Below are 57,671 nucleotides of genomic sequence, written 5' to 3' on the forward strand. Positions count from 1 at the left end.
GTAGCAATTGATGCTACTAGACCATTGTTTGTTGTTTCACCAGTAGCTGGTAGTTCTGATGCTTGTGTGGCATTATTTTGAACTGCTTGTTGTTGGTTATTATTTTGAGTAGTTACTGTGTTATCAGTTGCTTGTTGTTGACCTTGTTCATTATTGTTTGAATTATCAAATTGATATTTACCATTCTTATAAAATTTACCGTCATCAGCTGTTGCTAAAACACCTTCTCCTGTTTCTACAGTGCCATCTTTATATACTCTAACAGCACCGTCGCCTACACCTGACTTATTATTATAACCTAGTAAATAATAGTCCCCTTTATCTTCGGCTTTTTGGAAATTAACACGTTCAGGCTTATAACCATCTTCTTTCCAAACTTGAGTAGCTACTGATTGAGCGTTATTTGCATTTACTGATGATTCAGCAGCACTTGCATTATGTGAACTTACTCCTGTAAATAATAATGCACCTGCTAATGTTGTTGCCCCTAAAATTTTAGTTGTTTTCATAAAAAATCCCCCATCTATAAATATTTTGAAAATTACAACTAAATTCTAACACAGACCACTAAATAAAAAAATGATAATTTTAAATATTTTGTAAATGTCTAAGCTATATAAAAATATTGAGTTTAATTTGATTCTATATTTATTTGATTTTTTGGTTTTGATCATTATATTAAAACAAAATAAAAAAGTTTGTCGCCTTATCTATAGGAGACAAACCTTAAATTAAAATTTAAAGACAAAAGCTAAATTCAGCTTTTCTCTAATGTATTTTATTCGTCATTTTCTGTTGCTAAATCATCAGATGAGACGCCATTATGACCAATGCGTTGTGCTATATCACCAGGTAGTTGTCTATCTCCAACTAGCTCATTATATTTCTTAAAGTCAGATTCGGTCATATTATCTTTACTTCTTAAATAAGCTTCATAATTTTCTATATCTTGCAGTTGCTTATCTTGAGTTGGATTTGTATTTGTTTGTGCTTGTTGAGGATTTTGTTGTACTGGCTGATTGTTTTGTACTTGTTGGTTTTGAGATGTATTTGAATTGATATTTTCACTGTTGCTTGAGGTTTTTTTATTCTCAGTGTTTGCTTTTTTGGAAGCTGTTTTCTTTTTATTTTCTTCTGAAGTTTTATGTGTAGTATGAGATTTATCTTTATTATCTATACTACATGAAACTAGGAAGGTCATTGATAAAAGTATGATTATACCCCTTAATATGTGATACATAAGTAATCTCCTTTGATTTTAGTTGTGTTAAATATAATAATAAATAAATAGAGTGTTTTAGTAAATGGAAAAATTTATTATTTGAAAGATATAACTTTCTAACAATAAAGGCTCTTGGGATTTTTGATTTTATAAAGAAATCGCATCTAAGATATTTAAATATATCATTTATATAAAAACGAAATAATTGTATAATTTTAATGAAGACATTTCGGATTTAAATTTATCATTACATATATATTCAAATTATCTGTAGCTGTTTAAAATGGGGGACTTATATGCAAATAAAGAATGCTATTTATCAAGGGACTATAAGTGGTAAGCAAGTGGTTGTTGATCATGAACGTTTGAAATATAACAAATTTTTAATATTACCGGTGATAGTTGGTATCATTTTTATTTACCTAGCAATGGTAGTGATGGTGATAATTATTAATCTAGCATTTCTAGTGGATCTAGTTTTTATAAATATTTTAGGTTGTATTGTAGGATTTTTTATACCTGCCATACTTTTTAAGTATCTACATAATCAGATTTTTATGAGGGAGATTACCTTAATTCAATTAGGTTGGGATCAATATGAATTACATGTAGGTAATCAGAAATATATTGGCTATTATAAAGATGTAAAAAAAGCTATCTATGTAAGTTATCCAGGTCAAGCAACCATATTTATGCCAGATGCAGTAACGAAAATTAAAACATATGATGGGACTTATAGAATTGCTGCAGTGAAAATGGAACAACAACAAACTGTACAAAAAATTAAATTTCATTTTGAACAAATGGTTGATAAACATCAATCTTAAAATATAATTTTATATCCTTCACATTAAAATGAATGAAGCAACTTGGTAAAAAGCGAAAAGAGATGTGTATCATAAGTTTTAACTTCATAATAGATTACAGGGAGGTTTGATCCTATCCTTATTAAAAATAAAGTATATATGTCGATCATCATCGTATTAATTATTATAAATGTAATATTAATATCGACTGATCAGGTCATAGCAAGTAACATTGGAAATAGGTTGATTTATATAATCTTTTTTATTAATTACTTATTAATAATTATAGGAGTTACCGTTAAAACTAAAAAGTGATAGTTATTAAACTTATGTTTGACGTAAAACAATGATTTAATCGAAGTCACAATCGGTCGCATTTTTATAGCTAATTATATTGTACAAATATTTCGTCTCACAACACCCTCTTCAACTTACTCATAATCATCACTATATTGAAGGGAGCTTTTTTTATTCAACTACGGAAAAGATGATACACATGTTCAAGTTGTACTTATCCAAATCTATCTTCTGATAACTCCTCAATGACTCATTCTCACCCTAATGCTTCATCCATATACATACGCTTATATAACTTTGCAAATTCCATTCAATTATTTATATATTATCCAAAGGCATTCAGTTCAAATAAATAAATTTTAAGCGTATACTTGAATTGTAAGCAATATGAATTATGGGGGCATAAGAGATGAATTTTAAAAACGTAGTAGTCGCAGGTGGCGGTGTACTAGGAAGCCAAATCGCTTTCCAAAGTGCATTCCACGGATTTAACGTAACGTTATATGATATTAATGATGAGGCTTTAGAAAAAGTCAAAGAGCGTTTGAATATCTTAAAAGGACGTTATTTAGATGATTTAGATACGACTGAAGAGAAAGTAGAACAAGCGTATCAATCAATCCAATTTAGTACTAGTATTCCTGATGCAGCAAAAGATGCTGACATTGTTATTGAAGCCATTCCAGAAGTTGTTTCAATTAAAACAGATTTCTATAAACAATTAGGTGAAAGTGCACCTGAAAAAACAATTTTCGCAACAAATTCTTCAACATTTGCGCCAAGTCAATTTAAAGATGTTACAGGTAGACCAGAAAAATTCTTGGCATTACATTTTGCTAATGAAATTTGGCTACGTAATACAGGTGAAGTGATGCGTACGGAAGATACTTCAGATGAAATCTTTAATGAAGTCTTAGACTTTGCGAAAGCAATCGGTATGGTACCACTTCCAATCCACAAAGAACAACCAGGTTATATCTTAAATTCATTACTTGTACCTTTAGTAACACAAGCAGGTTACTTACTTGGTAACGAAGTTGCAGATTATAAAATGATCGATAAAACATGGATGAAAGCGACAAACGATGAACATGGACCATTTGGTATGAATGATATCGTTGGTATCGCGACACATTTAAATATCAGAAAATCAAAAATGGATGAAAATTCACCAGAATGGGCTAAAAACTACCTTAGATTCTTAGAAGGTATGGTAGAAGAAGGTCGTCTTGGTAAATCTGTAGGTAAAGGTTTCTACAATTATCCAAACCCTGAATTCAAGAGCAAAGACTTCTTCGATAATCCAAAAGAAATCAAAGATTTAACACACGGATTTAAAAATATTACTGTCGCAGGTGGCGGTGTCTTAGGTAGTCAAATCGCATTCCAAACTGCATCTGGTGACTTTAACGTGTCACTTTATGATATTAGTGATGATGCGATTGAAGCTGCTAAAGGTCGTATAAAACAAATTAAACAAGATTACAAATCAGATATGAATGTGGATGACGCTACTGTAGACAAATTCGAATCAAATATCAGTTATTACACTGATTTAGCTGAAGCAACTAAAGATGCAGATTTAGTTATTGAAGTTGTACCAGAAAATACTGATATTAAAAAAGACTTCTATAAACAATTAAGCGAAGTCTTAAATGAAGATGCGTATATCGTTACAAACTCTTCTACATTAAGACCAAGTGACTTTGAAGATTTAACTGGTCGTCCAGAAAAATTCGCGGCATTACACTTCTCAAATGGTGTATGGCTTAAAAACACTGGTGAAGTCATGGTTGCAAGCAAAACAACAGAAGACACATTTAATAAAATCTTAGCATTTGCACGTGATATTCACTTAGTAGTAATTCCAATTCACAAAGAACAACCAGGATATATCTTAAATACGTTATTAATTCCATTACTACATGCTGGACTTAAATTATTAGTTAAAGACATTGCAAATGTTGAAACAATTGATAAAACATGGATGATCGGATTCCATGCGGTTCATGGTCCATTAGCTATTGTAGATATCATTGGATTAAATACGATGTATCACATTTTAAATGCTATTTACCAAGAATCTAACGATGAAATCGATGGTAAAGTCGTTGATTTATTACAAAGTAAAATCGATAAAGGTGAATTAGGCCGTGGTGTAGGTAAAGGTTTCTATGACTACTCAAACGGTGCACCATATTTAGAACCAGATTTCTTAAAATAAGCATTCTGCAATAGTAGATGTAAAGATTCATTAGTGACAGTTCCCTTTAATAATTAAAATCATTCAATAGATGACATATAAATCATTTCCCCAAACCCCTTTACTATCCGCCGTAGTAAAGGGGTTTTTGCTATTGATTAAGCGTATCAAAAAAGCTCGACAGCGATCGCTACATTGATCTTTGTCGAGCTTTAGTCGGTTAATCACCATGTCACGTTAATAAAAGGAGGTCTTCATATGCTGATTAACCATGGGATGGGGTGAATATGAGTTTATGGGATAAAATGATTACGCTAAAATTTGTTTACTGATAATCCAGTTTTTATGGTGCTTAAGCAAAATATTTTGCTCTTTCAATTCTTGAATAATATGGCCAGTTGTTTCACGTGAAATACTTGCAAGATCACTAATCATTTGAATCGTTAAAAATGATTTGATTTCATAAAATTCATCGTTATCATAACCAATCATGTGACATAAATAAATTAATATTTTAATCACGCGTTCTTTTGCACTTTTAGAACTGAGTGCCATATGATATTCAATTTGTTGTTTCTGATTGTTACATAACAATTGGTAAATTCTAATAAACACTTTGTCATTGTTTCTACATAGATATTCAATAAGATCAATGGGAACGGCAATCATGATACAGTCTGTAATGGCTGTACACATTTCATTCGTTGTCTTCTCTTGGAAGAGATTATGCATGGGGAATAATTTATCATCCTTGTTTAAGATGCGGTATACATCACCATTCATACTAAATTGTTCTCTTAATATATAACCATCGATCAAATAGTAAATATGTGTTAATTCGTCAGAAGAATAGTAAATGACTTGTCCTTTGTTATATTGTCTAACGATACATTCATTTTTGTAAGGTTGTAAAGCAACAGAAGGGATGTGAATCAATTGGGCAAGTCGTTCAAGACACTGATCACTATGATTTGTGATTATTGAATTATCGATTGCAATGCCTCGTGATTGGTTGTTTGTCATAAAGTCACCACCTTAGTGATTAATGCTCGATTTGTGTGCCAACATGTCCTTTGAATGCTTCATATGCATTATCTAAATTAGTGATAATCGCGCGTCGGCCTTCACCACTTTCAACAAAATCAATGGCAGCTTCGATTTTAGGAAGCATAGAACCCTCGGCAAATTTACCATCTTTGGCATATTGTTTTAACGTTGCAACGTCAACGTTTGTTAATGCCTCTTGATTAGGCTCGTTATAGTTGATATATACATGCTCTACGTTCGTTAATATCATTAAAGTATTAGCGTCGATGAGTTGTGCTAAGCGTTCACTGGCAAAGTCTTTATCTATTACAGCTTCGACACCTTCATATGTGTCGTTGCGCTTAATAACTGGTATGCCGCCGCCACCACATGCAATGATGATATTTTGATTCTCTACTAATGTACTAATGAGTTGATGCTCTAAAATAGACACTGGCAAAGGTGAAGGTACCACTTTACGGTAACCACGTCCAGCATCTTCCTTATAAGTTGATTCTGGATTGGCTTGCTGTAATTGCTCAGCTTCTTCTTTAGTGTAAAATGGTCCAATCGGTTTAGTAGGGTTAGACATACGGGGGTCATGTTCGTCGACCTCAACACGAGTAATTACTGTACCTGCGCGTCTTGGGCTCTTAATTTCAGCAAGTACTCTGTTGACTTCCGTCTCTATCCAGAATCCTATCATACCTTGGGTCATGGAACCACAAACATCAAGCGGCATGGCAGGGGTTTGTGGACTATCTGCCTTAGCTTGTTGGATCAACATCGTACCAATTTGTGGACCGTTACCATGAGAGATAACGATGTCTGCATCAGTATCAAATAAAGGTTTGAGTGCTTGCATTGTCGAACGTATTGCTTTTCTTTGTGCGTCAGCTGAGCCATCATCAGTTTGTATGGCATTACCGCCTAACGCGATGACGATTTTGTTATCCATATCGTTCACTCCTTAATTAGAATACATTTACGGCACCAGTGATTAATCTGAAAATGCCAATGATTGCTAGAATTGTGATTAATACAAAGAAGATATAGTCAACCTTGCTTAAAGGTTTCCGGTTGTTTTTTTGGACGGTTTGGTAAACGAATAAGCCTGGGATATAGAGCAACATAGTTAATAGTAAGTAATCTATACCCGCTGCATAAACGAGCCAAATCGCGTAAACAGACGAGATAATACCAATAACCCATTGTTTCGTTGTTGCGCGTTCCTTCGTTAAGTAAGTGTATTTAACTTGATAGAAAGCACTGAACATATATGGGATAAGGATCGCACTGGATGCGAGTGAAAAGGCGAATTGATATGCACTCTCTGTGAATAACATACTGATTAAAAAGATTTGTACTAATATATTCGTAATTAATAATGAATTGACAGGTGCTTTATTTTTATTTTCTTTTGCAAACCATTTAGGGAATAGGCCATCTTTCGCAACAACGAAGGGTAATTCACCTGCGAGTAGTGTCCATCCTAACCAAGCACCTAATACTGAAATGATTAAACCAATGTTGACTAGTACTGAACCCCAATGTCCTACAATATGTTCTAAGACTGCAGCCATAGATGGGTTAGATAGTTCTGAAATATGATTCTGTTGAATGACACCTTGTGCGAGAACAGTCATTAAGAAATAGATGACTAATACAGAGATAAGACCGATCACAGTTGCAGTACCGACGTCTTTTTTACTTTTAGCACGGCTTGAAAAGACAACCGCACCTTCAATACCTGTAAATACCCAGACCGTTACAAGCATTGTACTTTTCACTTGGCCTAATGTATCACCCCAACTGAATATGCCAGTATCGCCACTTGTCATACCGTATAAACCAGCTTTAAAGGTCTCAAAGTTAAACGCAGCAATCATACATACGATGACAAGTAAGATAGGGATGAGTTTAGCAACAGTAACGATACTATTAATAAACGCAGCTGTTTCTACACCTTTTAAGATGAGGTAATGTACGCCCCATAAAAGGATAGAAGCAACGATAATACTTGGTAAGGTATTTCCACCTTTGAAGATTGGGAAGAAGTTACCGACTGCTGACATTAATAATGTGGCATAGGCCACGTTGCCTAGGAAGGCTGCAAACCAATAACCCCAAGCACTTGAAAATCCAATAAAATCACCGAACCCGGCTTGTGCATAGCTATAGATACCACCATCTAAGTCTTGTCTTTCATTCGTTAAGTTCTGAAAGACAAAGGCTAGGGAAATCATACCAATTGCTGTGATAATCCAACCGATAATGATGGCTAAACCACCAGCTTGATTACCCATATCAGAAATAATGTTAAATGCACCGCCACCAATCATTGAACCAATGACGAGGCCAATCAAGGAGGTTTTACTTAATTTATTTCCATCTGATTCACTCATATGTCATGTCTCCTTTGAATAAATAAGCAGGTTCAGTTGTGATTCATATATAGGAGCTCAGTGATATGAGGGTATCGTAACCAAACCTGCGTCTTCTTTTTAATTGCAAACTATCCTAGCGTAGCTGCCATCACAGCTTTAATCGTATGCATACGGTTTTCTGCTTGATCGAATACTTTAGAATGTTTGCTTCTAAATATCTCGTCAGTGACTTCCATTTCAGATAAACCATAGTCATCTTTGATTTGTTGACCATATGTTGTATTCGTATCATGGAAGGCTGGTAAACAATGTAAGAAAATCGTGCTATCTTTACCAGTTTTATCGAACATAGCTCTATTAACTTGATAGTCTTTTAATAATTTAATACGTGATTCAAATTCACTTTCTTCACCCATAGATACCCACACGTCAGTGTAGATAACATCGGCATCTTTAACACCTTCGTCAATATTATCTGTAATTGTGATTGAACCACCGTCTTGTTTGGCACGTCTTTCTGCAATATCAACATAGTCTTGAGATGGGAAGAGTGCTTTAGGAGAACAAATTGTTACGTCTACACCAAGCATTGGTCCAGCCACAAGTAGTGAGTTAGCCACATTGTTACGTCCGTCACCTACATAAGTAAGTTTGATGCCATCTAAATGACCAAAGTTTTCTTTAACTGTCATGTAGTCAGCTAACATTTGTGTTGGATGCCATGCGTCGGTTAAACCATTCCATACAGGTACACCTGAATATTTAGCTAAGTCTTCAACCATCTCTTGTGAGAAACCGCGGAATTCGATACCATCAAACATTCTTCCTAGTACTTTAGCTGTGTCTTCAACAGATTCTTTTTTACCTAATTGGATATCATTTTTTCCTAAGAATTCAGGATGTGCACCTAAATCAATAGAGGCAACAGTAAAGGCTGCACGTGTACGTGTAGAATTCTTTTCAAATAATAGGGCGATATTTTTATGATCTAAATAACGATGTGGAATCCCTTTTTGTTTATAATCTTTTAAAGTAATAGCGAAATCGATTAAATCGCTAAATTCTTTTTTCGTAAAGTCATCTTCTTTTAATAAATGTCTACCTTTTAAGTTAAGTGGTTGTTGAATTTCTGACATGATTCATTCCTCATTTCTTTAAAATGTATTAGTAAAGTACATGTGTGTACTGAATTAAATATCTTCTCTATATAATGGTTGGCTCATACATCTTGGGCCCCCACGACCACGGACTAATTCACTACCTGTAATTTCAATAACTTTAATGCCTTTATCACGTAATAATTGGTTAGATACATAGTTTCGGTCGTAAGTTACGACAACCCCTGGACGGATAGTCAATGTGTTAGAACCGTCATTCCATTGTTCACGGGCACCATCGATAACGTCACCATTACCTGTTGGGATAAATTCAATATTGTCGATGTTAAGCGCCTCTTCTAATGTTTCTTTTAATTTGTTTGAGTGCGTAATTTTAATGTCTTGACCTTGTTCATCTTTTTCAATGGTGAAGATGTTCATGTTATCTTCTTCTTTGAAAATCGCAGCATGCATTGTAAATTTGTCGTAGTCAATCATGGTAAATACTGTATCTAAATGCATAAATGTACGGCTGTTTGGAATTTCGATGGCAAGTACTTTAGTAAATGTAGATTGATCATCGAATAAAATTTGTCTTGCTAAGCGTTCGATAGCTTGTGCAGAGGTACGTTCAGAAATACCAACTGCAAGTACATCTTTAGATAGAATTAATTCATCGCCACCCTCAATATTGAATGGTGAATTTCGATCTAACCAAACTGGGACATCGTCGTTTTTGAATCTTGGGTGATATTTCAAAATATATGTCATGAAGATTGATTCACGACGACGGGCACGCCAATACATACGGTTGATAGTCATTCCTCTACCTACAGATGCTTGAGGATCTCTAGTGAAGTAAAGGTTTGGCATTGGATCGAGATAGAATGGATAGCGGTCATCCATATATTCTACGAGGTGATTCGTTTCTAATTGAATTTCTTCTTTACGTACACCAGCCATAATTTTTTCTACCAGTTCTTGGTCATTTAATGTCGCGAACAGTTCTTTAATTTCTTTTTCATGACCGAGGACAGTCTTTTGAGATTCTTTTAAAATGTCATCGATAAATTGTTCGCGAACAGAGGCATCTGCAATGGCTTCTGCAGCTAGGTGTTCTAAATAAACAACCTCGACACCTTCATCTCTAAGTACTTGAGCGAAATGGTCATGCTCTTCTTGAGCAACTTTCAAATAAGGAATATCGTCAAATAGCAATCCACTTAGATGATCAGGTACTAAATTTTCTAATTCTTTACCTGGTCGTTTAAGTAATACCGTTTTTAATTTGCCGATTTCACTGTTTACGTGGATAGGTCCTTTTTCCATTGTTATTTCCTCCTTTGATTTAATACATCTAGAGTATAAAGCGCTTTCAACATAGAGATTGAGAATCTTTTCACAATGATAATGTCGAATATCTCATATAAAATATTTATTCAATGCAATTTGATGATAGATTATGCAATATAAACGCATAAAACCTATAATTACATGTATATTAAGTTAATACGATAATAAATAATTAATATAATATGATTTTTTATTCGATTGAATGTATGGATAGTCATGCATGATTAATTAACTATAAATGTTAAATCTATCTATATTTTAAGAAGATTTTTATACATCAATATAAAACTTTTTATAAAAATTGTTATAAATGAGAAATACTTCACATATTGTATGAAGGAAATTTGATATGGTATTTGTGATGAAGTTTGTCTGTATTTTGTGAAATATGCAGATAAAGGAGTAAATAAATATGAGAAAAAGTAAACGATTGGATTTAATATCGACAATTGTGAAAGATAATGACATACGTTCAAAAGCCGAAATTGTGGACTATCTTGATAAACATTTTGGTATCAAATATAGTGTGGCAACGATTAGTAGAGATTTAAATGAACTTAAAATATATAAAATGCCTACCGCCAATAATGATCGATGTTACCGAAAGTTTAATGATAATGCTCAAAGCGAAGCGAAAACGAAACTCATAGCCTTTTACAATGATGAGATCGAAAAGGTCACAATTAAAGATCACTACCTTATTGTTAAAACATCGCCAGGATTTGCGCAAAGTGTGAACTTTTATATCGATCAGCTCAATTTAAATGAGGTATTAGGAACAGTTGGCGGTAATGACACGATATTGATATTAGTTAGTTCAGCTGATGTTACTGAATTTGTACATTATCAATTATTTGGACAGACGTATCAAGAAGAACTAAAGTCATGATTCATGTGACGTGATGTATATTAAAAGTCGATGACAAGTATCAAAATGAATTTTGCCATTGAAGCGAGCTTGATGTTATAATGCGTAAGGTTTCAATTCGACAAATAAAACGCGATTCAATTGATATATGTCATATAGTGAGTGGCACGTAGGATAGTCAATAAATAACAATTCTAATGAGATGATAAGATAGCCACCTTCATGGGCGAGTGATGAAACCAAGTTGAATGACACAATGGTTTCTTACTCGCTCTATTTTATTGCTAAAAAAGTGGTGATGGCATATGTATGCAAAGTGCAAGTATATACATATGTTACAGACGTCAGGGGCGTAATGTACGCTTTATCAATATTGAATTTAAATAGTATGAAAAGGAGCGGATGTCATGGTAGATAATTGGAAAGTTCAGTGGTTTAATCAACCAATGAAAAATATACTAGCAGGTATTGTAGTGGCACTTGCTTTAATTCCAGAAGCGATTGCCTTTTCAATCATAGCGGGGGTGGACCCGATGATTGGTTTATATGCGGCGTTTATCATAGCGACAGTGACAGCGATTGTTGGTGGACGACCGGCAATGATTTCAGGTGCTACAGGTGCAGTTGCACTTGTTGTGACACCACTCGTGAAGGAACATGGCGTGGAATATTTATTTGCAGCGACGATTTTAATGGGATTGATTCAACTTGTCTTAGGTATTTTAAAAGTAGGAAGACTGATGAAGTTCATTCCACAATCCGTAATGATTGGTTTCGTTAATGCATTAGGTATTATGATCTTTCTATCTCAAATTGAGCATATTTTTAATATATCCATTGCGACTTACATTTATGTCATTATTACTTTATTAATCGTATATATTGTACCTAGATTCTTTAAAGCAATTCCTGCACCATTAATTGCGATTATTTTATTAACAGCATTATATATGTTTACAGGTGCCAATGTGCATACTGTTGGTGATTTAGGTACGATTAAACAGGCATTGCCTCATTTCATTATTCCACAAGTACCTTACACACTGGAGACATTACAAATCATCTTACCATTTTCAGTTTCAATGGCGATTGTAGGGTTAGTAGAAAGCTTACTCACTGCTAAAATTGTAGACGAATTTACAAATACTTATAGTAGTAAAAATAAGGAATCTCGTGGACAAGGTATCGCAAATATCATTACAGGATTCTTCGGTGGTATGGGTGGTTGTGCGATGATCGGACAATCTGTCATTAATGTGAAATCAGGTGCGACAAGTCGATTATCGACATTAACTGCAGGTGTAGTACTCATATTTATGATTATTGTATTAGGGGATTTAGTAGTGCAAATTCCAATGCCTATTTTAGCGGGAATTATGGTCATGGTATCTATTGGAACAGTAGACTGGCATTCCTTTAAATATATTAAAAATGCTCCAAAAACGGATGCCTTTGTGATGATTCTAACAGTTATTATTGTATTGATGACACATAATCTAGCCATTGGTGTTATCGTAGGTGTCGTATTTAGTGCACTCTTCTTCGCGACTAAGATTTCTAACGTGAATGTGACAACAGAGACGTTTGATGAGACGTTACATGTATACTTTGAAGGTCAAATTTTCTTTGTATCTATTGATTCCATGATGAACCAAATTGACTTTAATGTGGACCATTCAGTCATTGAATTAGACTTCAACCATGCACATTTATGGGATGATTCAGCAGTGAATGCGATTGATACCATCGTACAGAAATTCGAAGCCAATCATAATACCGTCTATGTGAAAAAGTTAAATTCAGATAGTAGAAAGATTATTTCCGAGCTAAGTCAGATTAATCATAACCAGTTGATTTAATCGACACTAGCTGTAAAATATAGAGGAACTCATGACGGTAATTGTGTAAAATATCAGCGCACTAACTATGATGAGGGGTGAATAGGATGAAATTCATCATCAGACAAGAGCAAAAAGAAGATTACCTGCAAACTGAAGAAGTAGTGAAAAAGGCTTTTGAGAATGAATCATATAGTGATCAAAGTGAGCACACATTGGTTGCGAAATTACGAAAGTCAGAGGCATTTGTTCCAGATTTATCATTAGTCGCTGTAAATGAAGATAAAATCATAGGACATATATTATTATCTAAAATTTTGATTGATACTGAGGATAAGAAAGTAGAATCTTTATCATTAGCACCTATTTCTGTTTTACCCGAATATCAAAATAAAGGTGTAGGTCAAAAATTAATACAACAAGCTTTAACCATTGCAGAAATCATTGATTTTGAATCAGTCATCGTTATGGGGTACGAAGCATATTATCCGAAATTTGGTTTCAAAAAAGCATCTCATTGGGGCATACAAGCACCTTTTGAAGTACCAGATGAGTTATTGATGGCAATTGAATTAAAAGATAGTGCTTTAAATCATGCTTCAGGTATCATCCAATATCCAAACGCATTTTTTGAATGATGAGGTTGAGATTGATAATGGTATGTAAAAAACATAATGTAGATTGGTATATAAAAGAATAAATATATGATCATAGAAACTATAATTTGACTCCTGTTAACTTCATGTAACGGGAGTCTTTTTTTATCTAACTGATTTTTTGGCTAATACTGTGATTTCAATAGAAATTATAATTATATTAAAAAATTATAAGAGATTATTTAAAAATTCCAGGTTTTTAGTTACAATATAGGCGAACAATATTTTAAAGGAGTGTTTAAATGTTCGTTTCTCAAAGCCGCATTGGAAGAATAGAAAATCGTTACGAGTGGTTGAATCGAGAAATTAAACAATCTAAAAGAAGTTATAGAATCGAAAGGATTTCCATGTGTATTTGGCGTACAAGGACATAAAAAGGAAGTTCACTTTTATTCTGCATTAAATTATCCATATAGTCCTGAAGAATTATCTAAAGATATAGATCTTTATTTAAATGAATTAAAAAAGATGCCTAAAAAAGATAGGGGCATTTCTGGATTGTTAGTATATTTTGAACCAATTGGCAATATGAGTATACATGCAAAGCAGTTTATGGTTTGGCAACTTCTTTCATCAATGAAAAATAAGTATGGATATAAAAAGGATAATATTGATAATAATCCTTTAGACGATGGTTATGTGTATCGCTTTAAAAATGAATTATGGTTCATTAATTTTAGTTCTAATAGTTATAAACACAGAAAATCAAGAAATTTAGGTACTTTTATAACATTAGCAATGCAAACTCTTAGTAAATCAGATGAATATTTTAATTACAATATGGAAACTAAAGCTAAAGCACAAAAAAATGTTAGAAAATTAGCAGAGAAATATGATGGTTGTCCCGTACATTCTGGTTTAGGACCTGTTATTGGTTCAGGAAAATTTCCACCAGCTAAATTATCTTATTTTATAGGGGATACCAATTCGGAAAAATCTTATGAACCATGGAAATTTCAAGCATTTAGACCACAAAAAATAATATTAGATGAATCAATTATTAGTGAAAATGGACCTCAAGTTAAGCATTTTGAATGCCTTTATGGAAACGAAAAAATTAAACGATACTCAAACTGTAAAGAAGAACATGACATAAATGAAAACAATCTACTAGTTACTAATTCCTCAGATTTAGTAGAGTTATATAATAGTAATATTCAAATAGCAACCTTTAATAAGAATATAGCTTCAGAGTACAATGTTTTTGATATAGATTATATGAATGATTTATTGGCATTAAGATTCATCAAAGATAACGCTATTTATAACTAATATAAATTTGAAAGGAGTAAATGTTTTGTATAAAAATATAATATTTGACTTCGATGGAACAATTGCTGATTCAAAAAAAAGTAGTTCGATAGCAACCAAAAAAGCATTTTCAGAATTTGGTTTACATATACCTAGTGACACGCAAATTGAATATTATATGGGGATACCTATAGAAAAATCCTTTGATTTAATGAGTGAAAAAAGTTTAACTGAAAATGAATTGAATCAATTAATGGAGTTATTTAGAAGATATTATAAAGAAACAGAAACATTATATTTGAATATTTTTGACGGAATGACAGAACAACTCGCAGAGCTCCATGAAAAATATAAGTTGTTTGTAGTATCTAGTAAAAAAACAGATGTATTAAAACGAAATCTAAAAAAATTGAAATTTGAACATTTCTTTTTAGAAGTTATAGGTTCGGACAAGGTTGAAAACTATAAACCTTCCCCCGATGGACTATTATATATATTAAATAAATATAACTTGCATCGTAATCAAACGATATATATAGGTGATGCAGTTTTCGATATAAAAATGGCTAATAATGCTAATATAGATTCTTGTGCTGTAACTTGGGGAAGCCATGATGTTGAAGAATTAAAACGTGAAAATCCTACATTCATTATTACAAATGTTCACCAACTAGATTTTGAGGAATAGTATATGGCCATCAGTAAAAGAATAACAATTATTGGATTTTTAACAATGTTTATCGTAGGTGTATCAGATTTGATAGTCGTTGGTATGTTAGGTGAAATGAGTAAGGAATTTCATGTAAGTAAAGCTTTGATAGGTCAATTGGTCACTTTATATGCTATTGCTTTTTCGATATTAAGTCCTATCTTAACGAAACTCACAAAAAATATAAATGATAAAAACATCTTAGTGTATGGTTTGATTATTTTTATTCTGTTAACTTTAATGACTATGATAATTAGAAATTACATTTTGTTGTGTTTAGTTAGAATTGTATTAGCAGGTGTCGCTTCATTAATAACAGTAAAGTTAATGGCAACAGGTGCCAACATTGTTCCAGAAGAATACAAAGCTTCTGTAATTGCTAATATATATGTTGGATTTAGTGCTGCAAACATATTAGGTATACCATTAGGTACGCTAATAGCTTCTCAGTATAATTGGAAACTTCCATTTTATTTAATCGCAATTATAACTTTTTTATGTTTATTAGGTGTATTGTATTTTATACCTCATAAAACCGAAGATCAAAGTGTTAATAATACTGAATATAAAGTAATTAATTATAAAGGTATCATATTGATACTTGTTTTTTTACTATTAATGATGGTTTCTAATAGTATATTGTTTACATATATCGAGCCTTTAGTAAAAAGCAACGGTCATAGTATCTTTATTGTAAGTTTATGTTTATTCCTTTCAGGTATTGCAGGTGTACTAGGATCAAAATTAGGTAATAGTTTGTCGGAGAAAAAAGGATACAATATAGCTGGAAATATAATTATTGGGGTATACACAATCGCTATTATATTCATTTGGTTCGCCGGTGGAAATGTTTTAATTCTTACTTTATGTGTATTTATATGGAATTTATTTCATTGGGGAACAAATCCAACAGTTCAATATGCATTACTTAAATTTTTACGAGGAGACCCGAGTCAAATATTAAGTTATGATATCTCAGTATTAAATTTAGGAATAGGATTAGGTTCATTTATAGGGGGAATATTATATTATATAGATTATCATTTTAATTTATCTTTAATGATTTCAATCATATTAGCAGTTTGTTCATCATTAATTTTAAAAATGGTGGTTCGCTCAGAGTATATGAAATAAATATTAAAGATCATAAATGGAGCTTCACTGTTTTAATCTCATTCATCAAAATAATTTAAATACGTATTCATATAAAAAAGCAATTTCTATTCGAAGGGGATAGAAATTGCTTTTTGTTTTGAATGTATAAAACTAAATTTTAATGTAATGCTTGATTCTTTTGCTTTTTTGAAATTACAATATTAGCGATTAACCATGCTATTTGCACTATAAACGGAATTAAAAAAGCAAATCCTAACACACCTAGATTAACTAACTTTAGTTCGGTTGTTTGTGTTACGCTAGCTGCATCTACATTTCTATTCCACACCATAAACGCGAAAAAGATGAAAGTTATAATTTCTAGAATACTCATTATCCACCAAGAAATCCATGAAATTTTCATTTTATTCACCTCAACTTAGTTACTTTTAGATTAACATAACTAAGTTAATTTTCTGAAATGATATTTCATAAGCCCCCCTTACTATTTTATTAGTAGGGGGATTTTTGGATATTTGAATTTTAAGTCAATACAATAGATTTTACTTTTATCATTAAGTGAATGTCTCTTAATAAGCGGTTATTCATACAGTGCTTGTTGCATTACACTGACGAATGTATCAATTGTGAGTTGGTTAGCGTGTCTAGCTTGGTAAGTACGATGTAAGTTGAACTGTTGATGGTTAGTAGTGATATCGTGTAACACTTGGTTTAACTGGTTCAATTGTTCTAATGTAAATGTGTTTTCTGGTGCAGTAAATGGACGCTGATGTGCAACCTCATCCCACGCTAAGATAATGTGTTGATGATGAAATGCACGTGCTACTGCATTTTCAATTTCGTTGCCTTGATTAATGTCGAGGTAAATATCACAGCGTTGGTATAGTTCCGCAAATATATCTTTTGTTGCTGCTGGATATAAATGTACGTGTTGATGTTGATCGTACGCCATGAGTTTGGACGACATTTCAGTTAATGCAGCGATATGGAATTGCATATTAGGGTGCGCCACTATAATATGTTCAAGTTGCGGTATTTCATCTGAGTTTGTCAGGATGAGTGCATGGTTTGAATATTGATTTGATTTATCAAAGTCATACAGATAACCGGCTTGATAAACATGCGATGCTTGTTCAGAATTAAGTTGTGCCACCACAGTATGATATTCTCTGTAATCAGGTATCATCACAGAGAATTGACGTTGTAATGTGCCATCTAGTAATGAACACATATTTCCTGGGACATGACCATTACTACTTTCTTGCCAGAATAATAAGCCTTTACCTTCTGTATTCATATGATGTAAGACTAAGAACGGTGTTGATAAAGAATTAATAATGATCTCAGATAAATCCACTTGAATTTGTTGAAGATAGAAGGTTATAAACACCACTTTAGAAGGGAAGAAATAGGATTGTCCTTGCCAGTCTAATACATAATCCCCTGTGACATAGTTTTCATATATCACTTCTTTACCTTCTCGGGTTACATATTTCTTTAATATAGCTTTTCCAGCTAAGTCATAAATCGTTTCAGCAAATTTAAAGCCATGTTTTGAATAATGATCTTCAGAACGTAAACGACCTTTATCGTCGAACCAACGCACATGACTAACTATGCGCGTTTTATAATGCGGGCGGTAACGTATTTCGCCTTTAATATGTCCCATATCTTTAATTTGAGCTGATTGTCCATCGCCACTAATTTCCCAAAATGGTGGGACGTCAACAGCATTAAAGAATTTAGGTTGATCGTCATCATGTAATAGATTAGCCGCAAAGAATTGATAAGGGGACGTCACTTCATCTGGTAAGAAACCATCATCTTCAATACAAATGGTGAAGTTATGATAATCTGCTTGTTCAAGTGTTTGATGTAATAACTGAGTCGGTTGATTATAATATTCAAATAAATTAATCATAGAGCACCTCGTCGACTAAATTCTGCCATTTGTTAATCATTTCTGTTGTCTTAAATGGTGTAGCAATATCATATGAAACTTGTTGAGGAGATGTAGGTCCATTGTTAAAGTATCGAACTATTTTATCAGCCATACGATCTGTAATCTCCTCGATAGATTCTTCCTTAGTCGGTTTATCTAATAAGTAACCGTTTTGACCATCTGAGATGAAAGTGGGGTTCCCATAGTTCACATTGAAACCAATCATACCTAAGCCAGAACCTACTGCTTCCATAAGTGTTAAGCCAAAGCCTTCACTTTGTGATGCTGATACAAATAATTCATATTGTGTGTAAATTTCATCAAGATTGACGTGACCTTGTAAGTGAATGTAGTCTTCGGCATGATAGTCACTAATGATTTGTTGAATTTTATCTTTTTCTGGGCCGTGTCCGTAAATATCAAATGATAGCTGTGGTACGGCTTGTTTGGCTTTAATAACTGCAAGTGCGATCCAATCGACGTGTTTCTCAGACGCTAAGCGTGAAGCGGTTAGGATAGAATAAGGTTGTCTTTCTACACTTGGCATTGTTAATTGGTCGAGACTGCCCACGGGTATCGTTCTAATACGTGGTTGAAATTTTGTATATTGCGCAAATTGTTGTGACAGAATTTGATTTTGTAAATCGGTAGCCACAATATAGAAATCAATATATGGTGCGTGATTAAACTGATATTCATAATAATTGTTCCATAAAATGTGCGTACCATCTGTGATATTGTCACTATAATGTTCTGCATGTACCACAACACCGACATGACTTTGGCCTTTATTTTGCAGAACTGCTTGGCCGATATCAGTGGCACGATCTAATATGACAATGTCGTTATGTGTTAAATGTAATTGCTGAATAAAGTAAGCAACAAAGGCTTCTTTACTATTAAAACGTGCGTCGTTAAATACATAGGAATGCGCATCGCCATCTATGATTTCTTGATAGGCTATAGAGCCATTTTCATTGTAGAACTGACGCATATACAATTTGGCATAGTTGTCATAAGGTGCGTAATATTCAGAGAAGACACGAACATAGCTATAGAAATCTTTGCGAATTAACATACCATTAACGACAAATTCAGCACGGTCAACATAGGGTTGGTCGGCATTTTTCATATAACAGGTTACAAATGTTTGAGGTTGATGGTCTAAATAAAGACGTTGTACCTTGCCTTGTTGATCGACTTCAGTTCGTGTCACTGTATTTCCGACATCAAGTTTAAGTTGATCAATGGTATATGTAGTTGGTGCTATTGGGATATCTGTAAAGTATTGATATAACCAAATAATTTCATTATCATGAAACCCCAAGTTAGCTGTTAAGGTTTGTATATTTTCTGACGCAATAAAGTCTAAAAATATGAACTTTGCATCTTCTTTTAAATGTCGTAGCATTTGTGCGCGATAACTTTGTGCATATTCTACGCCACTACTTGCCCAACCAATGCCAAAGTTGATGTTATAAATTGTCATAAATAGCCCTCCTTTTAAGGGAAATGAATGGTTAAATCACCATTTTGTTGTTCATCAATGATACTTAAACATAAGTTTCGAATCATACGATGTTTAATATCATGTTCCATATCATTAAATGAGTCTAACGCCACTTTATGGTATTCAAATATAGAATTCCGTTGACCTTTTTGACGCTGATTGACGTTCGCTTTGAGTTGTTGTAAATAGTCTACTTGCTCAATCCATGATGTGTCGATGGCTTTGAGTACTGCTTTTCTTAAAAATTGTTGATATAACTCGTTGTCACTAATTTTCTGTTTATTAGTAGCCAGTTGGTCTTTAAATTGTGTTATTAAAAACTCAATATTTTCATCGTGATTTTGATGATTAAATTCAAAATTAGCATCCACAAAACTAAAGCTCAAGTTTTTATAGATATAGCGAACAATATGATCTCTCGTCATACTACCGTCAGTCTTAAAGTCATGATTAAAGACATCACGAGCTATACTTTCAAAGTCTAAGTCATCTAAGTTTTCACTATTAAGTATACGGTTACGTTCACTATAGATTAATTGACGTTGTGTACTAATACTCTTCTCGAATTCATTTGCCGTTTCACGTGCTTTCATGCCTTCTTCTTCAGAAACACGTTGTGCCTTTTTAACAATACGTTTGATTTTATTATTAAAGGTAGGGCTATCAGATAGGTATGCTGTATCTTGTTTCATCAATGATGGATTGTCTTTTAACTTGGAATCACTCCAACGTTGGACTAAGTAATCATCTAATGAAATAAAAATTTGAGACTGACCTGGGTCACCTTGACGACCAGCACGTCCTCTTAATTGTCTATCGATACGACTATTTTCCATGTGCTCGTTAATCAGTACTGTTAGACCACCGAGTTCGTGAACTTCTTTAGATAGTTTAATATCTGTACCTCTACCAGCCATACTTGTGGCTACAGTAACGGCATTCAATTGACCTGCCTCTGCAATCATTTGGGCTTCACGAGCAACATTTTGTGCAATCAGCAAGTTGTTCGGGATATGTCTATTAAATAATTCACTTGAAAAGTATTCCGCTGCTTCAGCTGTACGAGTAATTAATAATACAGGACGTTGCTTTTGATGATAGTCAATCACTGTATCTAAAATTGCGACATTTTTATCGTCATCATTCACAAATACTTTATCCGGTAAATCTCGTCTTATCACAGGATTAGACGTTGGAATTTGAATAACGATTTTTGAATAAAGGTCGAAAAATTCTTTCTCCGCAAGTTTACCTGTCGCCGTCATTCCAGAAAAGCGTTCAAATTGCATAAAGAGATTTTGGAAGGTAATGGTAGCCATGACACTCATATCATCTGAAATATCTAAATGCTCTTTAGCTTCTAAGGCTTGGTTAAGTCCGGCTTGCATTTTCGTGCCTGGTAACATACGTCCTGTGATACGGTCGATCAACATGATTTCGCCGTCCATAATAATGTAATCTAAATTAAGATCAAATAAATAAGTGGCACGTAATGCAAGATTAATATTCCTTACTAAATCAAAGTAGGGGGCATCATAAATATTAGGCACATCAAAATATGTATTGGCCTTTTCGATACCTTGTTCAGTTAACCAAATTTCACGCTTTGTCTTTTTCATTTTGAAATCTTGATCCTCTTTAAGTGTTGCTACAAAGGCTTTTACAATTTCAAACAAATTAGATTGTACTCTTGGTGCACCAGAAATGACGAGTGGTGTTTGTGCTGCATCTAAGATAATAGAATCCACTTCATCAATGAGGGCATAGTGTAATTCAGGTAAGAACTTGCTTTCTTTTGTATCAGCTAAGTTATCGATAAGATAGTCAAAACCTAAATTACCATTGGTTGTGTAAATAATATCGTGATGATATAGCGTCTGCTTTTCTTGATTGGATATAGGTCCTTGAGGATTCTCTACAAATCCCAGTGATGTTGTAAGACCTAACCATTCATATAAAGGTTTCATTTCTTCGTAGTCACGTTTAGCTAAATAATCATTTGTAGTGATTAAAAAGACAGACTTACCTGATAGCGCATTTAAGTATAAGGGTAATGTGGCAGTTAATGTTTTACCTTCACCTGTCTGCATCTCTGAAATATTTCCTTGATGCATCACTATTGCACCTAGTACCTGTACGTCTTTGTGATACATACCTAATACACGACGTGACGCTTCTCGGACAACAGCATAGGCTTCAGGTAAAATATCATTCAACGTTGCGTTACCATCTTGCAGCTGCTGTTTGAAGTCTATAGTTTTGTCTTGTAATTGTTCATCTGAATATTGACGCATATCTTCACTATAACGATTGATTTTATTTAATATTTTATAAAGTTTTTTTAACCTCATATGATTAATTGCGGTATTCACATTGAGATTCATAGTTATCCTCCTTTCTGATTGATTAATGGATTTTAATCATGATCACGTTTTGGACGTGTTGTTTTCATGATTTGATTGACTAGGTTAACATTCTCCTGTGGTGTACGTGGTCGACCGTCCTCTGATGAATGTGTCTCTGTTATATCATCAGAGCTCGTTGAAATGTCATTGGTTGATGATTCGATAGATTCGGCGATTTCTTCATCTTTATCCTTAACAAAATATCGTTCAGTTAAGGTGATTTTCTTAAATATAAGATGATGACATGCAGCGTTCATCAAGCAAATATCATAACTATAAGCCTCATTTGGATAAATAAAATAGCTATCAGTTTCTTTAATCATACAGTGGTCGAATGCTTTACCATTTTTTAAATAAAAGGTCACAATGACATAAACACTTTGTGCTGGCGTGGCAGTAATATCTAGATGAATATCGTAACGATAACCTCTCTTTAACATAGGGAGTTTAGGCGGATGCCCATCTTTATCAAATGTAGTGGCTGGTTCCCATAAGTTAATTTGCAAGCCTGATGGCATGAGTTGATTCTCATAATATGTGTAGTCATCGTGAAATTGTATTGTTGCGCCATGTTTATAAGTATGACGTGTCACTTTGCGCCATCTTACGTCTAATGTTTGATTACTTTGCATGATTGTCTCTCCCAAAATGATCTTTTAATAAAATATGATAAAAGTTCATAAACCAATTCACAACGGTTGATGTATCATCATTATGTCGACCTGGTACGGCTTTGTTCATCAGATGGACATGATGTCGGCTTAATACTGGTAGCAAATCTTCGAATGCAGATTGATCGTAATCGTCGTTTTTCATATAAGTAATAGCAATGGATGTATCGCTAATATGACTATTTGAAAAGACATTCCAGAATTTATCGTCTAAGTCTTTAATATGCTTCAAATCGGTGTTAGTTTGTGACGACTCGGTCATTGTATGTTCGGGTGAAAGGGCGATATCTAATGATGTTTCGAAATCATTAGGTCGTAATAACTTCATATTTTTAGCTATAGTACCGACATTGACTAAAGGCTTACCAACGTTAATGCCTTTAGGATTTAATTGGGCACCGTAGTATAAAGCACCAAATGACCCCATCGATAAACCTGATAGTATCAAGTCATCTTCTTTAAAACCGAGTTGGTTTAGTGTATCGGTAATGACTTGTTTAATACCATTTTCATACGTATCAGAGCCTAAGTAAAATGCGCCACCTTGAATTCTTGGATCACTAATCAGTAAGAAAGGCGCACCTAATTGATTCATTAGAAAATAAGCTTCAAATCCTTCAGCTTCACGATAACCACTGAAGTAAACATTAAGTGGTGGTTTGAAATCACCAGGATTAAAGTAATAAAAGAATTCTTCGCGATTTTCATCTACAAATCGATGACTACCGAGTAATAAATGACCGAATTCAATATGTGACAAACGTTTATGTACGGCGCCGATATGAACGGTACCACTACCTTTAACACTTACCGACGTTGAAATGTATGCCGTATAGGGTCTACGTTGTAAATAAAGTGGCTCGGCAAGTTCTTCCTCACTTAGAACAATCTTTTCAAGGACGCCTTCTTCTGGGTTTAAAGATACTAGTCGAAACGTATATTCTAAGGTGACATCGCCTTCCGTTCGGAATTCCGGCCAAACTTCAATCACTTTATCTTTATCGTATACGAGGTTTTGCTGCCAATTAAGTACCGGAATCAATTCATCACCGAAATGACCTTTCAATTGAATTTCTCTATTACCATAATGAATCACTTCGATATGTGACGGCGATTGGATATGTGTTCGAGCTGGACTCACCTTATCTCCGTATTGCCCAGGAAATGAAATAGATATCAATTTATCATGAAGATCATCCGTCGTATCATAATGAATAGGGCGAATGAGATATCTCTGCACTAAATCAAGTTCATCATAGCCACTTGGCCAATATTGTGCATCGACAAGTGTATTATATGGATGACTCACAATATGCAAGAGTTGTGTTAATGCATCTGTCAGGTTCGCTTGAATAAATACTAAATCAAACTGTCCAGATTCCTCGACAATCTCCTTAATACTATCGATATACCCACTATCAAATTCAAATAATTGTGTATCAAAATAGTCCCAAGTGACTTCCGGTTTATGCGTGAATAGATATTCTAAATCTGTTCCGCCAATTTGTAATACATTAAATTTACGTGGCATGGTTATCACCTTCTAAAAAGTGGTCAAGTTGTTCAATAATGTGACCTGAACTTAAATCTTCAATCATATTGGTATTAAATGTAAACGCACCATTCCAATGTTTTAAGGTACTTAAGAAATAATCTAACGCAGTCGTAATATCCGCATAACTATTAATCAAATAGCCATTTTCTAAATGAGTGACATAACTACTTTGATGCATATTTATTTGTGGAATTCTGACACTGATACTTGCGATTTGTAAGAATAAATCTGGCTCATCATTAAGGTCAATGACGATTCTTAGTCGAGACAATGCCTTTAATACGTCATATTCAAATGGCACCGATTGAATTTGTACTAATTCCTCAAAGTCTTCCGCTGATTTTGCTTGGATTAATTCTGATTTGGCTAAATCTTCCTCATCTTCTTCGTTGAATGTTTCATTAACATTTTGTATTAATTGAGACAACCATTGTTGTAATTGAGTAGCGCTATTTTTCGTTAAAATAACTAGGCGATACGATGGATGACGTTTAATATAAGTGATTAAATCATTGATTAATATTTGCAAATAATCATCATTAAGACCATCAATCCAAACACCTATGTAAGTTTCATCTAACTGGCTACTAAGATTTTCTAAGATTTGTGTATCGAATGGTGTAAATCTCAATATTTCAGGTTTAGTATCTAGTGTTTCAATGAGTTGATGTAAGATATGTTCATTTTCATGTGTATCAACAAGCCATTTGTTGCTATGTGCCATACTCTTAATTAATGGTTGGTCAATCGTACGATTACGTTTACTAAAAATAGAGTAATATACTTGCACGTCATCTCTAAGCGTATTAAAAATGCCGTTATGAGCAATATGTGATGAAACAATCAGTTTATCATTTGCTTGCATATGTTGATTACAAAATGTGTTTAAACGTTCTGTAATTAAATCAACCATTGATGGATAGGTCTTGGAATGAAATTGGTGCGCATGATCTGCCATAACTTGAACAACATTAGTCTCTAGGTTTTCACGTAAAACAACATCACCCGAAGCGGTTAAATAATCCTGATATTGTTCGTGACCGAGCTCGTCGTAATAACGGATAGCACTCAAATAACCACGTTCGTCAAAAATATATCGACGCTGATGGATATCATGTTCAAAATCATCCACTACAATTAAATAGCCATCTTGATTAAAATAAATTTTAGATACGTAATGTGCTTTCATAGCCTGTATTAAATAAGGTGAATAGAAAAATTCAGTGTTATCAGGCCATTCTAAGTCTTCAAATTGAAAGGATCTAGGTGGAATGTCTTCGAATCCCTGAATTTCGTCAAATAATGACCAAATATTTGTTTCATATAAGTCATACTTATGCAGAAATAAGCGTAAATTGGGATTAAAACTTAAATGAAGTAGTTTAAAATCTTCGTCATTTTTTTCATGCATCGACATGAGACTAATGGAATCATCAAACTCGATCATTGCGTTTTTTATATAAAATGGTTGATTCAAATTACGCCACCATTGATCATTGTTGTACCATGCTGGAACGAAATATTTCATACCTTACTCCTTACCAATATTTGTTTAAAAATGATTTATATTTATCAAAGTATAAATATGTTCTAATTGTTTCTGTAATATTTATCGTAATGTAAATCAAAATAATAAACTGCGTAAAAATTGAAATTTGATCGTAAATACCAGATATAAATATAGAACTAATGAGCGGCAGGCTAATGATAAAACCTATTATTAAGGCGCCGATTGCACTAATTTTTTTAGCTCTACGGTCTAAATAATGTCTTGTATCATCGCCAGGATAAATGCCATCGAAATAATTCCCACTCTTTTGAAAGTCTTTAGCAATACGTTTTGTATTCAACATAACTCGAGATAAATAATAGTTTAAGATAATCAACATGATGATGAATATCAATACCCCAATCGGATTATCTAATTCTAAAAATGGTGGTCGATATTGAGTATCTCCAGTGATCCATCTTCCAACTAAATGTATTAAGACACCTAATAAGAAGAACAGTGAAAAGTTAAACATGATTGAAATACTACCAGCAGGGTTTAATTTCCAAGATACATAAGTGTCTTTTTTAGATGTACTGATATTCATAATATCTCTATAAATCATGCGATATTCAATCATTTCTATGAATAATAAAAGAATCAACACGACTAATATCATAACTCCACCAATCACCATCGTTTGGGCATCCAACAATTGAAGATGTTTATTTTGAAACATAGATTTGATGATACTAACTAATACGATAGGCGTTGGACCTGCGATACCATAAACAGTATTTTGATCAGCTAACCACACGAGTAACATTGTGCCGGCTACTAAGATAAGTAACATTAAAGGGAAATTAGCGTGATGAATCATACCCTTATTAATGTACTCACTTAAGATAAAATACCCTCGAATTAATGCTAATAAAATAGTGAAAAAACGTTCTTTATAGCTACGTTCTAGACGTGTTTGTTTTTGACCTTTCTCCATATTTCGATAGGTCAGTAATGTCATAATAATCATCGTTGTAAGCCAAGGACTTAATCCCAATGAGAATAGGTTGAGTGTTGTAATATCTCCGCCGACATTTGAAATAGCTAAATCAAGAAATTGATTCGTATGTTGTGCTGATGATTTCATATCAGCAATTTTAATATTACTACCCAATATGTATATGAAAATGATCATTAGAGTGAAAAGAATACGTTTATATAAAATTTTATATTCGATATTTTTAATGTTTTTAATATTCATCAATTTCCCACACTAATCCTTTTCTTTAAATGATTATAAAGAGGCAAAAGCACCCATTATTTTTTGAGTAATCAATTGAGTACTTTAGAAATAACAATGCTTCTGCCTCTATTTTATTCTAATTAATTATTGTTATCTTCTTTGCGATCTTTTTTGTCTTTTCTAGATTTTCTAAATATAGCTAGACCGAAAATCAATGATAATAATCCTGATAGTAAACCTTTAGATTGATTGTCATCTTCACCAGTGTCAGGTAATGCTTCTGAATGAGGTTTGTTGTTGTCATGTTGTTGTGCCTCAGAAGTTGGATGCATAGGTGAAACATTAGTTGATTCACTAGATGATGCACTCATGCTATGTGACATAGACTGAGATGTGCTGTCGTTCGTAGAAGCGCTTGTGCTCTGACTATGAGATATACTTTCACTTGGTGTTTCGGACGTAGACATTGATGTACTATGACTGTTTGAATCACTGCTACTTGTTGAATCACTGCCACTTACTGATTGACTAAATGAGTGACTATGACTTGGCGTATCCGATGTACTTACACTAGCGCTATCTGACGTACTATTACTATTTGAGTCACTGTTACTTGTTGAATCACTAATAGAAATACTATTCGTATGGCTATGTGATTGACTATCAGAAGTAGACATGCTCGTTGAGTCACTTGTAGAAATACTGCTACTTTCTGAAGTAGAAGTACTAGTGCTAACAGAATCACTTAGTGAAGTACTACCGCTTGTAGATGAGCTATCAGAAAGTGACGTACTCGTTGAGTTACTTGTTGAAGTACTACTACTTTCTGAAGTAGAAGTACTAGTGCTAACAGAACCACTTAATGACGTACTGCCGCTCGTCGATGATCTATCAGAAAGTGAAGTACTTGTTGAATCACTAGTAGAAGTATTGTCACTTAAAGAAGTCGACGTACTAGTACTTTCAGAATCGCTCAATGAAGTACTACCGCTTGTAGATGAACTATCAGAAAGTGAAGTGCTCGTTGAGTTACTTGTTGAAGTACTGCTACTTTCTGAAGTCGACGTACTAGTACTTTGAGAATCACTTAATGACGTACTACCACTTGTAGATGAACTGTCAGAAAGCGAAGTACTCGTTGAACCGCTCGTTGAAATACTACTACTTTCTGAAGTAGAAGTACTAGTGCTTTCAGAACTACTCATTGATGTACTACCGCTCGTCGATGAACTATCAGAAAGTGACGTACTCGTTGAGTCACTCGTCGAAGTACTATCACTTAACGAAGTTGAATCACTTGTACTTTGAGAATCGCTCGTTGAAGTACTGTCACTTAATGAAGTGGATGTACTTGTGCTTTCGGAATCACTCAATGACGTACTACCGCTTGTAGACGAACTAGCAGAAAGTGAAATACTTGTCGATCCACTAGTTGAAGTACTGTCACTTAATGAAGACGAAGTACTTGTGCTTTCGGAATCACTCAATGACGTACTACCGCTTGTAGACGAACTATCACTTAATGATGATGACGTGCTTGTACTTTCGGAGTCACTCAATGATGTGCTACCGCTTGTTGACGAACTGTCAGAAAGTGACGTGCTAGTTGAGTCGCTTGTTGAAGTACTATCACTTAACGAAGTTGAAGCACTTGTACTTTGAGAATCACTCAATGACGTACTACCGCTCGTCGATGAACTATCAGAAAGAGACGTACTCGTTGAGTCACTTGTCGAAGTACTATCGCTTAACGAAGTTGAAGCACTTGTACTTTGAGAATCGTTCAATGACGTGCTACCGCTTGTAGATGAACTGTCAGAAAGTGAAGTACTCGTTGAGTCACTCGTCGAAGTACTATCACTTAATGACGATGATGCACTTGTACTTTCAGAACCACTTAGTGAAGTGGATGTACTAGTGCTTTCGGAATCACTCAATGACGTACTACCACTCGTTGATGAACTGTCAGAAAGCGACGTACTCGTTGAGTCGCTCGTTGAAGTACTTGCTGATCCACTAGTTGAAGTACTACCACTCGTAGATGAGCTGTCAGAAAGCGAAGTACTCGTTGAATCGCTCGTTGAAGTACTGTCACTTAATGAAGTGGATGTACTTGTGCTTTCAGAATCGCTTAATGACGTACTGCCACTTGTCGATGAGCTATCAGAAAGCGAAGTGCTCATTGAATCACTTGTCGAAGTACTGTCGCTTAACGAAGTAGACGTACTAGTGCTTTCAGAGTCACTCAATGACGTACTACCGCTTGTAGATGAACTATCAGAAAGAGACGTACTTGTTGAATCGCTCGTAGACAAGCTATCACTTAATGAAGTCGACGTACTAGTACTTTCAGAATCGCTCAATGAAGTACTACCACTTGTCGATGAACTATCAGAAAGAGACGTACTCGTTGAGTCACTTGTCGAAGTACTATCGCTTAACGAAGTTGAAGCACTTGTACTTTGAGAATCGTTCAATGACGTGCTACCGCTTGTAGATGAACTGTCAGAAAGAGACGTACTCGTTGAGTCACTCGTCGAAGTACTATCACTTAATGACGATGATGCACTTGTACTTTCAGAACCACTTAGTGAAGTGGATGTACTAGTGCTTTCGGAATCACTCAATGACGTACTACCACTCGTTGATGAACTGTCAGAAAGTGATGTGCTAGTTGAGTCGCTTGTTGAAGTACTGCTACTTTCTGAAGTCGACTTACTTGTACTTACAGAGTCACTTAGTGATGTACTTCCACTTGTAGATGAACTATCGGAAAGTGAAGTACTTGCTGATCCACTCGTAGATGAGCTGTCAGAAAGCGAAGTACTCGTTGAATCGCTCGTTGAAGTACTGTCACTTAATGAAGTCGACGTGCTTGTACTTACAGAGTCACTTAGTGATGTACTACCACTTGTCGATGAACTATCGGAAAGTGAAGTACTTGCTGATCCACTAGTTGAAGTACTGTCACTTAATGAAGTGGATGTACTTGTGCTTTCAGAGTCACTCAATGACGTACTACCACTTGTCGATGAACTATCAGAAAGCGAAGTACTTGTTGAGTCACTCGTAGACGAGCTATCACTTAATGATGATGACGTGCTTGTACTTTGAGAATCGCTCAATGACGTACTACCGCTCGTCGATGAACTGTTAGAAAGTGAAGTACTTGTTGAATCACTCGTTGAAGTACTGTCACTTAATGAAGTTGAAGCACTTGTACTTTGAGAATCGCTCAATGACGTGCTGCCACTTGTCGATGAGCTATCAGAAAGCGAAGTGCTCATTGAATCACTTGTCGAAGCACTGTCGCTTAACGAAGTAGACGTACTAGTGCTTTCAGAGTCACTCAATGACGTACTACCGCTTGTAGATGAACTATCAGAAAGCGAAGTACTTGTTGAATCACTCGTCGACGTACTGTCACTTTCTGAAGTAGAAGCACTTGTGCTTTCAGAATCACTCAATGACGTACTGCCGCTCGTCGATGAGCTATCGGAAAGTGAAGTACTTGTTGAATCACTCGTCGACGTACTGTCACTTAATGAAGTGGATGTACTTGTGCTTTCAGAATCACTCAATGAAGTGCTGCCACTTGTCGAAGTACTATCACTTAATGAAGACGAAGTGCTTGTACTTTCAGATCCACTTAATGAAGTAGATGCACTTGTGCTTTCAGAATAGCTCAATGACGTACTGCCACTTGTCGATGAGCTGTCGGAAAGTGAAGTACTTGTTGAATCACTAGTTGAAGTACTGTCACTCAATGAAGTCGAAGTACTTGTGCTTTCAGAATCACTCAATGACGTACTGCCACTCATAGATGAACTATCACTTAATGATGACGACGTACTTATGCTTTCAGAGTCGCTTAATGAAGTACTACCGCTCGTAGATGAGCTATCAGAAAGAGAAGTACTTGTTGAATCACTAGTAGAAGTACTGTCACTTAATGAAGTAGAAGCACTTGTGCTTTCAGAATCGCTTAATGACGTACTGCCGCTCGTCGATGAGCTATCAGAAAGAGAAGTACTTGTTGAATCACTTGTTGAAGCACTACTACTTTCTGAAGTAGACGTACTTGTACTTTCGGAGTCACTTAGTGAAGTAGAAGTACTAGTGCTTTCAGAGTCACTCAATGACGTACTACCACTAGTTGACAAACTGTCAGAAAGAGACGTACTTGTTGAGTCACTCGTAGACGAGCTATCACTTAATGATGATGACGTGCTTGTACTTTGAGAATCGCTCAATGACGTACTACCGCTTGTCGATGAACTATCAGAAAGCGACGTACTCGTTGAGTCGCTAGTTGAAGTACTATCACTTAATGAAGTTGAAGCGCTTGTACTTTGAGAATCGCTCAATGACGTACTACCGCTCGTAGATGAACTGTCAGAAAGTGACGTACTTGTTGAGTCACTCGTCGAAGTACTGTCACTTAATGATGATGATGCACTTGTACTTTCAGAGTCACTTAATGAAGTACTACCACTTGTAGACGAGCTATCAGAAAGTGACGTGCTCGTTGAAGTACTGTCACTCATTGAAGTTGAAGCACTTGTACTTTCAGAGTCGCTTAATGAAGTACTACCGCTCGTAGATGAACTGTCAGAAAGCGAAGAACTCGTTGAATCGCTCGTTGAAGTACTATCACTTAATGAAGTGGATGTACTTGTGCTTTCGGATCCGCTCAGTGATGATGAAGTACTTGTACTTTCAGAGTCACTCAATGACGTACTACCACTTGTTGACGAACTATCAGAAAGTGAAGTACTTGTTGAGTCACTAGTAGAAGTACTGTCACTTAATGAAGTAGACGTACTTCTACTTTCGGAGTCACTCAATGATGTACTACCGCTTGTTGATGAACTGTCAGAAAGCGACGTACTAGTTGAGTCGCTTGTTGAAGTACTATCACTTAACGAAGTTGAAGCACTTGTACTTTGAGAATCACTCAATGACGTACTACCGCTCGTCGATGAGCTATCGGAAAGTGATGTGCTCGTTGAATCACTTGTTGAAGTACTAGCACTTTGAGAATCGCTTAATGACGTACTGCCGCTTGTAGACGTACTATCACTTAACGAAGTCGACGTGCTTGCGCTTTGAGAACCGCTTAATGACGCACTTGTACTGCTAGAAGTCGATGCACTATCACTCGCAGACGTACTAGAAGAAGTAGAATCACTCGCACTTGTCGAAGCACTTGCGCTATCACTTAATTTACTACTAGTACTTGTCGACGTGCTTGCGCTTTGAGAACCGCTTAATGACGCACTTGTACTGCTAGAAGTCGACGCACTATCACTTGCGGATGTACTAGAAGAAGTAGAATCACTGGCACTTGTTGAAGCACTTGCGCTATCACTTAATTTACTACTAGTACTTGCAGACGTGCTTGCACTTTGAGAACCACTTAATGACGCACTTGTACTATCAGAAGTCGAAGCGCTCGTCGAAGTCGATGCACTTAAACTGTTGCTTTTCGAATCGCTCAATGACGTACTTGTACTGTTCGAAGCCGAAATACTATTACTATTTGATGTACTATTAGAGGTACTTGTACTAGTTATAGTAGACGTGCTTTCGGAGTTGGATAGTGAATCACTAGCTGCATTACGTTCTATATTCCATGTAAATGTTTTAGTTGTTGTATTGTTACTTGCATCTTTTGAAGTAACTGTCACAGTATAACTACCTAATTGTGATGGTGTACCGCTTACTGTTTTAGTAGATGGATCATATGTTAATCCTGGAGGTAACCCAGTTACTGTGTCAGTCGTTGAACCACTATTATCACTTGTATTGATAGTGACATTGTTAATAGGTGTGAACACTTGATTAGACTGATTACCGATATAAATCACAGGATTAGTAGTATCTACGACATTGATAGTGAAAGTAGATGATGATGAATTACCTGCTTGGTCTACTGAAGTAACCGTCACCGTATTATTGCCTAATTGAGTTGGCGTACCTGTGATTGTATTTGATGTTGAATCATAAGATAATCCAGCAGGTAGTCCAGTGACAGTATTAGTTACTGTTCCAGTACCGTTATCTGTACTATTCACTGTGATTGGTGAAATAGGACTATTAATTTCTTTAGTTTGATTCGTCATATTAATTGTTGGCGCTTTAACATCTTTATAGAAGATGGTGATAGCTTGACCAGCATTAGTTAACTTAACTGTTTTATTTGTAGCATTGTATGTCGGTGCATATGTACTATCTACATTGACTAACTGATAACCCTTAGATGTTAAGTTACTTTGTTGATCATCAATGTTTACAGTATTATCAACATCTCCAGCCAATGTTTTAGGTGGAATGATTTCTTTACCAGTATTAGCATCAACATAGTGCACTTGTGCTGTAGCAGATTCTGTATAGGTGAATGAGTCAATTTGAACTTGTTGTAAATTTCGTGCACCACCTGTAGAAGCAGTCATAGATAAAGAAAAATTGGTATTGTTACTTGCTTTAATCCAATCTGAAATGTTTCTTGTCCATGTTTGACCAGCATATGTGACTGTCATCACTTTTGTATCACCATTATAATCAATGACGAAATCTTGGAAGGTACCGTTAGGTTGTGTTGTTAATTTCGCTGCGTTTGCTGTCTTAGTGCTATCCGTATATGTCGATGCGACACCGCTTGAGTTGGTTGTTACAAATGCACCGAATGCGCCTCCTCCTGATACATTCGCAGGGTCTTTATTGGCACTAGCTGATGCGTTTGGTTGAGAGGTATTATGATAACTATCTAGTTTAAATCCGAACGCATTATTTAAGCCCCCGATACCTAAAGCTGCACCTTCTTTACCGATTTGGCCTAAAGTACCAGGTGAGAAAGCAAATCCAATTCCATCTCCGCCAGTAACGCCATCAGGACTAAAACCTTCATAACGCGTTCCTAAGTTAACTTTACCAGTGAAGTGGAAACTCTTATTGGAGTTGATTTTAGTACCAAGTGAAATGGCACCTTTTTGACTACTTGCATCAGGTGTCAGTGTAGCGATACCAGTGTTTTTATCAAAAGTTGCAGAACCAACTGTTGTGAAATGGTCGGTAAAGTTATTTTTATCAACAACAACTTGTGATGTTGTTGGTGCAATAGGTGTTGGTGTTGCAGTTGCTGCTAAACGATTGACCGCTAATCGACTAAAAGCACGTACTTTAGTAGTATTAGTTGGTTTAGTAGACTCACTTGCAACGGGTGTTGTGACTACACTTTCAGAAGCAGTATGTGTCATTCTTTCATTCACATAGGACGTTTGATTTGTAATCGATTCACTTTTAACAATGTTATTTTGATTAGATGATGATTCACTAGTTGTAGCATTGTTTGGTGTTTGACTATCTTTACTTTGTGTTGATGATTGAGACTGACCTTCATTCGTATCTACTTTAGGTTTACTAGACGTACTTTGTTGTTGGTCTTGTGAAGTAGATGTAGATTTCTGTGATTGTGTATCAGTTGATTTGTCGTTAGTAGAAGATGTTGTACTTTTAGCATCTTTACTATCGCCTTCACTTTCACTAGATGTCGTACTATTATGTTCTGATTGATCTTGCTTGGATGATTGTTCTGAGTGGCTGTCGTTATGTGATTGATCGGATTCACTTTGTTGTTCAGTTTGATCTTTCACACTCTCACTTGATTGTGTGTTTGATTGATCACTTTGACTATCTGTAGATTGAGTACTATCAGCATTGTCATTTTTTTCTGAACTTTGTGTTTTTTCTGAGGAAACCGATTCGCTATTTGAAGGATTTTCGTTGGTGCTTGCATGTTTAAGTTCTGTTGAATTTTGATTTGCAACAGCTTCACTTTGCGTGGAAAGTTCTGAAGTTATAGGCAATTCAGAAGCCGCCATAGCTTGATGATTATGTAACATATTCACTGTAAAAGCACCACCAGCTATGGTTGTAGCTTTTATAGCATTTCTTTTTACGAAATTACCTTTGTCTTGTGTTTCATCAGGACCTTCACTTGTGTGATTAGAAAAGATAGGTAATCCCATGATTTGCATGAGTTTAATTTCTTTGATACCTGATTTAATCCAGTGTTTGCCTGATTTATATAATTTAACCCGTGATTTTTCTTCTTCTAAACTGTGTTTTAAATTTCTTTGTCTTTTTGACATTGAACCATACTCCTTTTAAATGTTGCTTTGTAAGAATGGGTTAGTATCAATGTAATAATACACTAATAAATAACTTCAATATTACAATACAAATATACCACATATAAAGAATAATAAATAATAATATTATTTGGAAAATAAATTTGTTACTTTTTGGTAACGAATAGAGCTAAATTAAATAATATTGTGTTAGCAATGTTTCTGTCGACAATTATAATTAAGCTAAATGTTTTTGAGAAAACTTATTTTTATAAATTTGCAAGTAAATAGGAAAATGTTTGATAAGGGCACACTCCGGTTTGTATGAGGTCAATCTGACATCGGTCTTAATGATTGTAATATAAAGATAAATGAACTTAATAAGTCTTCAAAGTCTAATTGATATGCTGTTATGTTATCAATTAGGCTTTTTTAATTAATTTAATTGTGGCTATAAATTTATATTGTATTATTTACTTTTTTATAGTAATCTTTAAAACGAAATAATTACGATTTGAAAGGTTAAGGATAATAATATGGGAAATACATACGATATTTGGTGGAAAAAGGGAGAAGAAACGGATGATGACATGGCAAGGGATCATCAAGAGTCTTGGCAAAGAATCATTCACATGCTTGATCCAGTACAGATTAAGGGACAAACAATTTTAGATTTTGGTTGTAATCAGGGCGGCTTTTTACGCCAACTGTATCAAACATATGAATTTGATAAAGGAGTGGGTATTGATTTAGCTTACAACTCATTAGAAAAGGCGAACACATTAAAAGAACAACTCCCCCTCGAATACTTTTTAACGGATAAGCCTCAAACGACAGGATATAAGTTTGACACAGCTATAAGTACGTCAGTGTTATATCTTATTGAAGATGTCCCTCAACATGCAAGAGATTTAAAAGCAGTTTTAAAAGAAAAGGGTGTTTATTACGCCACATTTGCAGATCATACGAATAATCCAAGTAGATATTTTATGAAAGAAACCATCGATAAATATGGTGCGACGCCATCTCAAGATCATTCATTAAAACATATCGTTGATAGCTTTGTCGCAGAAGGTTTTGAAGTAGCAGTGATAAAAGAAAGCGTACCTGACGTTATCAATCTTACAAACTATAGTGATTTTTATTTATCTCCGAGTGACTATTTACGTACATTATTTGAAGAATCATTTTTAATTAAAGCTACATTGAAAGAAGGAACAAAATAATGAAAAAGGGAATATTATTATCGGTGGTAACTACAACGACGTTACTACTAGCGGGTTGTTCAAGTCATACTAAGGATGATCACAATATTAATGTGTCATTACCAACAGAGGCGAAAGCAGATAAATTAGATGCACAAGGTTATGATGCTGCGATGCCGGTTTATAGTGCAGTATACGATTCACTTGTTCAGTACGATAAGAAGAAAGGCATCAAAGCAGGTTTAGCAGATCGATGGAAAGTTGATAACTCAGGAAAAGATTATGAATTTCATTTGAAAGAAAATGTGAAATTCTCTGATGGGTCCAAACTAGACGCTAAAGCAGTTAAATTTTCAATTGACCGTGCTAAAAAGATGAATAAAGAAACGACTGTTGAAACATTAAAGCAATTAGATCAAGTGGTGGTAAAAGATTCACAAACAGTACAGATAAAATTGAAACAACCATCTAATCAGGTACTGAATGAACTAACACAAGTGAGACCGTTGCGTATTATGAGTCCGCATGCGGTTGAAGGTGGCAAGGTCGATGGCAAGTTTAAGAAGGCAATTGGTACTGGTGCATTCGTTGTAGATAAAGCAGGTAAGGAAAAAACGACAATGAAACCGAATAAGTATTACAATCACGAGCATCCAGTTAAATATGACTTATCTTTCCAAACGATAGAAGATGGTGATTCTAGAAATTCAGCTATACAGAGTGGTTCTGTAGATATTTCTGGTGGTTCATTAGGAATGTTATCAGACCAACAATTAAAACAAGATAAGAAAAATAAAGACTTAACAATAGAAGACCGACCAAGTACAGTTAGTCATTTTATGGCCTTTAATCCAGATCATAAGACATTAAAAGATACCAAAATAAGAGAAGCAATAAGTAAAGCCATCAATACAAATCAATTATCAGATCAACATATGCGCGGCATTTTCCAAAAGGATGTTCAATATGTAAATGATAAGAACCAACAACAGCATGACTATAATATTAAAGATACTGAAAAAATTCTTAAAGAAGAAGGCTATAAGAAAAATCATAACGGCATTTATGAAAAGGATGGTAAACCATTATCATTCAATCTTGTTATTCAAACTGCAGAATTTCCAAATTGGAAAGATAAAGCAGAACAAGTTCAAGATCAATTGAAAAAAGCAGGTATCGAATTAAAGATTAAAACATTAGATTCGCAATCGTATTATGACACGTTATGGACGAAAAAAGACTTTGATCTCATTTTCTATAGAACTTACTCAGATGCCTTAATGCCTTATAACTTTATGAATTCAGTATTAAAAAATATTGATGGTAAATCAGGGGTGCTTGCAAACGATAAAGTGTTATCAGAGAAGTTAGATGCTTACCCTAAAAAGATTAACCGTGATGAGCAACAACAGGCAATGGATGATATATTTAAACATTTTAATAGTAGTTATTATGGTGTGCCGATTGCTTATCCAAATGAAACATTTGTGACGAGTCATAAGATTGAATCATTTAAATTCTCAGGTCTTACTGATGCGCCTATCGACTATAAACATCTGAAAGTTAAGCAATAAAATGTTTAAACGTACTTTGAAATTATTGCTGTACTTATTTATGAGTTCATTCATTATATTTCTGTTAGTGGAAAAGACATCAGGAAATCCTGCCATCTTGTATTTACAAAGACATGGGTACACACATATTTCCCAGGAAAATATAGAAGCAGCACAACATCAACTAGGTCTAGGTCATCATATGATATTAAGGTATCTAGATTGGGTTGTACATGCTTTTACAGGGGATCTTGGTTATAGCTTTAGTACAAGTGAGCCAGTGACTTCTATGATTATTCAATCATTAACGCCTACATTGACATTAATGATAGTAGCAACGGCCATTTTATTACCGTTAGGATTCGCTATTGGTTATGTGGTTGGCGTCAATCCAGGTCATAAATGGGGGTTAATGCTTAGAAGTATCGCTCAAATCTTAACCTCAATGCCGGAATATTGGTTGGCGATATTATTCGTGTATTACTTTGGCATTCGCTTGCAGTTGTTACCCTTTGTAGGAAGCAGTACGTGGTTACACTTTGTGCTACCTGTTACAGTGCTAGTCATAGTAGAAGGTTGTCATATTATTCTAATGACAGCACATTTAATAGAAGGAACGCTTAAAAGTGATGCTTACCAATTAACCTTATTACGTGGTTTTAAACTAAAACATCGAATCTATGTGCAGATTAAAGATATTATCGCACCATTAATAACGATCATGATTAATAGTATGATTCATTTGTTTGGTAAGGTTGTTATCTTAGAAGTGATTTTTAGTATGTCAGGTATAGGCAAATTATTGATTACTGCAATCAATCAACGTGATTACCCAGTAATTCAAGGTATTATCATGCTAGTAATTGTCGCAATTATGATTACGAATTACTTGGGAGATATACTAATGATTAAGAATGAACCTCGAATTCAGCACAAGCAATTAACTCAACCTAATATAGTAAGGGTGGGTAATCATGAATAAACATAAATCTGTATATATAATAGTAGGTTTTATATTCATGATGATTGTAGCTATAGTTGTTAGTTTGATACCACAACAGTTGAATGAAGCATTAGGATTACGTCCACCTAGTTTCAATCATTTATTAGGAACAGATCAGTTAGGTAGAGATTTTCTATTGCGTCTTATCCAGGGAAGTATCGTGACGATTGGATTAACGATGACAGTAATCGTGTTAAGTATCGGTATCGGTTTAATACTGGGATTAATTGCAGGTATAGAAGGACGTTGGTTTGATAAAAGTTGTATGTTTTTAGCGGATTTATTATTAGCTATCCCATCGTTTATTATTGCTTTAGTTGTTTTAAGTTTAGTGAGTGATTCAATGCTAGGATTACTATTTGCACTCACAATAGGATGGTTAGGACGCTACTTACGTTACTTTAGAAATTTAACTAGAGATTTACAAAAGCAACCTTTTATTACTTACGCAGTATTAAGTGGTAATTCTAAGATGAAAACAACATTGGTGCATACTATTCCTCATCTAATGAGTAATATACTAGCCCTAATTACTGCAGATATAGGTAAAATTATGTTAAGCATTTCAGGGTTAGCCTTTTTAGGTCTAGGGATTAAACCACCCACACCTGAATTAGGGACAATATTATTTGATGGTAAGAGTTACTTTAGTGCGGCACCGTGGTTATTCTTCTTCCCGGGACTACTATTAGGAGGTTATGCTTTATTATTTCAAATGCTCAACAACAAAATAATGAAATAACTGACTTTGTGAGTGTCGATCGGTTAAGTGTTTTTAACAATGCGCGCACATTATTAAATTCAATTTCTGTAGATATTCAAAAGGGTGCGTTTCATTGTGTTATAGGTGAAAGTGGTAGTGGGAAGTCCTTGTTAATTCGTACAATATTAAATATGACTTCTTCAGAATTATCGTATCAAGGGCAAATTGATATCAATTTGGCCAATGTTGATGCAGTGTTTCAAGATACAACGAGTAACATGTTTCAAAATATTCCCCTTGATAAACACTTTGATATGTTATATCAAGCGCAATCATCGAAGTTGACCAAGTCAGAGCGATGTGTGCAGTTGATTGAAATGATGACAGCTTTTGGTTTAGAAGAACCACAACGCTTATTAAAATCTTATCCTTTCGAATTGAGTGGTGGTATGGCTCAAAGAGTTGCGCTAATGATGGCATTGATTAGCAAGCCTCATTGTTTAGTTTTAGACGAACCTACAAGTGCACTCGATCAGAAAAATAGTCAAAAGGTAATGCGTTATCTTTCGAAGATAATGAAGGAAAAACAGATGACGATGATATTTATCACACATGATCTTAATTTAGTAGAAGATTATGCGACACATATTAGCATTATGAAAGAAGGTCATCTCCTAGAAAATGGTACTGCTAAGGAGATACTTCAACATCCCAAAGACGATTATACGAAGAAATTAATCGACATTGCGCATAGGAGAAAACAATATGCTTACAATCAAACAACTGTCTAAAAGTATTCAACATCAACCGATTTTAAAAGATATAACATTAGATTTAACAGAAGGTCATTTACTGATATGTGGAAAAAGTGGTAGCGGGAAGTCTACTTTAGCGAAAATGATAGCTGGATTAGATTTAGATTATACTGGCCAAATCAAGTACAATGGCATTTCAAGAAAAGACACTCAAACGAAAAGATGGATGAAACAGATTCAATATGTACCACAATATCAAAGTAATACATTAGATCATCGAAAAAGAGTACGTGATATCTTATTAACGCCGTTGAAAAATCATCATTTTGATCCGTCAACTTATCATGAGAGAATCACGACAGTGCTTAAACAATGTATTTTACCTCAGTCGATTTTAGATCAACGTGTAAGTACATTGAGTGGTGGCCAATTTCAGCGACTTTGGATTGCTAAAGCTCTTATTATGGAACCACAAATATTAATACTTGATGAAGCAACTACGAATTTAGACATTATTAATGAAGAAACGATTCTCAACATGCTAAAGGAGTTAACACAGATTCAAATGATTATTATCTCACACGATCCATACGTGTTAGATTACTTTAAGGGTCAGAGACTCGACTTGGATTTATAAAATTGATTGAGCCATATTGTAGTGAACATGATTCACTATGATATGGCTTTTTGTATAAAAAAAAGGATTGCCCTTGAGCACGCTCCATGGTTTACAATGTTTGTAACAGAAGTGGAGGTCGTAGTCATGAATACAAAAGAAGTTGTCGAATTGATGGATATTTCTCAAGATACTTTAAGATACTATGAAAAGGTAGGCGTGATTCCACCAGTTGAACGTGATAAAAATGGGTATCGCATCTATCAAATGAAAGATTTAAATTGGATATACTTAGTTAAGCATTTAAGACAAGCTGGTGTAACGATTGAGTTACTCGTTGAATTTTGTAGGTTAGGTCAATTACCTAAAGATGAGGCGGTTCAAAACCAACAGAAAGAAGTACTCAACAAACAACTTGAAGAATTAGATGAACATTTGAAGGCCATTCACAATGCAAGAGAATTATTAAAATATAAAATTGAAACGTATGATGACCATATTGCCAAAATCAATGATGAAGCGGCTCAAGAATATAATTTGAAAAAGATTTGGGAAAATAAAAGACAATAAATTTGCTATTGAGTGCACTCCATAGTGTAGGGTGTAGTTATAAAGAGTAGGAGGTTTTCATATGAAAACAATTAAAATAAACGAAACAATTGAAATTCCGGCATTAGGATTTGGTGTGTTTCAAATTCCACAAGAACAAACAAAAGACGCCGTAGTTAATGCGATTCAAGCAGGATACCGTCATATAGATACAGCTCAAAGTTATATGAATGAAACAGAAGTAGGCGAAGGTATTAAAGCATCTGGTATTGATAGAAGCGAATTATTTGTTACTACAAAAGTATGGATTGAAAATGTTAACTATGAAGATACACTAAAATCTATCGAACGTTCTTTAGAAAGATTACAACTAGATTATATTGATTTAGTATTAATTCACCAACCATATAATGATGTTTACGGATCTTGGAAAGCGTTAGAAGAGCTACAAGAAAATGGAAAAATCAAAGCGATTGGGGTATCTAATTTCGGTGTTGATCGCGTTGTTGATCTAGGTATTCATAACAAAGTGCAACCTCAAGTGAATCAAATTGAAATTAATCCGTTCCATCAACAAGAAGATGAAGTACAATCACTTCAAAAAGAAGGTGTACTTGTTGAAGCTTGGGCACCATTTGCTGAAGGGAAAAACAATTTATTTAGTAACGAAACGTTACAAAATATTGGTGACAAATACGGTAAATCAATCGCACAAGTTGTACTACGTTGGTTAGTAGAAAGAGACATTGTTGTCTTAGCAAAATCAGTTAATCCAGAAAGAATGAAACAAAACTTAGATATTTTTGATTTTGAACTAACAGATGAAGATAAAGCACAAATCGCAACATTAGATAGTAACGATAGTCAATTCTTCTCACATGCAGATCCAGAAATGATCAAAGCATTAACAAGTAGAAGACTCGACGTATAATATATAAAAAAAGGGACATCCTGAGAATGAGGATGCCCCATTTTTATATGCATTTATTTTACTATTTATATATTAATTATGCGCCTGATCCGTCAAAACCTATTGTTACTGAAGTGACTTGTCCATTTTTTTGTATAATGGTTACCGGAGTATGGTAAAAACCTGTTTTTGGACTTTTAAGTTGATAAGAGTCAGTGTTTGGATGTTTATTACCTTGTACATCTGTCATTTCTTGAAGATCATTTCCATAAACAGATTTTAATTGTTTAATCGTAATATTATTGACTTTGAATTGTACAGATGTTGCTTGTTTTTTCCCAGGTTTAATAGAAGAAAATGATTGGTCATATTTAGTGAAATAATTTATTTTAGATGCGGTGCCACTTAAACGAACAATTTTTGTACCATTGAAAGTAACATTTCCATATTTTATGGCATTCTTAAAGCTTTTATTTAGTAAGAATGATCCGTCATTATTAACATAACCTTTATAATTATAATAAGGTGTTGTAGCGGCATGTGCATCTTGATTAGGATTTACATCTAATGAGGCTCCGACTCCGAATACTGTTCCGATGGCTAAAGTTGATGAGACAATTGCTTTGGCAGTTTTATTCATACGAATCTCCCTCTCATTTTTAGTTGAATCGTTAAAAAAGTAAAATGTTACGATTCAATGACAATATTACAAAACAATTACATCGATTTCAAATGTATAAATAAATTTGATTTTATACACATATATACATAGTTAACATAAGTGTTAATGGCATAATTTAAGGTATTAGTAAAATGTATAAGGGTAATAAAAAGAGAGTTTAAATCAAATAGTGAATATTAATTCATTATTTTTTGTTTATTAACGATATTTTTACAATATATTAACAAAACTTTAAAAGAGGTTTCTTTATATTGGAAGCGGGAATGAAAAATTATCTAATATAAAGGAGAGATTAGTAATGAAACATACTAAAACAATAGCTTTATTATCATCAGCAGCCATTTTATTAGGTGCGTGCGGTAACGGTGGCAGTGATTCTGCTTCAAATAAGAAAGATGAAGGTACGAAAGACGCCACTGTATCGGTTAAAGATATTAAGACAAAGCCTGAAGATGCAATTAAAAAGGCACAACAAACATATAAAAACCAAGATTTAAAAGATATTTCTTATGAGAAATCAAATGGTGACTGGGTCTATAAAGTTGAACAACAAGATACGAAAAATAATAAAGAGTCTGAAGTTATCATCAATGATAAAGATAAAAAAGTGATTCACAAAGAAACTGAAAAAGGTGAATCTAATCAGTCTAATGACGCATTTAAATACAGTGATGTGAAGAATTATAAAGATGCTATTAAATCAGCGCAAAAAGACTTTGATGGAGATGTGAAAGAGTGGTCATTATCAAAAGATGATGGCAAGTTAGTTTATAACTTTGATCTACAAAAAGGTAAAGAAAAGCATGAAGTGACTGTCGATGCTAAAACTGGAAAAGTATTAGACAATCAAAAAGACGATTAAAATAAATCCTCTATATGAAGATCAAGCCTGGGACATAAGTAAAATGTCTCAGGCTTCAATTTTTTTAATATATTTCCAATAATTTCTTCCAGTTATAAGAAACCATAACCGCAATGCTCATAACTAGTAACAAGATGACGAGTTCAGAAGCCATGTAACCTTGTGATAAGTGTACTGTAAATAGGGCGCCTAACATAATGACGATAAATCCAGCAGCAACGTAATTTGAAAATAATCCGATAATCATTAAAATACCACCGATAAATTCAAATAATCCTAATATAATTCCTAAAAATGCAGGGAATCCTAACCCAGACATCATTTCCATAGGCTCTTTAAATCCGCTAAATACCTTTTGTGATCCATGTATTGTAAATGTAATACCTAACATCAGTCTAATTAATAGTAATCCTAAGCGCATAAATACTTACCTTCCCTTTAAATATATTTTATATACTCGATATGGTTAGTATACTACAATAAGATTATTTTCAATGCAACCACGTATTTGATTTTTTTGAAATAAATTCAAAGGCATTGCATATAGAAGTAGTAATAAAGCTTTTAAGAGGACACATGATGTCCGGTTCAAATGATTAAATTAATAAAAACGAATAAATTTGATTTTGATTTTAAATTGGATATAAGTTTGCGTTATAATACTTATGCGTATGCAATATACATATAATTAATTTAATTTGAGGATTTAAAAGTGTTTTGTGCGAAAAACGTTAATGACTTCAGTAATGTATATTAATGCAACTTACATCTAGTTTTAAGAATGATTGCGTAAAGCAAACTAAAGGGGGAGCATCGTTGAAAAAAGTTTTTACTAGTTTAATGATGATTATGATGTGTTTAGTCTTAATATCGCCAACTGTTTTTGCTGAACAGTCTCCAGTCGATGTTGCTAAACAAGAACATCAAGATATTGATAAGCAATACAATCCAAAAGGGATGATAGTAACAACTAAAGATGGTCAAATACTTTATGATTATCATGGAAATACTCAAGTAGATCCAGCATCTAATACTAAATTGATGACGATGAATTTGGTTTATGATGATATTAAATCAGGCAAAATTAAAATGAATGATAAAGTGAAAATAACATCACGATATGAAAAAATGTCAGAATTACCTAATTTAACTACATTTCCACTTAAAGAAGGAACAACCGTTACAATCAATCAATTATTGAAGCAAGCTGCATTAGAATCAAGTAACGCTGCGACATTAGTATTGGCAGAACATATTGATGGTAGTTCTTCGAAATTCACAGATAGAATGAATCAAAAAGCTAAAGACTTAGGCATGAAGGATACAACGTTCACGAATCCAAGTGGTGCTAATAATAAAATATTAAAACCATATGAGCCAAAAAGTTATAAAGATGATACAATTTCACATACAACTGCACGTGATATGTCATTATTAAGTAATCATATATTGAATGCACATCCAGATGTTTTAAAAATTACAAAACTATCTAAAGATAAGCAGTCAAATCAAGAATTACATAATACCAATACATCATTACCAAATGAAGCAGATGGTATGAAAGATGTTGATGGTTTAAAAACAGGCACAAGTGACAATGGATACAATTTAGAATTAACTGCCAAACGAAATCATTTAAGAATCGTAACAGGCATATTTAATGTTAAGCCGTACCCTGATGAACAAGCGAAGCATGCCCGTCAAAAACTGGCGAATGCTTTAACTGAACATGCATTTAAGCAATACGACTACCGTAAAGTCATTTCAAAAGGTGAACATGAAATAGACGGTAAAAAATATGAAGTAAAAAAAGATTTATATGATTTAGTACCTAAAGATAAAAGTAAATATCAATTAAAAGTGTCTGAGGATAATCAATTATATGTTGATTATGATCGTCAATTTACGAAAGGACATCAAGCACCTACCGTAGAAGTCGAACCTACGACACATTGGGGCATGATTTTTCTATACGTATGTATGGCAATTGCCGGACTGGTATTACTAGGTATGTTGACCATCATAGGTATCAAAATTTATTACAAAAAGTTTTAATCAAATGATGACGTATAAAGCTAGCGCTAAGTGTAAAGTGCTAGCTTTTTTTAATTAAAAATTAAGCATATTGATAAAAGATAAAAGTGTAACTGCAACTGTTACGTTTGCAAACATAGCGAACATATTTCAAAATGTAAATAATCTTAAAAGAGATAAATGGAGGAGTTTAACAATGAAAATAGGAATTATTGGCGCTTCAGGTAAAGTAGGACAACTTGTGTTAAAAGAAGCTTTAGATAGAGGGCATCAAGTAACTGCCATCGTGAGAAATGCATCAAAAATAACAAATACGGAAGTAGAAGTTATCGAGAAAGACATTCATGATTTAACAACTAAAGACATAGCATCATTTGAAGTTGTTGTTAATGCGTTTGGTGCACCATTAGGAGATTCAGAAGGACATATCAATGCAGGCCGTCATTTAATTGATATTTTAAAAGGAACAGATACAAGAGCAATTATTGTTGGTGGTGCCGGAAGTCTATATGTTGATGATGCACATACAGTTCAATTAATCGACACACCAGAATTTCCTGATATTGTTAAACCATCAGCAAGTGGTCAAGGACAGAACCTTAAAGAATTACGCAACTCAGAAGGTATAACATGGACATTCCTAAGCCCTGCTGCAGAATTTGATCCAGAGGGTGTTAGAACAGGTCATTACCAATCTGGTAAAGATCAATTAATTGTTAATTCTGAAGGAAATAGCTATATCAGTTATGCGGATTATGCCGTTGCATTAGTAGACGAAATTGAAAATCCTCAACACATTAATGAACGCTTTACTGTTGTTGGAGAAGCAAAATAATAGAATTAAAAAGGCTGAGATACTCATTCCTCATGAATATCTCAGCCGTATTTTTATTATTTTTTAGGATATAAACCTAAATAAGATTCTAAACTTTGGCCTGAATCTTTGACTTCTTTGGCTTTCTCTTTACCTAAATAGCGTAAATGCCATGGCTCATATTGATAGCCAGTTTCATTTTCTTTGCCTTTACCGTATCTAATAATAAAACCATATTCATCTGCATGGCGTTTAATCCATTGACCTTCTTTGGTTTTACCAAAACTGCGGTATAGGTTTTTATCAGACCCTTGTGCACCCACATCGAATGATAAACCAGTTTGATGTTCTGAATGACCTGGTTTAGAGCTATATTTATTAGCTGCTTTTTCACCGTCTCTAGCTTTATAATTATTGAATAATTGAATTTGAGTTTGATAGCTTCTGAAGCCACTAATTTTGTATAGATTGATATGATCTTTTTTCGCATCAGCAATCATTTTATTTAGTGCTTTCACTGCTTTAGGATTTTCCCCAGGATTATAGTCTTTTGGTAATTTAATTTGCTTATTCACAATTAAAATACCGTCAATATAAGTTTTACCATCTTTTTTAACTTTCTTGTGAGATTGATTCTGCTTATTACCATCTTGTTTGCTCGCTTCATTTTTACCTTCAGAATGATGATATGAACATGCTGATAGTACTAGTAATCCCATCAATAGCACAGTCCACAACTTTTTCATATCACACAAAACTCCTTTTATATTGTTAACGTGATTTGCCAAATACACAACTAATTGTACACGAAATAAGTTTAACATATTTTATTAGTATAATAATGGTATATAAGAAATGAATTCATTTGATTTTTATGTAAGTATTTTAATTTTGAATTTATGATATTTATAAATCTGTTATGTAACAGTGAATAAAAATGTAATTCTGTATTAATTTAAGATACAGGTTCGCTAATCAGCCATATTTTAGTTGAAAATTAGTCATAAATAATGTGAAAATAATCACAATAAACATGCTACACTACATGTGAAAACGTTAACAAAACGAAATGGAGGCGAACAGTATGTTAGAAACAAATCATCATACTAGTGCTTGGCAAGGTTTTAAAAATGGTCGTTGGAATAGACATGTAGACGTGAGAGAATTTATTCAACTAAATTATTCATTATATGAAGGTGACGATGCCTTTTTAGAAGGTCCAACTGAAGCAACATCAAAATTATGGGACCAAGTGATGCAATTATCTAAAGAAGAACGTGAACGCGGTGGCATGTGGGATATGGATACGAAAGTAGCATCCACAATCACATCACATGACGCTGGATATTTAGACAAAGATTTAGAAACAGTTGTCGGTGTGCAAACAGAGAAACCATTTAAACGTTCAATGCAACCGTTCGGTGGTATTCGTATGGCTAAAGCAGCATGTGAAGCATACGGTTATGAATTAGATCCAGAAACAGAAAAAATCTTTACAGACTATCGTAAAACGCATAACCAAGGAGTATTCGATGCATATTCCAGAGAAATGTTAAATTGTCGAAAAGCTGGAATAATTACAGGATTACCAGATGCATATGGCCGTGGACGTATCATCGGTGACTATCGTCGTGTGGCATTATATGGTGTTGACTTCTTAATGGAAGAAAAACTTAAAGACTTTAATACAATGTCTACTGAAATGTCAGAAGATGTGATTAGATTAAGAGAAGAATTATCCGAACAATATCGTGCCTTAAATGAATTAAAAGAACTAGGACAAATGTACGGATTTGATTTAAGTCGACCAGCGACTAACTTTAAAGAAGCGGTGCAATGGTTATACCTAGCATATCTTGCAGCAATCAAAGAACAAAATGGTGCTGCTATGAGTTTAGGACGTACATCAACATTCTTAGATATTTATGCTGAACGTGATTTGAAAAACGGTGACATTACAGAAAGTGAAGTACAAGAAATTATCGACCACTTCATTATGAAATTACGTATCGTTAAATTTGCACGTACACCAGACTATAACGAATTATTCTCTGGGGATCCAACTTGGGTAACTGAATCTATCGGTGGTGTAGGTATTGATGGTAGACCATTAGTTACGAAAAACTCATTTCGTTTCTTACATTCATTAGATAACCTAGGTCCAGCACCTGAACCAAACTTAACTGTGCTTTGGTCAGTAAGATTGCCTGAAAACTTCAAAATTTATTGTGCAAAAATGAGTATTAAAACAAGCTCAATTCAATATGAAAATGACGATTTAATGCGTGAAAGCTATGGTGATGACTATGGTATCGCATGTTGTGTATCAGCAATGAAAATCGGTAAGCAAATGCAATTCTTCGGTGCTCGTGCTAACTTAGCTAAAACATTATTATATGCCATCAATGGTGGTAAAGATGAAAAATCTGGCAAACAAGTAGGTCCAAGTTATGAAGGTATCCATTCAGACGTATTAGATTATGATGAAGTATTTGAGAAATTTGAAAAAATGATGGACTGGCTTGCAGGTGTATACATTAATTCATTAAATATCATTCATTATATGCACGATAAATATAGTTATGAACGTATTGAAATGGCGTTACATGATACAAATATTATTCGTACGATGGCAACAGGTATTGCTGGATTATCAGTAGCAGCTGACTCTTTATCAGCAATCAAATATGCACAAGTAAAACCTATCCATAATGAAGAAGGTCTAGTTACAGACTTCGAAATCGAAGGCGACTTCCCTAAATATGGTAATAACGATAGCCGTGTGGATGATATCGCAGTCGATTTAGTTGAACGCTTCATGACAAAATTACGTAGTCATAAAACATACCGTGACTCAGAACATACAATGAGTGTATTAACAATTACATCAAACGTTGTTTACGGTAAGAAAACAGGTAACACACCAGACGGTCGTAAAGCAGGCGAACCATTTGCACCAGGTGCAAACCCAATGCACGGTAGAGACCAAAAAGGTGCATTATCTTCATTAAGTTCTGTTGCTAAAATTCCTTATGACTGCTGTAAAGACGGTATTTCAAATACATTTAGTATCGTACCAAAATCATTAGGTAAAGAAGAAGACGCTCAGAATAAAAACTTAACAAGTATGTTAGACGGCTATGCAATGCAACATGGTCATCACTTAAATATCAATGTATTTAACAGAGAAACATTATTAGATGCAATGGAACATCCAGAAGAGTATCCACAATTAACAATCCGTGTATCTGGTTATGCAGTTAACTTTATTAAATTAACACGCGAACAACAATTGGATGTCATTTCACGTACATTCCACGAACAAATGTAGAAAAATAAGGTGGGAGCAAAATGCTTAAAGGACACTTACACTCCGTCGAAAGTATGGGCACAGTCGATGGACCAGGTATTAGATATATATTATTTATACAAGGTTGCTTATTAAGATGTTTATATTGTCATAATCCAGACACTTGGAAAATCAATGAACCATCTAGAGAAGTTACTGTAGATGAAATGGTTAATGAAATATTACCGTATCAACCTTACTTTGATGCATCTGGTGGCGGCGTGACCATAAGCGGTGGCGAGCCATTACTACAAATGCCATTTCTAGAAGCGTTATTCAAAGAACTACAAGCAAATGGTGTGCATACATGTCTTGATACCTCTGCAGGATGCGTCAATGATACACCTGCGTTTAATCGACACTTTGATGAACTACAGAAACATACAGATCTTATATTATTAGACATAAAGCATATTAATAATGAGAAACATATTAAATTAACAGGCAAACCCAATACACATATACTCAAATTTGCCCGTAAATTGTCAGATATGAAACAACCTGTATGGATTCGTCACGTCCTAGTGCCAGGTATCTCAGATGATAAAGAAGACCTCATCCAACTTGGAGAATTTATTAATTCTCTAGATAATGTTGAAAAATTTGAAATCTTACCCTATCATCAACTCGGCGTGCATAAGTGGAAAAATTTAGGCATCCCATATCAATTAGAAAATGTTGAACCACCCGACGATGAAGCGGTCAAAAAAGCCTACCGTTACGTCAATTTTAAAGGGAAGATCCCAGTTACATTATAAAAAGAAATAAACCCATAACACTAAACACCCTTCACAAACACATCAGTTCCTTATTGGAATTGATGTGTTTTTAATTATTCAAATATCTTTTAAAAAAGAATGATATGTGAAGTTATTAAATAAAATATTCTGAATTGTATTGAAATTAATAAGAATTTTATTTACATTTATATTAATAAATATATTTTTGAAAGGAGTCATTTTGATGAAAAGAATTTTCGTATTAAGTTTATCAGCATTCCTAGTTTTGGCAGGTTGTAATTCAGCTGAAAAATCGAACGCAACAGATAAGAAAGAAGAAAACAAGCAAGCGTCTAAAACAAATAATAGTAACAAAGAAAAACAAGATAATAAAAATGAAAACAAAAGTACGTCAGTGACTCAATTATCAGAAAAGAAAAAATTAGCATTAGCATTTTATGCTAACGAAGCAGATCAATATATGTTAACTAAAAATGAAATCCTAACAGGCATTTATGAGTATAAAAAGGGATCTGAAGTTGAGAAAAAGCAAATGGAAGATCTAATGCTAGAGAAAGTGGATTCTATAAAAAATGCACCCGAAGGCATGAAGTTTTATCAAGTATATCCAACGAAAGGTCAGTTTGCTTCTGTTATTGGTGTAAATAAAAATAAAATATTTATAGGTAGTACACAAGGTGCATTAAATGATTATGCTTCTTTATCTAATGATGGTAAGGAACTAGATATTAATCAGTTATATAAAGCGAATAAAGATAATAGATCTTTACCAGAAATGGAAAAGAAAATACAAATCGTTGATAGTGGTGCAGCACAAAATGCAGATGATCCAGATAAAAACGCTGCTAATACGATGGCACATATGAGAAGCCAAATTTATAATGAAATCAGTGAATTTGATGGCGAATTAGATAATAAAACCTACCTTTGGGATAACATCCGTCTCGACAACGATGGTAATTGGACAGTGAATTATCGTAATCATGATGGGGAAATCATGGGTACATATAAGAGTGAGAAAGATAAAATAATTAAACTCGATCAAAATGGTAATAAAGTTAAAGAAAAGCAAATGAGTAATCAATCAGAAGAATAATGAATCGATGAAGCGTTTAGTGACATATCAAGGTTACTAAACGCTTTTTAAATTTCTAAACAAATAATTGTTAATTTTCTGAAAATAGGGTATCGGTATAAAAATATTAACTTCAATGATTTAAAAAGGGGATTAATTATATGAAAAAAGAAAAATCGAAGAAGTTCAAATTTAAAACACCTCATACGTATGCTTTATTATTAATGGTTATTATATTTGCTTGGATAATGACTTATGTGATACCAGCGGGGGAATATGCTCGAGAAAAGAAAAGTGGTCAAACAGTAGTTGTTTCAGGTTCTTACCATGAAGTTGCGAATCAGCATTTGTCATTTTTAGATATTTTTAGAGCAGTGCCAGAAGGTTTAGTAAGCGGCGGTGAAATTGTATTTTACGTATTTTTAGTAGGCGGCGCATTTGGGATAGTTCACCAAACAGGTGCATTTGAAAATGGTGTGAACAAAGCAATGCGTACATTAGGCAAAGCCAATTTTTTAATGATTCCACTGACGATGACGGCCTTTTCCATTTTAGGGTTTTCTATCGGATTATCAGAGGAGACGATTATTTTTGTACCTATAGGAGTGTTGATTGCTCGTACACTTGGTTATGATGCATTAACGGGGGCAGCGGTAGTCATATTAGGAGCCGGAAGCGGATTTATGGGTGGTATGCTAAATCCATTTACTGTCGGTGTTGCACAAAAAGTAGCTGAGTTACCACTGTTCTCTGGTTGGGGATTACGTACGATTATATACGTCTTTATACTCACTGCAGCTATTACTACAGTCATGCTTTACGGTCATAAAGTTAAAAAGAACAAGTCGAAGAGTATTGTTTATGAGTTGGAAAAGGAAGAAGGACAACTTAATACAGAAATTGAATATCAACATTTTAGTAAGAGGCAAGCTTTCAGTCTAGCATTGATTCTTGGTGCGATTTTATTTAATGTATTTGGTATTTTTAAATATGGTTGGACCTTTACACAAATGAGTGCCAACTTTCTATTGGCTGGTATCGTAGCTGGATTAGTCGCTGGACTTGAATTTAACGGAACATTTGATGCACTAGTTAAAGGGATGCAAGATATTCTCTATGGTGCGTTAGTCGTGGGTATTGCTAAAGGGATAGTCGTGTTATTAGAAAATGGTAAAATCATCGACACGATTGTACATGGTATGACAACACTATTATCTGACGTACCTTCTTCATTAGTCATCATGGTGATGTTTGTTTTACAATTTATATTGAATTTCTTTATTCCGTCAGGCTCAGGACAAGCTTTAACAACAATGCCACTCATGATACCTATTTCAGATTTACTACACATCAATCGACAAATTACAGTGCTAGCCTTCCAATATGGAGACGCCATTAGTAATATATTATTCCCGACATCAGCGACACTGATGGGTGCTTTAGCAGTTGCGCGCATTTCATATACACAATGGTTAAAATTTGCATGGAAACTCATTGTTGTATGGATCATTATCTGTGCTACAGCGATGTCTATCGCCTTGATGATAGGTTACTAGTAAGTTTATATAATTTATAAATGAAAAATATTTAAAACTGATTTTACATCTAAGGTGTAGAATCAGTTTTTTTTATAGAATAAGTCAATTTAAATTTCTACACAACACAGACTAGTACAATATTTATAAAAATTAATACTAAAAATAAGTGAAATGTTGTGATAATATAATATGGTGTAAATACTTAACTTTTTAATAAATTGAATAAATCTATGTAAGTAATACATATACTATATATATTGATTATTAATCTAATAAATGATTTATTCGAGGGATTGAACAGTTATTCGAGGGGAGCTATTTGAGTGAAAGTTAAAAAAGCAATTATTCCAGCAGCTGGTTTGGGTACAAGATTTTTACCAGCAACGAAAGCAATGCCAAAAGAAATGTTACCGATCTTAGATAAACCAACAATTCAATATATTGTTGAAGAAGCATCAAGAGCGGGTATCGAAGATATCATTATCGTTACAGGTAAACATAAACGTGCGATTGAAGATCATTTCGATAACCAAAAAGAATTAGAAATGGTATTACAAGAAAAAGGGAAAAATGACCTATTAGAAAAGGTTCAATACTCAACAGATTTAGCTAACATCTTCTATGTTCGTCAAAAAGAACAAAAAGGTTTAGGCCATGCCATTCATACAGCACGTCAATTCATTGGAAATGAACCATTTGCTGTATTATTAGGTGATGACATTGTGGAATCTGACACACCAGCAATTAAACAATTGATGGATGTTTACGATGAAACAGGTAAATCCGTAATTGGTGTTCAAGAAGTAGCTGAAGAAGACACACACCGTTACGGTATTATCGATCCATTAGAAAAATCGGGTTTACGTTATGAAGTTAAGAAATTCGTAGAAAAGCCAAAACAAGGTACAGCACCGTCTAATTTAGCGATTATGGGACGTTATGTACTAACACCTGAAATCTTTGATTATCTTGAAACACAAGAAGAAGGTGCAGGTAATGAAATTCAATTAACAGATGCAATTGAACGTATGAATGCCGAAAGCCAAGTATACGCATACGATTTCGAAGGTGATCGTTACGATGTTGGCGAAAAACTAGGCTTCGTTAAAACAACGATTGAATATGCATTAAAAGACGAAGGTATGAAAGATGATGTGAAAAAATATATTAGAGAATTGAATTTTTAATATTAGGAGAAAAAAATTGAAAAAAGTAGATATTAAAAAAAGATAGATAATTACAAAAAGAATAAAGGTAAATTTTGTTATATAGAGAATCGAAGAAAGAAAAAGATACAAAAAAACTATTTTGTATTAGAGTCCACTCATGGTGATTCGGTAGGGGGACATATTTTTTATCTTATTGATGAAATCCAAAAGCAAGTTGAAAAAAGTAAAATTTTTATCGTATCTAAACAACCAGATAAGCATAAAAAATTGCTTGAAGAAAAAGGAATTTCTAACATTCATATGGTGAAACATTTATCAGAAGAGTATTATGAATTGTTGGCCGTTTCTGAGTATTTAATCAATGATACAACATTTTATCCATTCTTCAGTAAAAGAGAAGGACAAAAATATTATATTATTTGGCATGGTACACCTTTAAAAAATATGGGGAAAGATATGGAAGTAGTCGTAGATGTTGCTAACGTTCAACGAAATTTCTATATGGCTGACAAAATTATTGTAAGTAATGAACATACTAAAGACGTTTTAGTGGATTCACATAATTTAAAAAATATCTATCCTGGTAAAGTAGTTGTCGGACCATCACCTAGAAATAGCGTATTTTATAATCAAGCATTAAGAGAAGTTATTAGAAAAAACTTAGGTCTAGAGAATAAAAAAGTGATAAGTTACATGCCGACATGGAGAGGAACAGTAGGTAAGGTAAAAAAATCAACAGAAGTCGAAAAAATGCTCAACTACTTAGATAAATTTTTAGATGACAATACTATACTATTTGTTAAACTGCATGATTTCGAAAAAAATAGTATAAAAAATACGTATAGAAATATTCGTTTTTTCCCAGAAAACTTTGAAACATATGAATTCTTAACTGCTACAGATGCTTTAATAACAGACTATTCATCAGTGATGTATGATTATTTGAATTTGGATAAACCCGTCATTTTATATACGTATGACTTAGATGAATATGCTAATACTAGAGGAATGTATGAAGATTTAACAGATTATCCATTTATCAATATAGATACCTTAGAAGAATTAGAAAAGGTTATTAATAAAATTGAACCAACCACTGATTACACTGAAATGAAAAATAGATTTACTAAATACGATAGTCAAGCAGGCGCATATAAAATAACTAAAAATATATTGAATGATTATACTGATGATTCAATTATGGAATATGATATACACAACGGGAAAGAAACTGTAGCCATTCTTAGCGGAGGATTTTGGAATAATGGTGTAACGACAGCACTTATTAATACTTTGGAAAATGTTGACACCTCTCAACGAAACTATATATGCTTTTTTGAAAAATCTAAGGTGAAACCAGAGCACTATTATAGATTGCTAAACCTTCCAGAAAATGTACTTTTTTATCCTACAACTGGGGAATTAAATGGTAATTTATATGATCGAATGCTAGTTAAAAAGTATTTATGGGATGAAAATTATTCTGCAAAAGCTAGGAAAAACCAGTTGAAACGCCTTTATAGAGAAGAATTCAAACGATTATTCGGAGATGTAAAAATAGATTGGATGATTCATTATACTGGTTTTGAACGAAAAGAAGCCGAGATGATGAGACATATAGATGCTAAAACAGCTATATGGGTGCATACTGATATGTTTGAAGAATATAAAGCTAAACGTAATTTTAGTAAAAAAATTGTATTTGGCGCATATAAAGATGTAGATAAGATTGTTTTGGTACATAATAATTTAAGAGAGAATCTAGTGAAAAATATCAAAGGCATTAGTCATAAAATGACAACTGTGAATAATTTCTTAGGAGAAAATAGAACTCGAAATCTTGGTAATGAAGATTTGTTTGAATCATTAGAGGGTGTTAAGGTCGATTATTCTTTTAATGACAATGCATATAAATCTAAGAACCAAATTCATCTAGAGAACTTTAAAGATGAAATTCAAACTCTATTAAATGAAATTAAAAATAAGAAGAATATAAACTATAAATTAGTTATAGATAAAATTATTGAAATCAGCTCAACATACAAGCTTAGTGACTATTTAACACATGTCGTTAATAAAGAGATTGAAATGATTAATGAGTCTATACACAGACTTCAAGGTATATTTAATGATAATGAAGATTTGGTATACGAACTAGCATTTGAAGAGTTTGTATCAGCTATACTTCCTACATTAAAAGATAAAGAAGACGAACTGCACTTTGATTTTCCTGAGTTAAACGATCGAATAGAACAATATAGAGATAGTGAAATCGATGAAAATGAAGATTTGAGTAATGATGCAATAAAACAACCTCGACAACAACTATCTCCAAAAG

At 33.9% G+C, this 57,671-nt stretch carries 44 protein-coding genes (2 of these 44 running past the window's edge); 25 read left to right on the plus strand and 19 right to left on the minus strand.

Translation table 11 applies throughout. The features are described from left to right. Nucleotides 1–509: the 5' portion of an LPXTG cell wall anchor domain-containing protein gene (locus tag ssp1_RS00530; protein ID WP_107535888.1), read on the minus strand. The gene continues 58 nt to the left of window position 1, outside the view; only the first 509 of its 567 coding nucleotides appear in the window; its start codon is at nucleotides 507–509; its stop codon lies beyond the left edge, outside the window. A 269-nt stretch (nucleotides 510–778) separates the two neighbouring features. After that, a complete protein-coding gene (locus ssp1_RS00535) occupies nucleotides 779–1,240 on the minus strand; it encodes a hypothetical protein (protein WP_075777772.1) in 462 nt (153 codons plus the stop codon). A 278-nt stretch (nucleotides 1,241–1,518) separates the two neighbouring features. Here ssp1_RS00535 and ssp1_RS00540 point away from each other — a divergent pair, with 278 nt between their 5' ends. Both ssp1_RS00540 and ssp1_RS00545 read left to right on the plus strand, forming a co-directional pair. Beyond that, entirely contained in the window at nucleotides 1,519–2,049 is a 531-nt protein-coding gene (locus tag ssp1_RS00540; protein WP_075777773.1) for a hypothetical protein, read from the plus strand. 685 nt (nucleotides 2,050–2,734) lie between these two features. Then, complete coding sequence (locus tag ssp1_RS00545) at nucleotides 2,735–4,549, plus strand: 3-hydroxyacyl-CoA dehydrogenase (RefSeq protein WP_075777775.1); 1,815 nt, start codon at nucleotides 2,735–2,737, stop codon at nucleotides 4,547–4,549. A gap of 288 nt (nucleotides 4,550–4,837) precedes the next feature. Here ssp1_RS00545 and ssp1_RS00550 read toward each other — a convergent pair whose 3' ends face one another. The 5 genes from ssp1_RS00550 to arcA all read right to left on the minus strand — a co-directional run bounded on the left by ssp1_RS00550 (nucleotide 4,838) and on the right by arcA (nucleotide 10,367). Continuing rightward, nucleotides 4,838–5,551, minus strand: coding sequence for a Crp/Fnr family transcriptional regulator (locus ssp1_RS00550; RefSeq protein WP_002466992.1), 714 nt, complete (start codon nucleotides 5,549–5,551; stop codon nucleotides 4,838–4,840). 19 nt (nucleotides 5,552–5,570) lie between these two features. Continuing rightward, nucleotides 5,571–6,512 carry a carbamate kinase gene (gene arcC, locus ssp1_RS00555; protein WP_002466994.1) on the minus strand — a complete coding sequence of 314 codons (942 nt, stop codon included), beginning with the start codon at nucleotides 6,510–6,512 and terminating at the stop codon, nucleotides 5,571–5,573. 16 nt (nucleotides 6,513–6,528) lie between these two features. After that, the gene (gene arcD / locus ssp1_RS00560; RefSeq protein ID WP_075777776.1) at nucleotides 6,529–7,959 is read right to left on the minus strand and encodes an arginine-ornithine antiporter; all 1,431 of its coding nucleotides are present in this window, start codon (nucleotides 7,957–7,959) and stop codon (nucleotides 6,529–6,531) included. Nucleotides 7,960–8,069: 110 nt separating this feature from the next. Continuing rightward, nucleotides 8,070–9,077: an ornithine carbamoyltransferase gene (argF, locus tag ssp1_RS00565; protein WP_023374348.1), complete on the minus strand. Its 1,008-nt coding sequence runs from the start codon at nucleotides 9,075–9,077 to the stop codon at nucleotides 8,070–8,072. 54 nt (nucleotides 9,078–9,131) lie between these two features. Next, a complete protein-coding gene (arcA, locus tag ssp1_RS00570; RefSeq protein ID WP_075777777.1) occupies nucleotides 9,132–10,367 on the minus strand; it encodes an arginine deiminase in 1,236 nt (411 codons plus the stop codon). A 436-nt stretch (nucleotides 10,368–10,803) separates the two neighbouring features. Here arcA and ssp1_RS00575 point away from each other — a divergent pair, with 436 nt between their 5' ends. The 6 genes from ssp1_RS00575 to ssp1_RS00600 all read left to right on the plus strand — a co-directional run bounded on the left by ssp1_RS00575 (nucleotide 10,804) and on the right by ssp1_RS00600 (nucleotide 16,847). Then, nucleotides 10,804–11,280, plus strand: coding sequence for an arginine repressor (locus ssp1_RS00575; protein ID WP_050969492.1), 477 nt, complete (start codon nucleotides 10,804–10,806; stop codon nucleotides 11,278–11,280). A 386-nt stretch (nucleotides 11,281–11,666) separates the two neighbouring features. Beyond that, nucleotides 11,667–13,118, plus strand: a complete 1,452-nt coding sequence (locus ssp1_RS00580) for a SulP family inorganic anion transporter (RefSeq protein WP_075777778.1) — start codon at nucleotides 11,667–11,669, stop codon at nucleotides 13,116–13,118. Nucleotides 13,119–13,204: 86 nt separating this feature from the next. Then, entirely contained in the window at nucleotides 13,205–13,735 is a 531-nt protein-coding gene (locus ssp1_RS00585) for a GNAT family N-acetyltransferase (protein ID WP_075777779.1), read from the plus strand. A 345-nt stretch (nucleotides 13,736–14,080) separates the two neighbouring features. Next, nucleotides 14,081–15,025: a YqcI/YcgG family protein gene (locus ssp1_RS00590; protein ID WP_240328905.1), complete on the plus strand. Its 945-nt coding sequence runs from the start codon at nucleotides 14,081–14,083 to the stop codon at nucleotides 15,023–15,025. 25 nt (nucleotides 15,026–15,050) lie between these two features. Beyond that, a complete protein-coding gene (locus ssp1_RS00595) occupies nucleotides 15,051–15,692 on the plus strand; it encodes an HAD family hydrolase (RefSeq protein WP_075777780.1) in 642 nt (213 codons plus the stop codon). Between the two features lie 3 nt (nucleotides 15,693–15,695). Further along, a complete protein-coding gene (locus ssp1_RS00600) occupies nucleotides 15,696–16,847 on the plus strand; it encodes an MFS transporter (protein WP_075777781.1) in 1,152 nt (383 codons plus the stop codon). 139 nt (nucleotides 16,848–16,986) lie between these two features. On the opposite strand, the gene ssp1_RS00605 is transcribed toward ssp1_RS00600, so the two are convergent. The 9 genes from ssp1_RS00605 to ssp1_RS00645 all read right to left on the minus strand — a co-directional run bounded on the left by ssp1_RS00605 (nucleotide 16,987) and on the right by ssp1_RS00645 (nucleotide 35,797). Continuing rightward, nucleotides 16,987–17,232 carry a DUF3923 family protein gene (locus ssp1_RS00605; protein WP_075777782.1) on the minus strand — a complete coding sequence of 82 codons (246 nt, stop codon included), beginning with the start codon at nucleotides 17,230–17,232 and terminating at the stop codon, nucleotides 16,987–16,989. A gap of 177 nt (nucleotides 17,233–17,409) precedes the next feature. Then, nucleotides 17,410–18,750 carry an accessory Sec system glycosylation chaperone GtfB gene (gene gtfB / locus ssp1_RS00610; RefSeq protein ID WP_075777783.1) on the minus strand — a complete coding sequence of 447 codons (1,341 nt, stop codon included), beginning with the start codon at nucleotides 18,748–18,750 and terminating at the stop codon, nucleotides 17,410–17,412. Continuing rightward, nucleotides 18,743–20,260, minus strand: a complete 1,518-nt coding sequence (gene gtfA, locus ssp1_RS00615; RefSeq protein WP_075777784.1) for an accessory Sec system glycosyltransferase GtfA — start codon at nucleotides 20,258–20,260, stop codon at nucleotides 18,743–18,745. The genes gtfB and gtfA overlap by 8 nt, the downstream gene beginning before the upstream one ends. Before the next feature lie 14 nt (nucleotides 20,261–20,274). Next, nucleotides 20,275–22,665, minus strand: coding sequence for an accessory Sec system translocase SecA2 (secA2, locus tag ssp1_RS00620; protein WP_075777785.1), 2,391 nt, complete (start codon nucleotides 22,663–22,665; stop codon nucleotides 20,275–20,277). Nucleotides 22,666–22,697: 32 nt separating this feature from the next. Next, on the minus strand, nucleotides 22,698–23,318 hold the full coding sequence (gene asp3, locus ssp1_RS00625) for an accessory Sec system protein Asp3 (RefSeq protein ID WP_075777786.1): 621 nt from the start codon (nucleotides 23,316–23,318) through the stop codon (nucleotides 22,698–22,700). Continuing rightward, entirely contained in the window at nucleotides 23,308–24,888 is a 1,581-nt protein-coding gene (gene asp2, locus ssp1_RS00630; protein ID WP_075777787.1) for an accessory Sec system protein Asp2, read from the minus strand. Before asp2 ends, asp3 begins: the two co-directional genes overlap by 11 nt. Continuing rightward, the gene (gene asp1, locus ssp1_RS00635; protein ID WP_118828062.1) at nucleotides 24,878–26,440 is read right to left on the minus strand and encodes an accessory Sec system protein Asp1; all 1,563 of its coding nucleotides are present in this window, start codon (nucleotides 26,438–26,440) and stop codon (nucleotides 24,878–24,880) included. The genes asp2 and asp1 overlap by 11 nt, the downstream gene beginning before the upstream one ends. A gap of 10 nt (nucleotides 26,441–26,450) precedes the next feature. Continuing rightward, nucleotides 26,451–27,662: an accessory Sec system protein translocase subunit SecY2 gene (secY2, locus tag ssp1_RS00640; protein WP_118828064.1), complete on the minus strand. Its 1,212-nt coding sequence runs from the start codon at nucleotides 27,660–27,662 to the stop codon at nucleotides 26,451–26,453. 122 nt (nucleotides 27,663–27,784) lie between these two features. Next, nucleotides 27,785–35,797, minus strand: a complete 8,013-nt coding sequence (locus tag ssp1_RS00645; RefSeq protein WP_118828065.1) for a KxYKxGKxW signal peptide domain-containing protein — start codon at nucleotides 35,795–35,797, stop codon at nucleotides 27,785–27,787. Nucleotides 35,798–36,312: 515 nt separating this feature from the next. On the opposite strand from ssp1_RS00645, the gene ssp1_RS00650 reads away from it, so the two are divergent. The 8 genes from ssp1_RS00650 (at nucleotide 36,313) to ssp1_RS00685 (ending at nucleotide 43,091) form a co-directional block, all read left to right on the plus strand. After that, nucleotides 36,313–37,002 carry a class I SAM-dependent methyltransferase gene (locus ssp1_RS00650; RefSeq protein WP_075778218.1) on the plus strand — a complete coding sequence of 230 codons (690 nt, stop codon included), beginning with the start codon at nucleotides 36,313–36,315 and terminating at the stop codon, nucleotides 37,000–37,002. Beyond that, nucleotides 37,002–38,555 carry an ABC transporter substrate-binding protein gene (locus ssp1_RS00655; RefSeq protein ID WP_107546653.1) on the plus strand — a complete coding sequence of 518 codons (1,554 nt, stop codon included), beginning with the start codon at nucleotides 37,002–37,004 and terminating at the stop codon, nucleotides 38,553–38,555. Before ssp1_RS00650 ends, ssp1_RS00655 begins: the two co-directional genes overlap by 1 nt. A 1-nt stretch (nucleotide 38,556) precedes the next feature. Continuing rightward, nucleotides 38,557–39,516 carry an ABC transporter permease gene (locus tag ssp1_RS00660; RefSeq protein WP_075778216.1) on the plus strand — a complete coding sequence of 320 codons (960 nt, stop codon included), beginning with the start codon at nucleotides 38,557–38,559 and terminating at the stop codon, nucleotides 39,514–39,516. Next, on the plus strand, nucleotides 39,509–40,279 hold the full coding sequence (locus ssp1_RS00665; RefSeq protein WP_075778215.1) for an ABC transporter permease: 771 nt from the start codon (nucleotides 39,509–39,511) through the stop codon (nucleotides 40,277–40,279). The genes ssp1_RS00660 and ssp1_RS00665 overlap by 8 nt, the downstream gene beginning before the upstream one ends. A gap of 8 nt (nucleotides 40,280–40,287) precedes the next feature. After that, on the plus strand, nucleotides 40,288–41,031 hold the full coding sequence (locus ssp1_RS00670; RefSeq protein WP_080496603.1) for an ATP-binding cassette domain-containing protein: 744 nt from the start codon (nucleotides 40,288–40,290) through the stop codon (nucleotides 41,029–41,031). Then, nucleotides 41,006–41,632, plus strand: a complete 627-nt coding sequence (locus ssp1_RS00675; protein ID WP_002451440.1) for an ABC transporter ATP-binding protein — start codon at nucleotides 41,006–41,008, stop codon at nucleotides 41,630–41,632. The genes ssp1_RS00670 and ssp1_RS00675 overlap by 26 nt, the downstream gene beginning before the upstream one ends. A gap of 126 nt (nucleotides 41,633–41,758) precedes the next feature. Then, on the plus strand, nucleotides 41,759–42,181 hold the full coding sequence (locus ssp1_RS00680; RefSeq protein ID WP_002451439.1) for a MerR family transcriptional regulator: 423 nt from the start codon (nucleotides 41,759–41,761) through the stop codon (nucleotides 42,179–42,181). A 61-nt stretch (nucleotides 42,182–42,242) separates the two neighbouring features. Beyond that, nucleotides 42,243–43,091: an aldo/keto reductase gene (locus tag ssp1_RS00685; RefSeq protein ID WP_107535893.1), complete on the plus strand. Its 849-nt coding sequence runs from the start codon at nucleotides 42,243–42,245 to the stop codon at nucleotides 43,089–43,091. Between the two features lie 76 nt (nucleotides 43,092–43,167). Here the strand turns inward: ssp1_RS00685 and isaB are convergent, their stop codons facing one another. Further along, nucleotides 43,168–43,710, minus strand: a complete 543-nt coding sequence (gene isaB / locus ssp1_RS00690; RefSeq protein ID WP_075778213.1) for an immunodominant staphylococcal antigen IsaB family protein — start codon at nucleotides 43,708–43,710, stop codon at nucleotides 43,168–43,170. Nucleotides 43,711–44,050: 340 nt separating this feature from the next. Between isaB and ssp1_RS00695 the strand changes: the two genes are divergently transcribed. Then, nucleotides 44,051–44,614: a PepSY domain-containing protein gene (locus ssp1_RS00695; protein ID WP_075778212.1), complete on the plus strand. Its 564-nt coding sequence runs from the start codon at nucleotides 44,051–44,053 to the stop codon at nucleotides 44,612–44,614. Between the two features lie 64 nt (nucleotides 44,615–44,678). On the opposite strand, the gene ssp1_RS00700 is transcribed toward ssp1_RS00695, so the two are convergent. Beyond that, entirely contained in the window at nucleotides 44,679–45,035 is a 357-nt protein-coding gene (locus ssp1_RS00700) for a DoxX family protein (RefSeq protein ID WP_002451435.1), read from the minus strand. A 395-nt stretch (nucleotides 45,036–45,430) separates the two neighbouring features. On the opposite strand from ssp1_RS00700, the gene pbp4 reads away from it, so the two are divergent. Further along, on the plus strand, nucleotides 45,431–46,669 hold the full coding sequence (pbp4, locus tag ssp1_RS00705; protein WP_075778211.1) for a penicillin-binding protein PBP4: 1,239 nt from the start codon (nucleotides 45,431–45,433) through the stop codon (nucleotides 46,667–46,669). A 175-nt stretch (nucleotides 46,670–46,844) separates the two neighbouring features. Beyond that, nucleotides 46,845–47,483 carry an NAD(P)-dependent oxidoreductase gene (locus tag ssp1_RS00710; protein ID WP_075778210.1) on the plus strand — a complete coding sequence of 213 codons (639 nt, stop codon included), beginning with the start codon at nucleotides 46,845–46,847 and terminating at the stop codon, nucleotides 47,481–47,483. A gap of 56 nt (nucleotides 47,484–47,539) precedes the next feature. Here ssp1_RS00710 and ssp1_RS00715 read toward each other — a convergent pair whose 3' ends face one another. Next, nucleotides 47,540–48,208, minus strand: a complete 669-nt coding sequence (locus ssp1_RS00715; RefSeq protein WP_075778209.1) for a M15 family metallopeptidase — start codon at nucleotides 48,206–48,208, stop codon at nucleotides 47,540–47,542. A gap of 338 nt (nucleotides 48,209–48,546) precedes the next feature. Between ssp1_RS00715 and pflB the strand changes: the two genes are divergently transcribed. From pflB to ssp1_RS00745, 6 genes are all read left to right on the plus strand, one after another. Beyond that, nucleotides 48,547–50,793 (plus strand): formate C-acetyltransferase, encoded by a 2,247-nt coding sequence (gene pflB / locus ssp1_RS00720; RefSeq protein ID WP_075778208.1) that lies wholly within the window; start codon nucleotides 48,547–48,549, stop codon nucleotides 50,791–50,793. A 20-nt stretch (nucleotides 50,794–50,813) separates the two neighbouring features. Beyond that, nucleotides 50,814–51,569: a pyruvate formate-lyase-activating protein gene (pflA, locus tag ssp1_RS00725; RefSeq protein WP_118828067.1), complete on the plus strand. Its 756-nt coding sequence runs from the start codon at nucleotides 50,814–50,816 to the stop codon at nucleotides 51,567–51,569. Nucleotides 51,570–51,774: 205 nt separating this feature from the next. Next, a complete protein-coding gene (locus ssp1_RS00730) occupies nucleotides 51,775–52,647 on the plus strand; it encodes a hypothetical protein (RefSeq protein WP_075778206.1) in 873 nt (290 codons plus the stop codon). A gap of 140 nt (nucleotides 52,648–52,787) precedes the next feature. Then, nucleotides 52,788–54,182 (plus strand): YfcC family protein, encoded by a 1,395-nt coding sequence (locus ssp1_RS00735; RefSeq protein ID WP_107535896.1) that lies wholly within the window; start codon nucleotides 52,788–52,790, stop codon nucleotides 54,180–54,182. Nucleotides 54,183–54,487: 305 nt separating this feature from the next. Next, nucleotides 54,488–55,351, plus strand: coding sequence for a UTP--glucose-1-phosphate uridylyltransferase GalU (gene galU / locus ssp1_RS00740; RefSeq protein WP_107535897.1), 864 nt, complete (start codon nucleotides 54,488–54,490; stop codon nucleotides 55,349–55,351). A gap of 42 nt (nucleotides 55,352–55,393) precedes the next feature. Next, on the plus strand, nucleotides 55,394–57,671 hold the 5' portion of the coding sequence (locus tag ssp1_RS00745; RefSeq protein ID WP_118828069.1) for a CDP-glycerol glycerophosphotransferase family protein. The gene runs 722 nt beyond the window's last position; the window shows 2,278 of its 3,000 coding nt (coding positions 1–2,278); it begins with the start codon at nucleotides 55,394–55,396; the stop codon falls past the right edge of the window.

It is taken from the genome of Staphylococcus sp. M0911 (assembly GCF_003491325.1).
GTDB classification, from domain to species: domain Bacteria; phylum Bacillota; class Bacilli; order Staphylococcales; family Staphylococcaceae; genus Staphylococcus; species Staphylococcus warneri_A.

Bases quoted from the DNA above. Each gene is read 5' to 3' on its own strand.
- ssp1_RS00535 (WP_075777772.1), bottom strand. From the start codon at position 1,240: ATGTATCACATATTAAGGGGTATAATCATACTTTTATCAATGACCTTC.
- ssp1_RS00540 (WP_075777773.1), top strand. From the start codon at position 1,519: ATGCAAATAAAGAATGCTATTTATCAAGGGACTATAAGTGGTAAGCAA.
- ssp1_RS00545 (WP_075777775.1), top strand. From the start codon at position 2,735: ATGAATTTTAAAAACGTAGTAGTCGCAGGTGGCGGTGTACTAGGAAGC.
- ssp1_RS00550 (WP_002466992.1), bottom strand. From the start codon at position 5,551: ATGACAAACAACCAATCACGAGGCATTGCAATCGATAATTCAATAATC.
- arcC (WP_002466994.1), bottom strand. From the start codon at position 6,512: ATGGATAACAAAATCGTCATCGCGTTAGGCGGTAATGCCATACAAACT.
- arcD (WP_075777776.1), bottom strand. From the start codon at position 7,959: ATGAGTGAATCAGATGGAAATAAATTAAGTAAAACCTCCTTGATTGGC.
- argF (WP_023374348.1), bottom strand. From the start codon at position 9,077: ATGTCAGAAATTCAACAACCACTTAACTTAAAAGGTAGACATTTATTA.
- arcA (WP_075777777.1), bottom strand. From the start codon at position 10,367: ATGGAAAAAGGACCTATCCACGTAAACAGTGAAATCGGCAAATTAAAA.
- ssp1_RS00575 (WP_050969492.1), top strand. From the start codon at position 10,804: ATGAGAAAAAGTAAACGATTGGATTTAATATCGACAATTGTGAAAGAT.
- ssp1_RS00580 (WP_075777778.1), top strand. From the start codon at position 11,667: ATGGTAGATAATTGGAAAGTTCAGTGGTTTAATCAACCAATGAAAAAT.
- ssp1_RS00585 (WP_075777779.1), top strand. From the start codon at position 13,205: ATGAAATTCATCATCAGACAAGAGCAAAAAGAAGATTACCTGCAAACT.
- ssp1_RS00600 (WP_075777781.1), top strand. From the start codon at position 15,696: ATGGCCATCAGTAAAAGAATAACAATTATTGGATTTTTAACAATGTTT.
- ssp1_RS00605 (WP_075777782.1), bottom strand. From the start codon at position 17,232: ATGAAAATTTCATGGATTTCTTGGTGGATAATGAGTATTCTAGAAATT.
- gtfB (WP_075777783.1), bottom strand. From the start codon at position 18,750: ATGATTAATTTATTTGAATATTATAATCAACCGACTCAGTTATTACAT.
- gtfA (WP_075777784.1), bottom strand. From the start codon at position 20,260: ATGACAATTTATAACATCAACTTTGGCATTGGTTGGGCAAGTAGTGGC.
- secA2 (WP_075777785.1), bottom strand. From the start codon at position 22,665: ATGAATCTCAATGTGAATACCGCAATTAATCATATGAGGTTAAAAAAA.
- asp3 (WP_075777786.1), bottom strand. From the start codon at position 23,318: ATGCAAAGTAATCAAACATTAGACGTAAGATGGCGCAAAGTGACACGT.
- asp2 (WP_075777787.1), bottom strand. From the start codon at position 24,888: ATGCCACGTAAATTTAATGTATTACAAATTGGCGGAACAGATTTAGAA.
- asp1 (WP_118828062.1), bottom strand. From the start codon at position 26,440: ATGAAATATTTCGTTCCAGCATGGTACAACAATGATCAATGGTGGCGT.
- secY2 (WP_118828064.1), bottom strand. From the start codon at position 27,662: ATGAATATTAAAAACATTAAAAATATCGAATATAAAATTTTATATAAA.
- ssp1_RS00645 (WP_118828065.1), bottom strand. From the start codon at position 35,797: ATGTCAAAAAGACAAAGAAATTTAAAACACAGTTTAGAAGAAGAAAAA.
- ssp1_RS00650 (WP_075778218.1), top strand. From the start codon at position 36,313: ATGGGAAATACATACGATATTTGGTGGAAAAAGGGAGAAGAAACGGAT.
- ssp1_RS00655 (WP_107546653.1), top strand. From the start codon at position 37,002: ATGAAAAAGGGAATATTATTATCGGTGGTAACTACAACGACGTTACTA.
- ssp1_RS00660 (WP_075778216.1), top strand. From the start codon at position 38,557: ATGTTTAAACGTACTTTGAAATTATTGCTGTACTTATTTATGAGTTCA.
- ssp1_RS00665 (WP_075778215.1), top strand. From the start codon at position 39,509: ATGAATAAACATAAATCTGTATATATAATAGTAGGTTTTATATTCATG.
- ssp1_RS00675 (WP_002451440.1), top strand. From the start codon at position 41,006: ATGCTTACAATCAAACAACTGTCTAAAAGTATTCAACATCAACCGATT.
- ssp1_RS00680 (WP_002451439.1), top strand. From the start codon at position 41,759: ATGAATACAAAAGAAGTTGTCGAATTGATGGATATTTCTCAAGATACT.
- ssp1_RS00685 (WP_107535893.1), top strand. From the start codon at position 42,243: ATGAAAACAATTAAAATAAACGAAACAATTGAAATTCCGGCATTAGGA.
- isaB (WP_075778213.1), bottom strand. From the start codon at position 43,710: ATGAATAAAACTGCCAAAGCAATTGTCTCATCAACTTTAGCCATCGGA.
- ssp1_RS00695 (WP_075778212.1), top strand. From the start codon at position 44,051: ATGAAACATACTAAAACAATAGCTTTATTATCATCAGCAGCCATTTTA.
- ssp1_RS00700 (WP_002451435.1), bottom strand. From the start codon at position 45,035: ATGCGCTTAGGATTACTATTAATTAGACTGATGTTAGGTATTACATTT.
- ssp1_RS00710 (WP_075778210.1), top strand. From the start codon at position 46,845: ATGAAAATAGGAATTATTGGCGCTTCAGGTAAAGTAGGACAACTTGTG.
- ssp1_RS00715 (WP_075778209.1), bottom strand. From the start codon at position 48,208: ATGAAAAAGTTGTGGACTGTGCTATTGATGGGATTACTAGTACTATCA.
- pflB (WP_075778208.1), top strand. From the start codon at position 48,547: ATGTTAGAAACAAATCATCATACTAGTGCTTGGCAAGGTTTTAAAAAT.
- pflA (WP_118828067.1), top strand. From the start codon at position 50,814: ATGCTTAAAGGACACTTACACTCCGTCGAAAGTATGGGCACAGTCGAT.
- ssp1_RS00730 (WP_075778206.1), top strand. From the start codon at position 51,775: ATGAAAAGAATTTTCGTATTAAGTTTATCAGCATTCCTAGTTTTGGCA.
- ssp1_RS00735 (WP_107535896.1), top strand. From the start codon at position 52,788: ATGAAAAAAGAAAAATCGAAGAAGTTCAAATTTAAAACACCTCATACG.